Origin of the sequence: Ligilactobacillus sp. UO.C109 (genome assembly GCF_026847815.1) — a bacterium.
In the GTDB taxonomy this organism is placed as follows: Bacteria; Bacillota; Bacilli; order Lactobacillales; family Lactobacillaceae; genus Ligilactobacillus; species Ligilactobacillus salivarius.
In genome coordinates this window covers 1-57,671 of sequence record NZ_JAPSFH010000003.1, presented here as the reverse complement: position 1 = coordinate 57,671, position 57,671 = coordinate 1, and the positions used below count along the sequence as shown (strand labels likewise).

The following is a 57,671-nucleotide window of genomic DNA, read 5'->3' as shown; positions in this document are numbered from 1 at the left end:
GAATGGCAAAATTAGATAACGTGTAAAGATGTTCTTAGATGCTCCTCTAGCAATCTTATCCATCTTTTCTTCACCTAAGAATGCAATAATTGTATTCATTAAAACCAATAATAGCAATACAACTGGTACGATTGTCTTCATCCAACCAATGAATGTTTTTCCACCTGTTTCAAAGAGGTTCATAAAACCTGATGCAAGATTTACAACTATATCCATGAGATCATCTCCTAATTAAATTTCTTTGACATATTTGCCTTCAAATTGTTTGCCATTAAACCAATCTTCGTAAATAATGGCATGTTAAACACATTTACACTTGTATCGTAAGCACTTGCTGACAATTTTTGTGTCTTAAAATCAACAAAAGTTTTGTAAGCATTCAATAAACATTGTCTAGTCAATTTATTCATTCTCTTTAACTCTTGATAATCTGCGGCTAAAACCGCGATATTTTTGCCTTCGAGTTTCTTCAATGTTCTAAATTTAGCAAACACTGTAACCCCTTGCATTAAACGGGCTTCTTTTATATTTCCATCATTATCTATCACTATCAACATCAATGAACCTGAAAAGAAACGTTTAGGATTTTTACCAATCAGAATGCGATAAGGTCCTAGTAATCTTAGTTCACGATAATTTCTGGAAAAATTTTTAATTTGAAAGATTCCAAACAATCCTTGTAAGAGAAACGCCCCTACAACAATCAATCCTATTAAAATAATCATCTATATTCCCTCCGTTATCTGTGTTAATGGTAAATCCATGTCATATTCCAACAAATTATTATAAATTTCATCATATCCTGAAATCATAAAGATTAAGTCGTATACGTGAGACAGAATCTTACTCAATTTAGAGTTTAGATTTTGCGGTATACCTATTAAGAAAATGATTCTTACTTCTTTTCCTTGATATTTTACAGCTTTTGATAAGATGCCAATCGTCAATAATATTCTAGAATGATTAGATTTATCAACCATATGCGGAATTGCAATCCCATTTTGGAAGACATTACTCATTTTTTCTTCTCTTTTCTTCCAATCTAGCTTAAATTCTGGTAATAATTCACCTGTTGAAATTTCTGTATCAATTAAATTCTCAACAGCTTTCAAATAGGAAATTCTTTCTTCAAATCTTTGAATTCTAAATTTTACTTGTTGGCTACTAATTCCCGCCATAACTTGCGATAGAGTTACTTTGCTAACTAATTCGTCATTCTTAAAGATACTCTGAATTCTAACAATTGGAGTTGTAACATCTTTACTTTCAAGTGGTAAAGTTGAAAATACAATCAAGTAACGTTCAGATGATTTCTTGAAACTTTCACTACTCTTGAAAATATCCGCTTCAGTTGTTCCTTGAAAAGTTTCATTTAACCTACTAATAATCAAATTTTGAATACTTTTACTTACTTCACCAACAATCGCAACTTTATGATATTGAGGATTCCCTCTTTTTTCATCTTCTATTTCCATTTGATAATAAAGTGCTAAATAACCCAATTCTTTATCTGAAATCTTAATATGCAGTTTACTTTCTAATAAATTAACTGTCATAATAGCTAAATCTACTGCCACTGGATATTTTTCAACAATTTCTCGACTGAATAGATCATCATTTCTCATATATGTGGCACTTCTATTTATCATGAAAATTGAATGATACTTTATCTGTTCAAAGACTCGATTGTAATCAATATCTAGACTGATATTTTCCTTAACTTGACTAAAAATTTCTGCGAACAACTCATCTATCCACATCAAGCGTTTATTTATTCGTTCAGTATTTCTATTACTATAGTTGATATTCAGCGGTATTAATAGGAAGCTTTTTTCTGCTTCTGTTATTTCCTTTGAATGTAAATACTTCTTTAATATAGATAGAATTTCGTCATTTACTTCAGAACTAGTCAATTCATAATAACAATCTGGCGTCGTTGAAATTTTTCTACCATGCTCATGTAAGAAGTTAAGTATTTTCAAATGTCTTATTATTAAATTACGTACTGTTTTACTTTTATCATACTTTCTAACTAATTTGGTTATTTCCTGCTTTTCTTCAATTGCTAGTTTCTCACCCAAATCATAGTAGTCACAAACAAAGTTACGTAGAATGAAAGCAATTTGACAATCTGCCTTACTTTCTAACATTACCCCGTTGTTACTTACCGATCGAATAGTAGTATCGTAATCTTTTAATAGAAGTTTTATTTCTTTAATATCACGATTGATTGTACCTTTACTTACCATCAAATATTCAGATAAATCATCAAGTAACATATATCCTTTAGATTTAATCAGCATCAATAATATGTACGCTTGACGTTTTAAAGGATTATTGAAATCCAAAGTTGTCTTTAAATAATGTGTCTGAAATTTAGCTAATCTAGCATAATCTTCGACTTTCAAATAATATTTTTGATTTTTTTCTTGAATCTCAGCTATTTCGCCTAATTCTTCATTCAAACTCGTTATATACTTTTGTAAAGTTTTCTTAGATACCTGTAACTCACTAACTAACCTATCTACTGTAATCGAATCATTTGTCGTAAGAATCTTAAACAATTGATAGTTTAATACATTCATAACCTATCCCACTTTCTATCCGCGAGATTTTCCTCCGGCAACATTTGTTGTAACACCTGTTATATAACTTGATCTGTCTGATAAGTAGTAGGCAACTAAATCAGCAACTTCTGATAATTTACCACTTCTTCCTAATGGTGTAGTACTCTTACTCTTGTATCCTGCACGGATATCTTCAACCGTTTTGTGTCTTGTATATGCTAAAGCTTCTTCATAAGCTAGTGTTCTTAAACCTGTTGCTTCCATAATTCCAGGAGCTACACCTACTACACGAACATTGAATTCACCTAATTCTTTTGCCCATGAACGTGTTAAACCTACAATCGCTGCTTTAGTTCCTGAATAGATGCTTTGTCCTTGTGAACCTTCCAAACCAGCTTCAGAAGCCATATTAACAATTACACCTGATTTTTGTTTTACTAATTGACGAGCAACAGCTTGTGACATTAAAAATACACTCTTTACATTGACATTGAACATCTTGTCAAAATCATTTTCAGTTAATTCATATTTACTATTACTTTCCTTAGCATCTACTAATAACCTAGGCAAGTTAATACCTGCATTATTTACAACCCCATCAATATGTCCATGTTCTTCAATAACTCTAGCAACTAATGCATCAACTTGTTCTTTATTTGTTACATCTGTCTCTACAAATGTTAAATGATCATGTTCTTCCTTAGCTGGTTGCAAATCTGCATCATATACATATGCGCCGTCATTTAATAATTCTTTTACAATTGCTTCCCCAATACCAGAAGAACCACCTGTTACAATGTACACCTTTTCATTTAAGTTCAACCAGTTCTCACTCATAAGAATTCCTCCAATAACTTTATATCTTTATTACAATTCTTATTTTAGTGTTAACGGTTACAACAATTAATACAAAGAATTTCTAAAATCTGAGAAAAATATTGCACGAATTAAATATTTAAATAAAATTATATAGATAATATAAATTCAAATCAACACTGTGTATGAATTTATTTAAATGAAATACTTCATTAATATATTTAGTATTTGTCGCCATCTTCTTTGTTATATCTACTTTCTCCAAAAACTTCTAATGCCGCAGTAGAATTATGTACAACGTCATTAAAATCTTCACTTGACGCTACACTGGCTGTAGCATTGTTTTCATTGAACCGAGTGCTTGTGAAGATGAATAACCACCGTCAGCAATCTTTTGTTTACTGACACCATACTGTACAGACATTTCTTTGCCTTCTGCCTGCATTTTAGCTACATTTTAGTAGCCTCTGCAGCCTTTTCGCCACCAGTAGTTAGCAAATTAAAAGTCTTAACATAAGCATTTTGTAAATCACTAGCTTTTTGAGCTCCGTCAACTGCAGCAGCTCCTATACCTTTGATAATAGGCATTACTCCTGATAAAACAGTAGAGAATTTAACTGTATAATCAATTAACTTTTTTCTACTAGATTTTATTTTCTCACTCAACTTATTATTAAATGACACTATTTGAAGTGCCTTACAATTGTTAGACAAAGTCTAGCGATTGTAAGGCACTTCATTTTTTCAGTTGACTTTTAATAATCTAAAAATATAGTTTACTCATCTTCGCCAATATGGTCTCACATTACCTATTATACTTAGGCTAATATAAAGAAAAATCCAAATATAAATATGCTTCCACATCCAGTCCCAGAAGAACATCGTGCCAATAATTATAGCTAGTATTACTGTAATTATTAGTATCCACCAAAAACGATCGTCTTTTTTTAACCAGTTATACATTTTCTTCATATCTCACCTCCGGGACTTTCTCATATGATTATTATACCATATTTTACTTTCCCCATAAGCGTCTTAATGCTTCTCTTGATGAGACTGGTCTATCTTCTTTAACCTTAGCGGACATTACTTCGACCAATGTTTCAAATTCTTCTTCATCTGCTTCACGTAATGCTGTTTCGATTTTAAAATTCTTAGTTTGAGTAGCTAATTTATTTTGCCATTCTTCATTAGCTTTCTTATTATCAGATTGTAATTGCTTGATTTCTTCGTTTAAATCATCAACATCTCTAGATGACTTTTGTAAGCTATCTAATTACTTATCTCGTTCTCGTTCACCAAGTTGTGATTTCAAGCCGTCACGTTCATCAGTCAAACCTAAATCCTTCAAATCTTCACGTTTCATGTCAATCTCTCCTATCGTTTTTATTTTACGTGGAACGCTCCACGCTGATTGATTGCATACAAAAAAAGCAGTTTTATGACTTACTCAGGTCGGAATGTTACTCTCTTGATTTACCATCCTTATATAATTCAATTTCATTCATATCTTTTAGATAAATAGCATCTCCATAGTCTAAACTACCAGTTGTGTTATACACAATAGCGTCTCCAACATCATTATCTTCAAGAAAATCTATATCCAAGAGAAACACTTTTACTGATTTACCTTCTTTTAATTGTACATTAACCCATTTACATTGAAATTTATCTAAAATATCATATAAGTTAGTTTCAATACTAATTTTCATTTGTTACCCCTTTAGGTTCATCTACTAAATTCACAATATTCCCTTCAAATTTGCCATGAACTAGTAAACTAGAAATTCCATTGAGCAATCCACGACCATTAGGAACAAGACCATATACTTCAAATATTGTTCCATTTTCATCAATTATCTTTTGACCTGCCACAATATCCGTTCTTTGTACAGTGATACATGAAATATCGTCGTGTTCCAAGTAAAAAACATCTATCGCTTTCATCAATCTTCCTCCAACTTATTAAGTTTATTTGTATATATTTCTATTAATGTCTTTGTATCTTCAATCTCTTTCTCTGTCAAATTCCACTTAGTTGCATTCTTAAGTAAAATATTTCCAGCTTGAATTTCTCTTAAACAAGCATCTTTTTTTGTCTACAGGATTTCCATTAACCTTCATTTGTTTAGCATGAATCAATTCTTCTAAAGCTGCTCGACCAGCTTTAGAAGAAAGCATTATAGCGTCATTAATATTTGATGCTTCTGCTCTTTCCCTTTCTAATCTAGCATCTATTTCTTGTCCCATAAGGATTTGACCGCTAGCTTTTCTAAAGACCTTAGTTATTTTATTGAGCTCTAGTTTGCTTATTGGGCTAGAAGATTTATCATTAACCTTCCTTCTATTCGTAGTATATCTTACATCTCGTCTAAATTGCTCAATTATTGGCTTATTTTTAGAAATAATTTGTTTCCTAGCATAATCCCTAGTCAAAATATCATACTTCTTACCATACATCTTGTTAGTTTCTTTAGTGTATTCTCTTAACTTCTTTTGACGTGCTGCAATTAGTGTTTTAGTGCGAGGAGCTATCATCTGCTCGTCTTCTAATTCCTCAACAACTTTCAAACGTTTCTTAGCATCTCTAGTTGAGCGTTCATAATAACGTTGCTTTTGTTGCAAATTACCATTTCTAATTGCTTCTTTAGGATTATACTGGGTCATGTTATTTACATTGACACCTGGAGTAAGTGGAAATAATTTGTGCCTGCAGTTAATTCCTAATGTTCCAGCGGGTTCACCGTAACCGTGATTGTAGATTGAATCATACTTGTCATTATAATTAGGATCATTAGTTGGAACTATATTGACTACCTTGCCTTGAATATAAGCACACGCTTCACGGCTGTTAGAGTAGCTAGACATTAAACTATTCTTGTAACAAATAATCTCTATAAAAGAATTGTTAAGGACAAAATTTATCCTTAACAATTCTTCAATTTCAATATTATTTTTAGCTTACCTACTACCTCATTAAATCAGAAATAATTTCTGCAGCACTCTTGCTCTCATGAATCATTCCAGCGACTGAACCAGCAAATATTATCCCATTCTCTACATCATCTTGATAGACAGCTTTCTGATATGCCTCATCTAATAATTGATTGAATTTTAACTTATCAGTCATTTTGTCTTCTAACTCATATAGCTCTTTAGCTTTCTTATTTACAACTATTCGGCTAGCTACTCCCATTTTTGTACCAATTACACCAATAGAAGTGTCCTTTGATTCAATAATCACTTTCTTCCAATTGTCACCAACGGGACTTTCCTTAGAAATTGAGAAAATTGTACCACATTGTACACCTTCAGCTCCCATCGCCATCGCTGCTTTCACTCCACGATTATCAGCAATTCCCCCAGCTGCAATAACCGGAATTTTTACAGCGTCAACAACTTGAGGCCAGAGTATTTGTGATGTCATAGTTCCAATATGACCTCCACTCTCCATACCTTCAGCAATAACAGCATCTACACCTAGCTCTTCCATCTTCTTAGCAATTTTTACGTTTGGAATTACAGGCATTACTTTTATTCCTGCTTCCTTTAGTTTAGGCATGTACAATTTAGGTGTACCAGCACCAGTTGTTACAATTTTTACTCCTTCTTCAATGACAACATCAACGATTTCTGGAACTTTCTTATTTAAAAACATCAAGTTAACAGCAAATGGTTTATCAGTTAATTCTTTTACTTTATGGATTTCTTCGCGTACCTGTTCAGGTGTATCTTGACCTGAAGCTAATACACCTAGCCCACCAGCATTAGAAACAGCTGCCACCAATCTTGCTTTGGCTACATCTTGCATCGCTCCTTGAATAATTGGATATTTAATTCCTAACATTTCTGTAATTCGATTCATAATTTCTCACCTCAATTATTTAAAATATAAAAAGGATATCTTACAACCATATAGTTATAAGATATCCCAATTGATATTAATGGTAATTACAATTTACTAAATAATTAGAATTGATCGATCAACAATTGACGAATTTCTTTCAAGTATGGTTGACGAGGATTTGCAGTTGTGCATTGATCATCGTAAACACGATCAACCATCTTATCAAGAGCTTTTTCAAATTGTTCTTTAGTTACACCATTTGCAGATAACTTAGGTTCAACGTCTAATTTCTTCATTAAATCGTTAATCTTGTTGCATAATGCATCTACTAATTCAGCATCTGAGTTACCTTTCAAACCTAATGCACGAGCAATATCTGCATAGTCTTTTTGAGCACGATATACTTCATAACGTGGGAATGGTGTACGTTTTACACGACCAGAAGCACCGTTAAATTTAATTACGTGTTGCATAGCAATGGAAATTGCCAAACCATGAGGTAATCCAAATTCCCCACCAGTCTTGTGAGCGATTGAGTGGTTAATACCCAAGAATGCATTAGCAAATGCCATACCTGCTAATGTTGCAGCATAGTGCATATTTTCACGAGCTTTTTCGCCTTCTAATGTAGGATGTTTTGGATCATACTTATATGAAGCTTCCAAGTTTTCAAATACTAACTTAATAGCTTGCATTGACCATGGGCGTGTGAAATCGGATGCCATGACTGATACATATGATTCAAGAGCATGTGACAAACTATCCAATCCAGATAGAGCTACAGTTCTCTTAGGAACAGTCATTACAAATTCTGGGTCTACAATTGCTACTTGTGGTGTCAATTCATAGTCTGTTAATGGATACTTAACGTGTGTATTATCATCTGTAATAACAGCATATGGTGTTACTTCAGAACCTGTACCAGATGTTGTTGGAATTGCAAACATTCTTGTCTTCTTAGCGTGATGGAATTTAACAATTCTCTTACGGATATCAACGAATTTTTGTTGTAATTCTTTAAATACTTCACTAACTTTTTCGTAGCTATCTAAGAATCCTGGTTCTTGATCTAAGGAGTATTCATAGATGTAACGAGCAATCTTTGTAGCATCCAATGCGGAACCACCACCAATAGCAATAACTGTATCTGGTTCGAATTGTGCCATTTGTTGAGCAATTTCAATTGTTTGTCCTAACATTGGGTCAGGTCTTACAGTTCCATAAAGAGCTGTCTTAACTTCATTTTCTCTTGCTGCTAATTGATCGTAAACTTTGTCTACAAATCCAAACTTAACCATTCCTGGGTCAGCTACGATGAATGCACGGTTGATATCTTCAGTTTCATCTTGTAGATAGCTGATAGCATTCTTTTCGTAGTAGATCTTTTCTGGTAAACGAACCCATTGAGGTCTGTTACGTCTCTTAGCAACTGTCTTAACATTTAATAGGTCTGATGTTGATAAATTATGTGACAATGAATTCTTCCCCCATGATCCTGTTCCAAGTGTCAAACTTGCACGTAAGCCATCTGTGTAAATATCACCAATACCACCAATGGAATCAGGTTGATTTACCAAGATACGAGCTGCTTTAGTTCTATCACCAAATTCTTTTACAAATGGATCGGATTGAGAACCAATTTGGATAGCAGCGTTATGGCCTGCACCTTGATAATCTAATAATGCAGCAACGGTCTTAATACCATCTTCACGATCTTTTGCTTTATATACTGACAATAATGGAGAAAGTTTTTCGGATGATAGCTTTTCACCGATGTTCTTAGCAGAAAGTTCAAATAACATTACATCTTTACCTTCTGGAAGTTCTACACCAGCTTGTTCAGCAATCCAGCGAGCTGGCTTACCAGCAACTGGACCATTTACACCATGTCTATCATTGAATACGAAATCTTCAATCTTCTTATAGTCTTTCTTAGGAACAACGTATGCTCCTTTTTCTTCCATCTTCTTTAGCCATTCATCATAGATAGGAGCTTCAACAACTGCAGAGTTTTCAGTAGCACAAATCATACCGTTATCAAATCTCTTAGATAGAAGTAAATCTTCAACAGCTCTGTCAAGGTGTGCTGTATGATCAACGTAGATAGCACCATTACCAGCACCTACACCCATTGATGGATTACCAGACTTCAAAGCTGCATTAACCATTCCTGGACCACCAGTAGCCAAAATAGAAGCAATCTTTCGATTCTGAATAAGAGCTGTTGTCTTTTCTAGACTTGGTTCCTCAATCCATTGAATAATGTTCTTTGGAGCACCAGCTTTTACAGCTGCGTCGTAAATAATTTTTGCTGCATGTGCCGAACATTTTTGTGCTTGTGGATGGAAAGCGAATACAATTGCGTTTCTAGTCTTCAATGCTAATAATGACTTAAACATTGCTGTTGATGTTGGGTTTGTTGTAGGTACAATACCTGCTAAAACACCAAGTGGAGCTGCAATTTTTACTTCGCCTTTAATCTTATCTTCTTCAATTACACCAACTGTTTTATCATTCTTAATAGCATTATAGACATTTTCAGTTGCGAAACGGTTCTTTGTATCCTTATCTTCTACAACCCCACGTCCAGTTTCATCTACTGCTTCATGAGCTAAAATCAAAGCAGCCTCTGAGCCAGCCAAAGCAGCAGCTGCAACAATCTTATCTACTTGTTCTTGTGAGAAAGTAGAATATTCTTGTTCAGCTTTTAATGCTTTTTCTACTAAACCATCAGTGTATACACGAGCATCTTCTTCTTTGTTGTTTGTCTTGTTAACCATTACTTTAGCCTCCTACTATAGCTAAATAAACTATAAGTTAATATTTAACCATTAATAAACGATACAAATATAATTGTGTTATCGTGAATTAATTCACAAATATTACACTTATAAAATAACATCATATCTACAATAAATCAATACTATTTTTAAATTTAATTTTATTTTTTCTCAGATTTTGTTAAATAAGTCACTTATATCAATCGATCAAAAATACAAAATAAAGCATAACAAAAAACTTAAAAAATATTTTTTTGTAAACGTTTTCTATTATAATTTAATCATATCTCATATGGTACACTTTTACAATATATTCCGAGAATTTTATCAACAAAAATAACTTAATGTTGATTGAACATTAAGTTCATAATTATAGTTAAAATAACACTGTTTTTTACAAATCTCATTAATTGCCATTAATTCCATTTAGTTTAAAAACAACATCAGATTCTCAAGTGTGTCAATGCTACTTATAACAACTATTTCAAGAAATTATCTTCTCTATTATTTAGTTTTATCTCCTCGAAAAAATGTGAAGAAAAAATATTTAAAAAAATATTTATTTTACTATATTCTAAAGGGGTAGGAATGTATAGAAATTGAATGAAATTATCGTAATTTGTCGCAAAGACGTCAAGTTACATTATTCACATAACTAGAAGTCAGATTTAACCTTATATTTTTATACTTACTACGTTTTCTAGCTACTCAAAAATGTGTTAATTAAATCTTATTTCTGACAATCTCTAGATTTTTGAATCTTATTCAACCTTGAGCATTTCTTAATACTTTTAGAAAAGAAAGATTGACTATGCTTAGCAAAAACAATCATTATGGCAAGCGAATTGCTAATACTCCACATGTACCTCGCTATGCACTTAGATGTTTCAGTTGCTCTTGGAACTGTCTTTTTCTTTACACCCCAAGTCTTAGCTGATACAACTAGTGAAGTTGATACAGGCATAAACTCTACTACAGTAGCCGCTAATAATACAACTGAAAATCATACGACTAACAACAAAGTTAGTTTAACTAATGCTACTTCAGCTCCTGTTGATACTTCAAAAGATACAGTTCAGACCACCCCTACTTTAAGTGATGCTGAAACAGTTACAAATTCAACTGTACCCACCACTTCCACTAGTGAATCAAGCAACAGCGTAACTAATAATTTGAGTAGCACTGATACTACCCAAAATAGTTCAACTAATAATACTACGATACAAACTAATAATTTAAATAGTAAGGTTCAAGCAAAATTACAAGCCAATCCAAGTAATACTAATATTACAATTAGTGATGGTGACACTAATCAAGTTGTTCCTTTACAACAAACTACAACATCCAAGGAACTTCCACAAACTGGTGAAGAGTATAATGGTTTAACTACTATTGGTCTCTTGATGCTTTCTTTAGCAACTGGACTTAGTTTAAAGAAACGAAAGAAAGATTAATCTTTTGCTGATTAAGTTCAAAAAAACATCATCTCAAATTAGCTCTGAGATGATGTTTTATTCTAATCATAATTTCTCAATAAATTATACAAAACTCTAATTTTTTCTTTAATATTTTCACCAATATCAGTATCCGCAACTGATTTTCGTTGTAATTCATGCTTTACCACTCGAACCGTTGAAACGATATCTTTCCCGCTTCTAATAGCATCTTGTTTTGAAGTAAATGGTTGATGCGAAACTAGTTGCAAGCCATATGAATTATACAATAATGTATATCCAGCGATCCCTGTTGTTGGCTGATAGGCTTTGGAGTATCCTCCATCAATTACCAACATATAACCCTCTGCGCAGATTGCATTATGGCCTCTTTTAACTGGAGTATGACCATTAATAATATGATTAGTATCATCACCAGCAAATCCAAATTCTTGTAAAATTTTGATGCAGAAATCCTTATTTTCCCTTAATTTATAATATGGATTCTTTACTTCTTCATGACAAGCTTTATCTGCAATAAAATAACGTTCAAAAGTAGTCATAGATTTCTTACCGAACAGTGGGGAAAGAGCTCCTTGCCATAAATACCACATAAAATCAGTGGCAAAATCATCTTTTACATTTGGCTTAGAGTAAGCTTTTCGAATCATCTTTTCAGAAAAATCAAATAACTTTTTACCTGAATATTCTTTACTACCAATCTTCAAGCTACAGAAATTTCCTTCTTCATCTGCAGGAATACATCCATGGAATAAGAGATTGCCATTATATGTACGGTACATACTACCTTTATTCATCATAAAATCTAGATGACGTTTTAATTTTGTAGAATGTTGAATGGAAATTAATAATTCATCTACAATCGCATTTTCTTCATCTGTTAATTCACTAGGATTTTTAGGGTCTACTGTGTTGAAACAAGTATTTTGTAACGGATATTCTTTACCATTTAAACTAATTACATTTTTCTTGTAATCTATCTTATTAAGTAAATCTCGATCATCCATTTCCAATTCTGGTCTTCTAGCTATAACTTTCCCTTCAAGCTTAAATTGCATCATCGCAACAGCTTGATGAATTTGCGTAATTTGTAGCTTTTCGCCGTTGAATCTATACCCATCACCATTGGTCAACTTAGGTCTAAACTGAGGATTATCTTCATATTGCTCTTCAGCAAATCTTGATAGGTGACGTAGATTAATGCCATATGCATCTTCTATAATATTTAAATTATTATATCTTGCACAAATTCTCAATAAATTCAACATACATAGTTTTGAGCCTGCCATTGCACCTAGCCATAGTAAATCATGATTTCCCCATTGCATATCGACAGAATGATAATTCATCAATCTATCCATAATTTTGTCTGGTTCTTCTCCCCTATCGTAAACATCGCCTAGAACATGTAAGTGATCTACTACTAATCTTTGAATTGTGTAACAGGTAGCAATAATAAATTTATCTGCTTGATCTAATTTCAAAATATTCTTCAAAAGTTGATTAATATAACTTCTCTTATTAAATTCTTGAGGATCGTTATATAATAATTCTTCTGTTATATATACAAAATTAGGATTTAGTGCTTTACGAACCTTTGAGCGCGTATACTTGCTTCCTGATAATTCTAAAAATTCTAATAAGTGGGAAATGTTATCTAAGTACCATTGTTGTAGCTCATTTTCTGTACGTAATTTTTTCTTTACTAGAGCCAATTCATCTTCAGGATAGTAGATTAGCAAAGCAAAATCTTGCATCGTTTGTTCTGTCATTCTATCTGAAAAGTAATCTTGAATTTTCTGTTTAATACTCCCAGAACCATTTCTTAAAACGTGATCAAATGCTGTATACTCCCCATGCAAATCACTTACAAAGTGTTCAGTTCCCTTTGGAAGATGCAAAATTGCTTCCAAGTTCATAATTTCAGTAATCACATCTTGTTTCGTAGGATATTTTTCTTTTAATAAGTTGTGTGAATAAGCATTCATGTCAACTTGCTTATTTACTAATTCTTCATTATCATCAAAATTCATCGCTATCAACCCCTATATTATGGTCATCAATATGCTTTTACATTACGCCCATAAAATGTTTTTGTCAATATTTTTTAATTATTTAATTACAAATACTTATTTTAAAATATTAAAACTTATTTATATACGTCTTGGGATCATTAATCCTTAATAATACTTTATAAAAAATTATTTTCAGTGATTCTTTTTAGAAAGTTTTTGTATATGATATAATTTGAATAGTTATAGTTGCAACGTAATTTTTAGTGAGGTGTTATATATGGAGTATCCTTATCGTGAAAAATTTCTATCTTGGGCTAAAGATGTTAAACATTACCGCGAAAGTACCGTAATGTTGTACGATTATACCGTCAATAGTTTCTATAACTATTTTTATAGTCAATCAGAACATGGTAATGATATTCGTCTTGTCCGACCTCAAGATATCACTAACTATCTTGTAAATATTCAAGAACAACATCATATTGTTGCTAATACTGCTAATAAATACTATTTTCACTTGAAAAAGTATTTTACTTTTCTCTATAGTAATCATTTGATTGATGAATATCCTTTAATCGATTTAAAAACTTACAAAGTTAATAAATACACTAATATTACACTTGGTTGGCAGCAATATCTACCTGAAATTTTCAAAATTGCGGAACTTTCTGATGATGCAAAATTAGAGCTTTTTCTAATCTCTCAAAATATCGAACCAAAGGGATTACTTAATATTACTTTTGGACAGCTTCGAAACTTTAATACAGAAAATACTGAAATTTTGCTAAATAATATTGAAGTAAAACCTGATAATTATTTCGTATTCTCACTAAAAAACGATCCTGAAAAACCATTGAATTCGTTAAATTCATTATTAATGAGAGTTAGACCTGATGAAGAAATTTTGAATATGACACTAGCTCCTTCAAAATTAAGACAGAGTTACATTTACAATTATCTCCTTACTAATAAAGATAAATCCGAAATTGAACTTCTAGATCATCTTCATCTATCTATTAAGTCATTAGTATATTATCGTCAAAACTTGCTCAATATTGACTTTAATAATTTTGTTTATGAAACTCCAAAAGAAAAGTAGTTTTTGCCCTTTCTTATCATAAGGAGATAATTAAAATGAAAAAATATTTAATATTTATTTTATCTATTGTTGTTGCACTACTAACTTGGGTTCCGAATACTCGTCTATTTTTAACGGATTCCAGTATAGGAACTATTCTTATATTAGTTTTATCTATTTTTGTATGTGTTTTTTCTGTAATTTATAATAAACACTCTCGTTCTCTTTGGTATATATTTTCTTTTATATTAGGATTAAGTCCTATACTATTTTTAATTTTCGTTGGTATTTTTTTAGCATTAGGAATGCCTTTTGCACCATGATTAACTTTCAAGTAGAAACCGGAAAAATTTAAAAAATCGCCAAAGATTTGCACTAATCCTTGGCGATTTTTACTTGGCGTAAGCTATTAAATTTTATTTTAAGTATTCAGTCAGATTCACATCTAGAATCCTTAGCCCATCTTTCAAAGATTGCATCACGTCTTGCTTCTTTATCCTTCAACATTCCATGTGTTTGTAACCAAACGTTTTTCGCAAAATTCAGTACTGCTTGCTCATATGTATTACCACCACAGTCCAAAGCAATATCATGATAATAAGTTGTTGCATATGGGACATCAGTATCATCTAAAACATGATATCCACCTTCAGCACACCATTCTATTTTTCCACTTGTTTCACTAGAAGTTGGATAAATATCCATAAAGTTTAAATTCATGTGTGCTGTCTCCCAGAAGACCCTATCCCCATGAACATTTTCCTTCCAGAAATTAGGATGTGTCCTAAGCCATTCATAAATTAATAGAAAATTTTCATGCGTAAAGCTGTCTTCTTTGACTTTCTTATCCAAATTTTTCCATTCTTGATACTCATCTTCTAGGTTCTTAATATTATAGTCACCATGGTGTCTGAAAATTAGGTGATTCTTTGTCCAAAAGAAATCATCGCTCAAATTCCCAAATTCTCCTTTTTCATTAAGATCTTTATCTTTAGGTTCACCAAATACTTCATATGCTATTTCATCTGAAAACCAAACTTCTCCGTCATTATCAGCTTGAGAGTAGGCTTCCAAGAAAGAATCATATATATAATCTACTTTTCCTGAATTTTCCTTATATTCCAATGGATGACCTAATTCCTCACTAAAGTAGATCCCCATTTATCATGATTATTCTTTAGGATGATACGTTCTTTTTCAAATAGTTTTAGGTAATTAGGTGATTCTTTTACAAAATTGGGTATATCATAATTCAAAAATTTTTCTTCCATGTCACTCATCTTTACTTGTTAATCTACAATAATCCTACCCTAATCTTTACGAAATAAAAATCTACCAGTAGTTTAATAGTAAGGAATATTCAAAAAAATTTTATTAATTATTATTTTTTAGACCGTTTTACTTTTGCAGTAACTAAGATAAGAAATAGTGGGATAATACCGTCAACTCGTCCACATTTAAAAATATCAATTACCAATAGTAATAATACAATAAAAACTAGTATTGACTTTTTCATATTTACTCCTTAACTTCAAAATAAAAAGTTAAGAAAAATCATTAAATAAAAATATACTTTTTTAATTTAATTTTTCCTAGCTTTCTTACTCTATTGATTTTAACGACTTCTTTTACAACGTTTTGTTACCACCAATGATTGATAAACATATTTTATACCTAAGCAAGCAAATAATATATCAATAATTGTAAATAAAAAATATCCTTTATCAAGAAAAATACTTCCTACCGCTATTGATAACATTACTAAGCCAATATAAAAAGTATAATTTTTATAAAATTTTTTATTTATTTTCATATATTACTTCCCCTTTCCACTAATAATTTCAGCTAGATTTATTTGTTATACAATTTCATCTCCTAGTTTTAATTTATCATATTATTAAATCATCGTGCCTAAATTATCGAATTTGGTCTTTTTTTAGATTTATTTGGTAATCTTAATTTTATACATTTTTCGCTAATCCATATTATCTACATATACTAATATGTATGGTTATATAATTTACATCGTCAATAATCATTTGCAAAGATAATTATGGAATGTCATATAAAGAGGGCTGGAATATCCTAAGTTCCAACCCTATTTATTAACTATATTTTCTAATTTCTTTAATCAACATAACTACAAAAACCATCAATGTTCCCAATAAGATTAAACCTCTCATTGTTAACATAGAAGTTCGCATAAGCCCATTTAGATCCAGTAATATTAACAATAAAAAGCCTGCATATCTACTATTTTTTGTAAAATTTACTTTCAACCTTGAAATTACCATAAACCCTACAACTAGCAATATAATAATACCTGTTTCTACCATGATCATTCACCACCTATACCAATAAACACAAAAAAATTAGACTGTTTTCAAGTTATACCTTTCAATCAAACTTTTCATTTTAGCCTTACTTCTTCTAGGAAAAGTCTCTTTATATCCATCTTTAAAAGAAATAACCCTTGTTGACAGGTTAATTTCAACAATATTACTTGGATTAGCTAAACAAGATTGTGATATTTTTTCTAGAAAATCATTTTCTGCCTCTAACTTCTTAATATCGCCTGTAAACTCACCCATACCATTAACTGTAACTATTTTTAATCTATGTGACTTAGGAGTGGTAATAATATATAGAATATCATTGATATTTTCGTTAATAATTCTTCTGCCCATTTTATAACTAAATGTCATTTTCTTTATGGCATGAGATTCCCTAATTCTCCTTGTAGCTAATGATAAAGTTTCATTTAGTCTCTTTTGAATCACTTCATCACTATCGTTTTTAGTAATAAAATCTAACGCTCCTGTGCGACGTCGATAGGTCATTGCTGCTAGATTTTCATAAGCTGTAATAAAAATTATCTGTGCATTGGGATCTTTTTGTCTAATAAATTCAGCTAAATCTATGCCATCTTTATCTGCTCTATCCCTACTAAGCTCGATATCTAAAAAATAAACTCCACTATCTACTTTGTTATCTTCTAAATAGTCAGCTACTTCAATATAACTATTAGCTTCTAAAGTTATTTTAACCTCTTTATCTTTACTGTCAGCAGAATCTTCTAAAGACCAAATAGCATATTTAACTAAATCATGTATCCTTCTAACTTGATCCTTCTCATCGTCACAAATAATAATTCCATATTCTTTCAAATTAAACTACCCCTTAAATGCTCATAACCATAAGGAAAGTAAACCAACCATCTTTAATTTGATAATTGATAAAAATATCATTATAAGGTTGACTTAATTCTTCTATATTAGCTAATCCTAATCCATCATGATGCTTCTTAGTTGTAAAACCTGATTTTCTCATATCTTGAATTGTTAAGTCTGTATTTCGACAACGATTCTTAATTTCTATTTCAAGCTCACCATTCTCTCGATAAACCATTGTGTCTATCCTAGCTTCATCGCCAAGTTCAAGACTTTCTTCAATTGCATTATCATACGTAATCCCTAATATTCTAATGATATCAAATGCATTATACTTATTCGATAAACTATCTATCACATCCCGACATTCAAAAGAATATTGAATATTATCTTGAAAGATTCTATTCAACTTACTGATAAATAAACTCTTTAATAATTCATCTTTAACATTGTCAACATCATTAAACTGCCATAATACTTTATCTTCTAAAATCTTACTCGAATATTCAGCTAATTTATCTATTAGCTCTTTATCATGACTTTTCTTTGCACTGAGCTTCAAACTTAATAACATATTTTGATAATCGTGCTTAAATTTACGTAAACTTCGCTGGCTACTTTCTAACTGTTGAGTATAGGTCTTTAAATCTTTAATTTGTTGTAAATTTAATTTATCTTGTCTAATTTTTTTACTATTATTATAGATATATAGTGAGAAAATTAATTGACCTATAATAATTATTATAGCAATCGTATATGCTAATATATCTATTTTTATAACGTAGTTAGCTAAGTAATAGACAGCTATTGAGCCAAAATATAAATATAAAATTAGGAAAAAATATACTTTCCCATACTCATTATCTAAATTCTCTACGACAGTGGTTTTAGTAAATAATATATACTCTATTAATACAAATATAAATCCACATATCATTGAATTAATACTTGTATCCTGTTTGCCTATAAGTTGAAAAAATAGATTTTCAACTCCATATGTAATATACGAATATGACTGTATTAATAATAATCTGCCTAATATTCCATAATCTATAATTCTTCTTTTATATACAAAATAAAATAGGGTAACTTCCACTAATTCTGTATAGAAAGCCATCCTATCCCCAGCACCACTAAATATAAATACTAGTGGAAATGTGGTACATATAAAAATACTATCTTTTTTTATATTTTTTTTAATTGGTGATATTAAATAAAAAAACACATAGTCAAAGATTATGCCTAAAAATAAAGAAATAACTGATATAAAATAATCTACTTCACTGTTCAATGACATCATCACTTACAAGTTCTAAAAAAATTAAATAAGCACTTCTTATACTGTGATTTTCCAAAATTCTTTGTAGTCCCACCTACAACAACTTGTAACTTTTTTTCTGTTAACACTTCAAACTTCATAAAAAATCTCTCCTTTGTTATCTTTATTACAAATATAGTTTAACATTTTTTAATCTACTTTATTCGTTTTTTATCATATTCGGTTCATTTTAATGCTTATTTGGATGAAATTCTTAAAACTATAGCCACCACATAAAATTTAACACCCACGCTCTCACATAACTTATTTTCTTATTCTTTTCTATGACTTTCTCATCAAATAACTTATAATGCCCATCTTCTTTTAGACTAGTATAAATACTTATAAAGATACTATATGCAACTATTACAGTAACCCAAAATACCATATACTCACTTCCTAATCTCAAAATATATTATATTAAAAATAATAAAAGTAGTGTCAAATTTAGCTATATACTATAACTTACACTTGACACTACTTGAAGAAAAATAGATTTATTTCTTATTTTCTAATTCATTAGACTTATCTTAACGGCAACTTGTAAAACCACCAGAAATTCCACCCGCTACGGCTGACCAGGGTCCACCGATAGCTCCAATTAAAGCTCCACCTACGATGCCAGCTCCACAGTGAACCCAGCGATTTCCACTACCACCATAACCATTTTTACCACCATTTACTGATGCTAAGTTATCTTCAGTCATAATTGTGAATCTTTTATCTAGATTTTTCATTTTAAATCACTCCTATATTATAAACAAGTAAGTGCTCCGCCTACCATTCCTAAGTTTGCTCCACCTACAATACCAGCTGGTCCAAGTGGAACTCCTGCAGCTGCTCCAGCAAATAGACCACCTAAGAAGTTACCTACACAGTTAGGACCACGTTTCCCACCATCAACCTTTGCTAACTCACATTCTGTCAATACTGTAAATTCCCTCATCATGATAATCATCCTTTCATATGTTTATTTATTTTCATCGCAGTATCTAATAAGTAAAGTAGTGTACTACCACCTACTAGACAAAAAATAGTAACTATTATCATTTTAGGCGTTTGAATATAATCTAAATAAGACATTTCCTCATTACCAAACAGCCATATTCCTAGTGGAATCAATAGTGCCCAAATAACTGGAGCAATAACATATCTCTTCTTTCCTCTAATGAATCCACCATCCAACCAAGTCTCCCATAGTTTTTTCAGCACATAGAACACATCCTCTCTAAAACACTTGTGAAACATATGCTTACACTTTTATTGTATTATCATTCCGTATTCAAATATCAATTTAGCATAAAATGTTTTATACCTAGTTGGTTACATTTCTGTTTAACTACAAATATTTTGATTTGAATGTCTTAATCTTTTGAAAAATTTGGTATTAGCGATTGTACATCCTATATCATAACCAAACTGTCCGCTATCTATATAATCATAAGAATTTCTTCCACCAATTATATGTGCTAATTCTTTCTTATCAACTTGTATAAAATTATTATTCATAACTTCAACACCTCATAATTTTAAAAATTTATTATAGCTATAATTTACACTTATAATTATTCACTTCATCTGCTCTTTTTGACTATTTCTTCTAATTTTGCTAAATTTTATTCTTATTCTCTTTTTTCAACCAGATAGGCACCACTTATTACCAAATTGGAAAAATCTCCTCAATTTATTACTTTCTATGTAATAATAAAAATACTTTTATAATGAATTGAGGTAAAAAGTATGAATAGTTTTTCTAATAATATTAATTTCAGCAAAATTTCTGTTTCACTAATTACTTTACTCCTATTGATCTGGACATTAGTTGATGGAAATCTAATTCATCTTGGTATACTAGCCTTTTCTTCTTTGGTTACAACCATGCTACATTTTCACTATTTTGAATCTACTGATGACAAGCATCCACTAAATAGAATTGATTTTGGATTACAATTGCTATTTATCTTTATTTCTATTATTAAATTTTTCTTGATTTCAGGAAGATAACAATAAGCCTATCAGGTATCAAATTACACCTGATAGGCTTATTTATTAACATATGTATCAACAATTTTGTACTTCTTTTTAAATTTTCTTTCTGGTATAATTTTGCGATTAGTGAAATCCAAGTAATCGCCTATATATCCAATGCTAAATTTCTTAACTAGCACTATTTCTCACCTATTTGGCAAATAGTCCAAATAAGTAGTTATTGCTACCATTCCAGCAGTTTATCACACTATGTAGACATTATTTGCAATAATTACATATATACGATTAGGGGGATTGAAAAATGAGATACATTAAATTTACTTTGCTAATATATTCTTTTTTACTAACTTGGGGAATCACGACGAATAGTATATTAGCGGATGAAGTCACACCTACTACAACATCTGAAACAACAGTTACGTCTCAAAGTCAAAGTATACCTGTTGATTCTAATGATGAAGATGCTGCAATTGAAGAAAAATTTTACTCTCATGATGTTACAGTAGATGAATATAATCAAAATGTAGCCAACTTTAACAAAGTAGATACGAATACTGTTAAGAACATGGTTACTGAAAATACCAATAACTTAGACCAAGTTCTTTACATTGGACGTCCTACTTGTTATTTTTGCCGGCAAGCTTCACCACACCTACGTGATTTTAATCAACTAATAAATAATCAGCTTTACTACTATGATATTGATGCTGAACCTAATGCTCATGACTTTGCGTTTAAAGAAATTGGAATTCCTGGAACACCTACAACTATGCGTTTAAAGAATGGTAAGTTGGTTAGTGCTTGGGTTGGTGGCGAAAAAACAGGACAAGAATTTTACGACTTTTTATTTTTTGCAGATGCTAACAAATTGGCAGATTCCTATACCATAAAGAAAACTGTAAGTGCAAATACTTCAAATACTGTTATTACAAATAATCAAAATGTTAAGCCAACTATTAAGCCTATACCAACAAACATAAACCAACTTAAAGAGGAAAAAACTACTCTTGAATTAGTTAATACTACTTCACAGTCATCTAAACCTGTTAAAAAAGTTCAGAAACAAACTACTAATAAAGAAAATAAAAATTCTGTTCTACCACAGTTAGGGGCTGTCCCTCTTTATCATCAGCCACTATTTAAACTTCCTATTCCCCGACTTATTCCTAAGCGACTAGAACGTATTATAGCGTTGGTCTCTTTTCTAGTTCTATATATTGGTATCACTATATGGACAGGATTGAGTTTAAAAAATTGGGATAAAAAATAAAATATCTAATATAGTAATAGGACCAATTTTTTAATTTATGCAAAATTATCGTTTTGATTTAGAAAAATCAATTATTTGCATAAATTTTCTAATTGGTCCTATCTTTATATTTAACTTTTTTCAAAATTTGCAACTTTATTTCTCACATTAATTTTTGGGGCTAACTTCAAATAATATGCTGTTTACTCTTCAGACACTACCCGATACTTCTTAGCAAACTTTTCGGCTGTAACAACCTTAGAATTGGTAAAATCGATAACATCTCCCTCAAAGCCAATATCATACATCGCCGCGCTGCCACCATTTATACTAACAAGAGAAGCTGAAATACCATTCAAAATAGTTCGTATTATTCCTTTTTTTGCCCTAGTAACTGCCGGCCAATAAATTCTGACTTTATTACCACTACCATGCAGCCATCGTAATCCATTATGCTCAAAAGCATATTTTACCCAATCAGGCTGGATATTATCTCTACTCACTTGCCAAACATCTACTTTTCTACCTCTATAGATTGCTTTCATTTGCTTTATCACCTTTCTTATTATTTTTTCCTATCCTTAATAGCCATAACTAATCTATACATCACTAAGACTATATATACCAACAATGCTATTGATACTATCATATATAGTATTTTATTTTCATAGCCTTCATCAAATATTGTAGTTACTATTAGAAATATTCCTAATATTGCTTGTTTTCTAGCTCGTTTATCTAATTCACCATATTTTTTCTTATAATTAACTTCTAAAATTGCTGATGTTATAAAAAATATCCAAATAATTGCCTTAATAACTAAATAATCCATCATTCCACCATCTATTCTCTATTTTTGCCATTATTATACTATTTTAATTAAATTCAATTCTATATTTTCTTAATTAACACTCTTTTCTGCTTATTTGGTTCATATCCATGTACGTTAAAAAAATAGCGACAAAAATATCGCTGTTTTGCCACTATTCCCAACTATTTAAATAAATTAAGTTTTGCGATTCTATCAACTGCTTCTTCTAAACGTTCTGGTTCAATTAACAAACCAATTCGTACATAACCTTCTCCATATTCGCCAAAACCATTTCCAGGAGCTACTGCTACTCCAGCTTCATTCAAAAGTAAATCTGCAAATTCTTCACTACTATATCCCTTTGGTACTTCCATCCAAGCATAGAAAGTTCCCTTAGGTACGAAAGCTTTCCATCCGATTTTTTCAGCAGCTTGGATGAACGCATTTCTTCTAGTTTCGTAACGATCTACAATCTTACTGATTTCAGCATCGCGTTCTGGGGCTTTCAAAGCATCAATTCCTGCATATTGTAGAGCTGGAAAGATACTTACAAATAAATGATCTTGGATAAGATTTAAAGCATCAATGATATCAGCATTTCCTACCGCAAAAGCAACTCGCCAGCCTGCCATGTTAAAAGTCTTAGAGAAGGTATAAAATTCGATACCAACATCCTTAGCTCCTGGAATCTCCATAAAACTTAATGGTCGCTCTCCATCAAAACCAATTGCACCATATGCAAAATCGCTGATGATACCTACTTCATATTTCTTTGCCCAAGCAACTAATTCTTCGTAAAATTCTCGAGTTGCGGTCGCACCCGTTGGATTATTAGGGTAGTTAATATAGAAGAATTTAGCCTTTCTAGCAAGTTCTTCTGGAATAGATTTCAAATCTGGCAAGAAATTATTCTCCTTCAAAAGCGGAACTTTCTCAAAAGTGACCTGCCCAAGTGTAGCTCCAGACCAATAATCTGGATAACCAGGATCAGGTAATAAAAATACATCACCAGGATTCATCAAAGCTAGTGGTAGTTCGACTAGGCCAGTTTTAGAGCCACCAAGAACTGCAACTTCTTTTTCTGGGTCGAATGTAGTTTGATACTTTTCTTGATAGAAGTCTGCCACAGCTTGTTTAAATTCTGGCTGTCCACGAAACAATGAGTACTTGTGACTTTGCGGACTAGCTACCCATTTTTGTGTGCTCTTGACGATATATTCAGGAGTTTGTTTATCAGGATTACCTTGTCCTAGATTGATAACATCTACTCCTTCTGCAATTTTTTTGTTAACTTTGATTACCAAATTAGCAAAAAATTGCTTTGGTAGATTTTTTAGAATTTCAGATTTTTCAAATTTCATCGTCTTTCCTCACCTTCTTAGTCGTATAATTCTGGTCTGCGATCCTCAAATACATGAATTTGTTGCGTGAATTTTTCCATTTTAGATGTATCTAAATCATAAACTGTCAATGTTTCTTGATCGCCACTATCACTTAAAACTTCACCTAAAGGATTAATTATCAGCGAATGACCATTAAACTTATTATCAGGATTTTCACCCACTCGATTAACCGCAACAACATAAGTTTGATTTTCAATCGCTCTTGCAATTAACAAGGATTTCCATTGTTCAATTCTAGTTTGAGGCCATTGAGCCACGACATAGATTACACTCAATTTTTCCTTAGCAACTGTCCGCAACCATTCTGGAAATCTAATGTCATAGCAGATAAAAGATGCACTCTTCACACCAGCTAATTCAAAAACATTTTTTTGATCACCAGCAGCTAAATACTTATCTTCATCCATCAATCTAAACAAATGAACTTTACGATACTCACTAATAAGCTTACCTTGTTTATCAACAATATAAGTTGTATTGTAAAACTGTTCATGTTCTTTAATCGCAACTGATCCACCAACAATGTTAACCTTATAGTCTTGTGCTTTAGCTTGTAGAAATTCTTTAGTTCGCTTCCCTTCAACATCTGCGATTTCTTCTAACCTTGCTAGATCATAACCTGTATTCCACAATTCTGGCAAGACAACTACATCCACCTTAGCTTGTGCTGCCTTGCTTAAATATTGATCAACCTTTTTGTAATTTTCTTCAGGTTTCCCATGTTCAACAGGAATTTGTGCCAATGCAATCCTTAATGTCATGCAATCACCTCTTATTCAAGTAATTATGATAATTTAATTATACTCTATCATTTTTAAACAAAAAATACTAATAAAAAATAAGGATTAAGACTAGCTCATCTTAATCCTTATCTCTATCATTTATCTAATCTATCTAAAATTTCTTTAGCCACTTCATGATTAGTATACATCCAGAAAATGTGACCCAATACTTCTGATAAGTGTTCTTCTAAAGGTTGACGTTTAGCACTTGGAATAGTCTTCATAGCTGGCATAATTACCAAGTGGAAAGCAATCCACATAGCTACACCAAATGGAATACCTTGTTTCTTAGTTAACCAATTCATTTTCTTTTCCAATGCTAATGCATATGTTGTCGCAAAAGTTACTGAAAATCCAAAGTGAATTAGGAAACTAGCCCATGGCATTCTATGACCAGAATATTTATAAGTTGATTGTGTTATCTCTGCCGGTACTCCCAATTGTTGTAGGAATGTTTGTGGAGGATTAACTTCATCGCGTTCAGGAGTTCTAGGTGGCATAATGTTTTCCCAACCTAATTTAACTAAACCAGAAATAATTCCCGATGCAGTTCCAGCAATTAAAACATTTTTTAGACTTTTGTTCACAAAAATCACCCCTCTTTGAATTGCTACTAGTGTATCCCTAAAGCTAACTTAGCGTATCGACTTAAACGATCTGTCGTCCACATTGGCTCCCATACAAATTCAACATCTACGTTCTTTATCTCTGGAATATCTCTCAAAGCTCTTGTAACCATATCTGCCAAAATGTTAGTAAGTGGGCAACCCATTGTAGTCAACGTCATTTCTACCAAACAAATGCCATCTTCATCTAAGTCAACGTTGTAAATTAATCCTAAGTTAACAATATCTATATTCAATTCGGGATCAACCACTGTTGTTAGCTTCTCTATTATATCATCTCTGACCTCTTTATTACTTCTCATACGACTTGGTCCTTTCTTATAGATTTTTACCAAAAATACGCATTCTAATTTCTTGTCCAGTTGGAGTTCCTGCCAGGCCACCAATTCCTGTTTCTCGTAGTGACTCTGGCATGTTTTTGCCAACCTTGTCCATCGCACTAATTACTTCATCTGCCGGAATCATACTTTCACAACCAGCCAGTGCCATGTCTGCAGATATCAAAGCATTGCTAGAACCAATAGCATTACGATTAATACAAGGTACTTCTACTAACCCTGCAATAGGATCACATACCAAACCTAATAAATTACTAATTGCAATCGCCATTGCATTAGCACTCTGTTTAGGAGTCCCGCCTGCTACTTCTACAGCCGCAGCTGCTCCCATTCCAGAAGCACTACCTACTTCAGCTTGGCAACCACCTGTAGCACCTGCAATGCAAGCATTGTTAGCAATAACCATTCCAAATCCACCAGCAGTAAATAAAAATCTCACCATTTGTTCTTCATCTAATCCCAACCTCTTTTCAAGAGTAAATAATACTCCTGGAAGAGTACCTGAAGATCCTGCTGTTGGAGTTGCACATATAACTCCCATCGCTGCATTAACTTCATTTGTAGCAATGGCTGATTGTACTGCTGACATTATCATATCTCCAGATAATGTTTTATGAGATTTTCGATAATCTTTTATTTTTACAGCATCACCACCTGTTAATCCTGTTTTAGAGTGTACTCCAATTCCATGGGCACCCCGACTAACTGCTAATCTCATAGTGTCTAAATTATGTTTCATTTTTCTCCATACATCATTTCTGGAAACGTTCATATCGTTACACTCAGCTTGAATAACTAATTCAGATATTGGTAAGTTTTTAATTGTAGCATCGCTAACTAATTCTTCTATACTTGCATACATTTTATTTTCCTCTTATAAACAAATGATATTTTCATATTTATTAATAAAAAAGCCTCTTATACCTTCTTGCAGTTGCTGTTTCAAATCAAATTCATATATCGTGTACTCATCATTTTTTAAAACTTGTTTCTTGTCGAATGGAGCCAATCTCTTCAAGTCTTCAACAAGTGATGATCCATCATCTTTTTCCGCATTAGTAGTTACGTAGAGTACAATCGATAATGGCCCGGTTGGTTCTATATCTATTCCATGAAGTTTTATATTACGGATTTCTATCGTCCCACCACCAATGGAGCAACCTGAAATTTGAACTTTCTTTTCTTCATTAATTAAATCTAGAATTGCAGTATTAGGATGGTGAATTGGACTTTTGCCACTCTCCTCTACAAATCTAATATCTACTCCTTGTTCTCTAGCAATTTGTCTAGAATTAGGAACTCGTGGATCTGATGCATCAAATCCTAAAACTCCTGCTGCAATTGCATAATCTGTTCCATGACCGCGATGTGTCTTAGCAAATGAGCCATAATAATGTACAACTACCCTTTTAGGAATGCCACCAAATAAATCATTAGCTGCCCTTCCAATTGCAACCGCACCGGCAGTATGAGAACTTGAAGGACCTATCATTATTGGTCCAATAATATCAAAAACACTTCTATATAAATTACTCAAACCGAGTACCTGCTTTCACTAGGATATCTTCTACATTATTATAGCACACCACATAAGCTGTAACTTTTAATTATTTTTATGATAATAAAATAAAGAATAGTTTCTTCCTATTTAAATAAAAAATTGCCGATAACTTTTGTTTAAAAATTACCAGCAATTTTCATATTCTAATTATAATTATTTTTTAGTGTATTCCACATCAATAGTTTTAGCTGTTAATCCTGTTACATCCTTTCTGTATTGTGGTGTAACTAGACCCACAAGGTAACTTACTACAAATGATGTCAAGAATGATACGCTACTTGTAATAAATGGAGAAATATTTAAAGATTGTACATAATATGTTAAACCAGCTGCTACAATCAAAGCAATTACAGCACCAACAGTATTAGCTTTTTCTGTAAAAATACCTGCAGCAAAGATACCTGCAATAGGAACACCAAACAAACCAGTTACTGCTAAGAATAAGTTCCATGTTTCTGAAGTATTGCCAACTAATAAGTAAATAGCAACTGCTAAACTAAATAAACCAGAAATTACGATAATCCAACGAGCTAAAGCAACATCACTAATATTCTTAAATTTATCATTAAAGAATCTTTGTTTAAAGTCAACAATACCACAAGAAGAAATAGCATTTAAACTAGAAGCAATAGTTGATTGAGCAGCAGCAAAGATAGCAGCAATAACTAGTCCAGCAATACCTGCAGGAAGTTTAGTTACAATAAAGTATGGTACAACTGCACTTGTATTAAATCCTTTTGGTAACATTGCTGCGTGGTTGTAGAAACTAAATAGAACTGTACCCATTCCATAAAAAATAGGAATTGTGATAAATGCTAAAATACCATTTGTCCAAAGAGATTTTTTTGTTTCTTCCATTGTTGCTGTTGTTTGATAACGTTGTACAACATCTTGACTACCAGTGTATTGATACAAACTATTAAAGAATTGACCTGCAAATATCAAGGGTAAGAATTTGGATAAGTCACTTATTTTCATATCAAATCCAGAAATTAATTTATGATGTGTAATTGCATCAGAAGCTACAGTAGCCCAGCCCCCATCAATATAATGTGCACCTAAAATAATAACTAATAAGGCACCACCAAGTAGTAAAATGCCTTGGATAACATCTGACCAAATAACACCTTCAATACCACCTAGGAATGTATAAATGATACATAGTCCGCCTACGAATAATGCAATAATAATTGGATTAATATCCGAAACAGATGTAATTGCGATGATAGGTAAGTAAATAACAATAGCTACTCGAGCAATATGATAAAGCATAAATAGTAAACTACCTAAAATTCGCATTACCGGACCAAATCTTTCTTCTAAGTATCCATAAGCTGTTGGAACTTTTAATTTTCTAAAGAATGGAACATAGTACTTAACTAAAATTGGAATGATAGCAATAATTGCTAAATTACCAATTGAATATGCCCAATCATTTAAGAAAGCTTGTTCAGGTGTAGACATAAAAGTGATAGCACTTAAAGTTGTAGCATAAATGCTAAATCCTGCAGCCCAAGCTGGAATTTTACCTTCAGCTGTGAAAAATGAATCTGTATTCTTACTTGCTTTTTTAGTAAAATAAGCTCCGACTGCTAACATTGCTAGCAAATATAAAACTAGGACAATCCAATTAAGAGTACCAAAACCGACTTTTTCCATTTCGTTTCACCTCATAATATTAATTAATTTGATTTTTTGCGTAAACTTCTTCTCTTTCTGTTCTTTGTATATAGAATTTTAAAATTAGTGGAGCAATCAAAGTTGTGATTACGGTTACAATTATCATGGCAGTATAATGATTTTGATCAACAACATGTGCATTCAGAGCTACATTGGCTACAACTAGTGCCATTTCTCCACGTGATACCATTCCTGCTCCTACAATATTCGATTCATCCCAAGTTAATCCAAAAGCTTTTGCTCCAAGACCACATCCTATTTGTTTTCCCAAAATTGCTATAATAATTAGCAATATAATAAAGAAAATATCATTTTGCATTCCTTTAAAACTAATACTCAATCCAATACTTACAAAAAATACTGGTATAAAAACAGCATATCCTATAGGTTCAATCTTCAATGACAATTTCTCTTTAAATTTTGTTTCAGAAATCGCTAACCCTGCAAAATAAGCTCCCAAAACATCACTCATTCCCATAGACACAGCCAAAGCAGCAAAACCAAAGCATAAAATTATCGCTGCAGTTGTATCATTTTCGCTCGCATTTAACTTACTAAATATTTCTAAAAATTTAGGTACAAACCACTTCCCTAACAAGAATGCGATTACAAAAAATAGTATCTTAGGACCAATTAATTTTAATAATGCTATACCTGATGTTCCGCTACTTCCAACAAAACTAATACTCAAACCTAGTAAAATAACACAAATAATATCATCAGCTACTGCAGCACCTAAAATCATGGCCCCTTCTCTACTATTCATCCGGTTCATTTCTCTAAGTACTTGAACTGTAATACTTACTGAAGTTGCACTTAAAACCAGCCCTATAAATAATGCTGTTTCCCAAGAAAAGCCAAATACTAATGCACATAAAAGTGCTGCACTTCCTGTTGGAACAATTACACCTAGTATCGCAATTGTTACAGATGGTTTCCAATACTTCATCAGCATCTGTAAATTTCCTTCTAATCCTGCAATAAACATTAGAATGATTACTCCCAGCTCTGAAAAATAATGAACTAAATTAGTCGGAGCTAAAATCCCAAGTACTGCAGGACCTGCAATAATTCCTACTAATAATTCTCCAATTACACTTGGAAAATTAAATACATTAGATAAATGGGCACCTATTTTTGTCAAAAGCAATATTATAAACAATTCAACGAGATACGTCATTGATAACACCTACCGTTTCATCAATACCTCTTCTACTTTCTCCATTTCATCAACTACTTTATCTTTATCAATTCCATATTCTAAAAATATTGGTATATTTTGATCTAATTCATTTAACATATACTTCCAATCTGTATTTCCATCATTTAACATCATCGTATTTTTATTTTTTATATCTTTTAAATGATATACAGAAATATTGTCTTTCAATTCATCAAAAGCAACATGTGGATTTTCATTTATCCAATACCAATTTCCAGAATCAAATGTATATCCTAATTTGATATGATTATCACTTAAATAATTTATTGCTTTTTTTATTTCTACTAAAGTTCCATTGGCATTAGGTTGATTTTCAATAGTTACATTTACAGATGTATTATTTAAAATATCATTTAATTTGTTAAAATTTGTATTCCTAATATCTATATGCCCTAAACTGTATTTTAAGTTAGAGATATTATACTTTTCAGCTATTAAAATCTTATTTTCGATATCTTGATTGAAACCTTCTTGATTAAACAATTCTTGCGGAACAGAATAAAATAACTTCCATCCATTTTCCTTACACAAATTAGCGATTTCTTCTAATTCTTCTTCAATTTTGCCTTCATTAAAAAACTCTCCACGCACTTCAATGTTATCTATCAATTTCTCTGGTAGACTTTTCAAGCATTCTAATTGGCTCTTACCTTTTTTTACTTCATTTTCGAAAATAGCTGTGTTTATAGATACATGCATTTATATCCAACCGCCTTTCTTAATATCATTCCTGTGCAGTGTTGTAATCGAAGGTAGCACTCTCTATTTATAAAACGTTTTCATTCAACAACGTCATTATATAAAAAGAAAATAAATATTTCAACACTTAAAAAAGATATTTATTTTCAAAATAAGGTGATAATTCTTTTATATCAGCATTTTATAAAAAGTAAATTTTTTTATTTTGATAAAAGTAAAAATATAATATCTGTAAAATAAAGAAAGCTAAGAATCACGTTAAATTAGTGTAATTCTTAGCTTTCATCTTTATTTACTTCTAAAAATTAAATTCTGGAAACCATATTTTAATTTCACGTTGCGCACTTTCTACACTATCTGATGTATGCACCACGTTTTGGATATGTTTATAAGGCCATTCTCGCCCATAATCTCCACGGATAGTTCCAAATTCAGCTTCTCCTGGATTTGTATTACCAGCCATTCGATGCATTGCTTTAGTAATATTTGTACCTGCCGCAACTATCCCCACAATTGGACCTGATTGCATGTAAGATAACATATCTGGAAAATATGGTTTGTCAATCTTATCATTGTAATGTTGTTTTAATTGATCCTCTGTAGCTGATACAACCTTTAAAGCTTCAATTTCATATCCTTTGCGCTCAATTCTAGTGATAATTTCACCTACATGATGACTTGAAACTCCATCTGGTTTAACTAAGATAAGTGTTCTTTCTTCTGCCAAATTTGTCACTTCTCTTTCTCTTCTCGTTAAATTTACCTATCATTACCTATAAGTATAATCTAACACTAATGAACACTCAACAAATTTTTTTATTTATATATTTACTAGCTCAGCAATTCCACCTAAAAGTTGTGCTTTATTTGCTAAATGACTAACCTTAATTTGTGTCTGTATCAATCCTTTAGGAACATATTCTTCAAGATGTCTTTCTACTAAATCAACTAGATATTCTCCTTGTTTAGCAACTGCACCACCTAATAAGATAAGTTCAGGATCAAATAACAAAATAATTTCTGCTACACCTCGTGCTACTTCATCTCCCCAATCTTCAATAATCTTTTTAAATCTTTCATCACCAGCTTTAGCTTTTTCAAAAGCATCAATTACAGATGTATCAAATCTTTTCAAGTAAGCTTCTAAACTTAAAGTAGCTGCTCTTTTCTGATAGTCTGTTTTAGTATTTTTATCATAAAGAGCATAACCAATAGAATTAGCACCAGCATGAGCACCAGAAAATAATTTCCCTTCATAAAAATATGCACCACCTATACCAGTACCTAACGCTATACAATAAACATTGTCACTGCCTTTCGCACCACCAGCTAAACGTTCTCCTAATAAAGCAGCATCTACATCATTAACTACTGATACTGGTAATCCAGATAATTCTTCTAACTCCTTCTTTATAGGTGTTCCTATATATCCTGGGATTGTTGGACCAGCATATTGAATTTCACCATTTTTACCAACAATGCCAGCTGTACTAACACCAATTCCTAGCAAAGTGTAAGAATTCATCATTTCTTCAGTAATTTTCTTTAGGCTTTTTAAAATATGACCATCTTTATTTTCTAAAGTTGGACAACTACTACTTTCGATAATATTTAATTCAGGATCAATCAAGCCATATTTAATAGTAGTACCACCTACATCAAAACCTAAATAATATTTTTTCATTTGATTACCTTCTTTCTAAAGGAATTTATTATAACCGCTTTCAATATAGCATAAGATACTTTTTTTCTCAAATTAATTTTGTAAAAATAATTATCGCATTGATATAACAACGTTTATGTTTGATTATGATAATTATTATCTAAATATGTTGTTGAAATAATTTTTTTCGTATTGTATAGTATAAGCGAAGGTAGTTAAAGCGTTATCAAAAATGAATTGTGAGGTAATAGATTATGAAAAAACTTTATTCTGCTCTTATGACTGCATTTAACGAAGATGGTTCTGTTAACTTAGACGGCGTTCGTGAAATGGTTCGTTACAATATTGATGTAAATCATATCGATGGACTTTATGTAGGTGGTAGTACTGGTGAAACTTTCATGCTTAGTACAGAAGAAAAAAAGAGTATCTTCAAGGTTGCTTATGAAGAAGCTGCTGGCAAAACACATCTTATTGCTCAAGTAGGCTCTTTGAATTTAAATGAAGCAAAAGAATTAGCTAAATATGTAACTGATTTAGGTTACCCTATGATTTCTGCTGTTACACCTTTCTATTATAATTTCTCATTTGAACAAATTAAGAATTATTATAATTCAATTCTTGAAGGTGTAGATAATAAACTTATTATTTATTCTATTCCAGCCTTAACAGGTGTCGCATTATCTCTAGATCAATTTGCTGAATTGTTTGAAAATCCAAAAATTGTAGGTATTAAATATACTAATGCCGATTTCTATCTCCTAGAACGTGTTCGTAATCGTTTCCCAGATAAGTTAATTCTTTCAGGTTTTGACGAAATGTTATTACCTGCTCTTGCATTGGACGTTGATGGTGCAATTGGTTCAACATTTAACTTAAACGCTCCTCGTGTTAAAGAAGAAATTGCAGCTTTCGAGGCTGGAGATATAGAAAAAGCTCGTGAACTTCAAACATTAAGTAATGACTATATTACTGATCTTTTAAATAATGATTTATATCCTACTATTAAGTTAGTATTTGAAAAACTTGGGATTCATGCTGGCTACTGCAAAGAACCTATGAGCAAACCAACTCCTGAAATGGAAGCTGGAGCTCAAAAGATTTACGAAAAATATTTCAAAGAATAGTAGAAATTGGGGTGAAGATTATGGAAAATACCTTTCTTGATCAAGTTCATGGAAAATTAATTATTTCTTGTCAGGCACTTGAAGGTGAACCTTTACATAGCTCTTTCATTATGGCACGTATGGCACGTGCAGCTAAAATGGCTGGCGCACCTGCAATTAGAGCTAATTCTATCGTTGACATTCAAGCTATTCAAGACGAGACTGGACTTCCAATTATTGGAATTATAAAAAAAGACTATCCAGATTCTGATGTATATATTACTCCAACTCTTAAAGAAATGCGTCAAGTTGCCGCTACTGGAGTTGAAGTTGTTGCTTGCCAAGTAACAGGACAAGCACGTCCTAATGGAGAAAAATTGGAAGAAATCATTCCTCAATTCCGCGAAGAATTTCCTAATACTCTTCTTATGGCTGATACTGGTGATCTCAATGATGTCAAAGAAGCTAATAGACTTGGTTTCGATATTATCGGTACGACTATGCATGGCTATACCCCTACTACTAAAGGTATGAATATTGCTGATAATGATTTTGAATATTTAAAAGAAGTTCTAAAAGTTGCTGAGCATCCAGTTATTGCTGAAGGTAAAATTGATCTCCCCCAAAAAGCTAAACGTGTTTTAGAATTAGGTGTACATGCCTTAGTAGTTGGTGGCGCGATTACTCGTCCACTAGAAATTGCAAATAAATTTATGGACGCAATTAAGTAAAAAATTGTGCTATACTTGAGATAAATTATATCAGGGGTGATGTTGATGAATTTGCTTAATAATATAGAAGCAATTTTCTCCACACTTTCTCGCCAAGAACGTAAAGTAGCTTTAAAAGTTCTTCAAAATCCTCAAGAAGTACAATCTATGAATATTACTAAATTAGCTAAAAAAGCGGGTGTTAGTAATGCTACTATCACTCGCTTTGTGCGTAGAATGGAATGTTCTGATTTTCATGATTTTAAATTAAAGCTCGCTATATCTGCTGCTAGCTCTCCTGAGGTTCCAGTTTCTTCTGAAAGCGATTCTATGGGAGATAAAGTTTACGAATTCTATCAAAAAGTACTTCAAGGTACTTGGAAGCAACTAGATACTGACACTATTCATAATATTGTCCATGCTATTACTAAAGCTCGTCGTGTCTACGTTTACGGTTTAGGAAGTTCAGGTTATACTGCACAAGAATTCACTCAACGACTAATTCGTATGGGAATTGCTGCTTTTTGTACAGTCGATAGCCATATGATGTTTATAGATAGTACTATTGTAAACTCTGATGATGTTATCATCGCCATTAGTCAATCTGGTAATACTGATGATGTAAATGTTGCTTGTTCTTTAGCCAAACAAAAAGGAACAAAAATTATCAGCATTACTGGATTTTATCAAAGTCCACTTATTGAGCTCTCTACCTGGAGTGCGGTTGTCAAAAATAGTAATTTTGTTGATAATACTCGCTTTATCAATTCTCAGTTAGCAATTGTGTATGTTATTGATATTATTACAATGGAACTTATGGAAAAATCCGAGTATAGTTCTACTATGAATAAGACCGTTGAGTTAATTATGGATCGAAAATTATCTAAATAAAAATAGGCACCAATTGAGTTTTCTCGGTTGGTGTTTTTTGAAAGAAGGAATCTTCTATGAAAATTGCAGTTGTTGGTGGAACTGGGTTAGTTGGCCAAGGAATATTACTGGAATTATCAAAAGATACAACTTTAGAGCTTCACTCTATTTCACGTAATGGCAAACGCTCTAATTCTATTGCTGGTGTTAATTATCATTCTTTTGACTTAGCACATGATACTAGTTGGCATTCTTTACTTCAAACATCTGACTGGGTTATTGATTGTGTAGGAATTCTTCTCCCTAATAAATCAAAAAATCAAACCTATGAAAATAGTAGCATTGAACCTGCTAAGTTAATCATTGATAGCATCGCTAATTTCGATAACAAGTTCTTGTTTATCTCTGCTAATTCAGCTCCATTCTTTTTAAATAATTATTTACATGCTAAAAGAACTGTTGAAAATTATGCTAGTAGAAAGTTGGGCAATCGTGCAATATCTGTCTATCCCGGATTAGTTTATTCTAAATTTCGAAGAAGCAACTATTATCCTGCTGTAATATTAGACTTTTTATTAAAATTCAAACTATTTAGTTTCCTAAGAAAATTTCGCCCAATTAGTAGAGAAAGATTTGCTAAAGAAATACATTACATAATAGAAGGAAAAAATAGTAGTCTTACTTATAGAATTTAAAAGCAATTAAATTTAATCATAATTTAATTTTTTATCATTATAATTTAAATATATTTACAGAAGATATTAAATCAATCGATTATTAAATTAATCATCTTTTTCTTAATTACTCAACTTTGTTTTAATCGTTATATGCTAAAATAATCTTTATCATTTTTAAAGGAGATTTTTTATGAATGATAAAAACAAAAAAATAGGCTTATTTAGCTTAATCATGATGATTTTTTCAAGTATTTTTGGTTTTGCTAACATGCCAGTTGCTTTTTTGCAAATGGGATATGCTAGTATTATCTGGTATATTTTTGCAGCCATCTTTTTCTTTCTGCCAGTATCCATGATGCTTGCAGAATATGGCTCAACTTTTAAAGATGAGCACGGTGGTATTTATGCTTGGTTAAGTAATACTATTGGTGAAAAGCTTGCATTTATCGGAACTTTCATCTGGCTTTCTAGTTGGATCGTTTGGTTAATAAATATTTCATCAAAAGTATTTATCCCCTTCTCTGCCTTATTATTTGGTAAAGATATGACACAAACTTGGGCTTTTGGTCCTTTCAGTGCCACCCAAGTAGTTGGAATTTTAGCTATTCTTTGGATTATTTTCGTTACTTTCTTTGCAAGTCGTGGTGCAGATGTTATTTCTAAGGTTTCTAGTATTGGCGGGGCTTTCGTAACTGGAATGATTTTTGTATTTTTAATTGCTACTTTCATTTCTTTGTTTGCTACTCATGGACACTTCGAACAACCAATTACAGCATCTGCATTTGTTAAATCACCTAACCCTGCTTTTACTAACCCGGTTGCTACTCTATCTTTTGTTGTATATGCTATTTTTGCTTATGCTGGCATGGAATCTTTAGGTGGAATGATTGATAATATTGAGGAGCCTGAAAAAACTTTTCCTAAGGGTTTATTGATCTCTTCAATATTAATTGCAGTTGCTTACTCCTTCATGATTCTTTTATGGGGTGTCAGCGTAAATTGGAAAGATGTTCTTTCTAGTGACTCTGTTAACCTAGGAAATATCACTTATATAATGATGCAACATCTTGGTATCTACCTCGGACATAGCTTAGGATTATCTGCAAGTGTAAGTAATTTAATCGGAAATATTTTTATCCGTTTTGTTGGTTTAGGAATGTTTTTAGCTTATGTTGGTTCATTCTTTATTTTGATTTATTCTCCAATTAAATCATTTATCTTAGGATCTAAACACTTATGGCCAGAAAAAATGACTAAACTTAACAAGCACGGCATTCCGGAATTTGCAATGTGGATGCAAGCTCTACTTGTATGTATCTTGATATTTTTAATTTCATTTGGCGGTGGCCAAGCTAAGAGTTTCTACACGATTTTAACTGATATGTCTAACGTATCAACTTCGTTTCCTTACTTATTCTTAGTTGGTGCCTTCCCTATATTTAAGAAAAAAGGATTTAAGCAACCATTTATTGCTTATAAAAATCATACTTGGACAAAAATTATTACCTATGTATGTTTCTTAATTATCTTATTTGGTATCATTTTCACTTGCGTTGATCCATTTATACAAGGTGATTGGGTAACCGGATTTTGGACTGTTATTGGACCAATTTTCTTTGGTTCTCTAGCTCTAGGAATTTATACTCGAGCAACAAAGAAAAATAAGAATAAAAATTAAATTTTAAAGCCCTAGTTAGTTGCGATGATTTATCGGACTAACTAAGGCTTTTTCTTATTTATTCTTTTTATGTGCTTTAATTATTTTAAGTGCACGTTTCTTAGTCTTACGATTACTGCTTCGCAAACGACGATAAGCACTTGATAAATCTGTCTTTTCCATTATATTCACCTCTCTTTAACTACCAACTTGCTTTGTGGACACCTGGTATTTTTCCTTGATGTGCCAACTCTCTAAAATTAATACGTGACATTTTAAACTTACGCATATATGCACGTGGACGACCATCAATTTCATCTCTATTTTTTAATCGTATAGGGTTAGAATCTTTAGGTAATTTTCGCAAGCTCTCATAATCATGATTTACTTTCAACTGTTTTCTTATCTCTGCATATTTAGCAACTAACATTTGCTGTTTTCTATATTTAGCAATTTTTGATTTTTTAGCCAAAATTATACCTCATTTCATTTAAATAGTAATTATTACTTTTTTAAATGATAACAATTACTATTTAAAAAGTCAATAAAAATTATCATATTCAGAGTAAAGTTAAATAATTTGACTACTTTTTTTCAATTTTCTACAATTATCTTATTAACTACTCTAAGATTAGAAAGGAGAATGGCATTTTTTTAATTGCCTATTAATTCATTGAAACACATTGTTACTGGAATTATTGCCAATGTTGATGCAGGAAAAACTACTCTTTCCGAAGCGTTACTGTATCAAACTGGGAATCTACGCAATTTGGGTCGCGTTGATAACGGTAATACTTTCCTAGATACCGACCAACTAGAGAAGAAACGTGGCATTACTATTTTTTCGCATCAAGCTAATTTAGAATATAATGATCTTTCACTGACTATCTTAGATACTCCAGGACACGTTGATTTTGTTACTCAAACAGAACAAGTTTTAAGTGTTCTTGACTATGCTATATTAGTTATTTCTGCTACTGATGGGATTACTAGTCACACTAGATCTCTTTGGAATTTGCTAAATCATTACCATATTCCTGTATTTATTTTTGTTAATAAAATTGATATCAGCACTAATAAGGCCTCACAGATTTTATCTCAATTAAAAAGTGAATTAGATGAATCAATTATTGATTTTTCTTCTGATAATATGATTGAAGATATTGCAACGTGCGATGAATCATTATTTGAAGACTATTTACAAACCAGTACCATACCTGATGAAAAAATTCTATCACTAATCTCTGATAGAGTTATTTTCCCATGCTATTTTGGCTCTGCTTTAAAATTAGATGGTATTGATGAATTTTTGCAAGGATTCAATCATTGGACACAAGAGCCGCATTATCCAAACAATTTCCAAGCAAAGATATTTAAAATCTCACATAATGATAAAGGTGAACGTCTAACATGGCTTCGTATTCTAGGTGGTTCGCTAAAACCTCGAGAAGAAATATTGCCTGAACAAAAGATTAGTCAAATTAGAGTATATAATGGAGAGAAATTTTCAACTTATCCAACTGTTAATGCTGGTCAAGTTTGTACCATTCCTGGATTAGTCAATACCTATCCAGGGCTAAGCATCGGAGAAAATCAAATAGATACCATTCCAACTATTACCCCTGTTCTAAGTTATGCTCTTGATCTTAATGGTAATGATATTCAAACTTGCTTAAAAGCTCTTTATGAATTAGAAGATGAAGATCCTAAATTACATGTTACTTGGTCTGAACATCTCCAAGAAATTAGTGTACAAATTATGGGAGAAATTCAGTTAGAAATCCTAGAACAATTACTCCTTGATCGATATAACTTAAACGTCACTTTTACTAAAGGAAATATTTTATATAAAGAAACTATCACTAAAACTATTGAGGGAGTTGGTCACTTCGAACCACTTCGTCATTATTCAGAAGTACATTTATTACTAGAACCTGGAAAAAGAGGTAGTGGTCTCCAGTTCGAAAATCAATGTAGTCTAGAAGTATTAGATAAAAATTGGCAACATCAAATTATATCTAATCTCAAAGCTAAAGAACATCTAGGTGTATTAACTGGTTCCCCTCTTACAGATGTAAAAATTACCCTTTTAGGCGGGAAAGCTAGCAATGTACATACAGTTGGTGGAGATTTTCGTCAAGCATGTAGTCGTGCAGTTCGACAAGGTTTAATGATGCTCAGAGAAAATAATAATTGCCAACTCTTAGAACCTTGGTATCGTTTCAGACTAAAAGTTGATCGTACTCAAATTGGTCGTGCAATCAATGATATTCAACGAATGCATGGTACCTTGGATGAACAACAAGTTGAGGGGATACTAACTGGAATTGCTCCTGTTTCAGAAATGTACAATTATGCCACCAATGTACGCGCATATACTCATGGGAATGGCACACTAGAATTGGAAATTGCTGGTTATTATCCTTGTCATAATTCGACAGATATAGTATCTCAACAAAATTATGATCCTGTATCAGATTTAGAAAATACTCCACAATCTGTTTTCTGTGCTCATGGAGCTGGATATACAGTTGACTGGAAAGATGTACCTACAACTATGCATTGCGAGTATTTTTGGAATGGGATGAATTAGCAAAAAGCGAAGTTAGACGAAAAGGTTAATATATTGGTTGTATAATATTTAGGATTGATAATGTAGAATTTTTTACATTACGGTCCTTCTTTTATTTTCTTCATTTTTGCGTCAAAATAAAAGAGAGAGCCCACACGTCAATCTAATTAAAAAAAGGACACCATCTCTATGGATATAATTTTATTTGGAATTACAGACCCTAATTTAACTATTGATCTTAAATATCAATATATTTCGTATATTGAAGAAAAAACTATTAAAAATAGTAAGGTTTTGCTCTGTCATCTATAGCGGTCGACCATCTATTTCACCTCTATTTTTTTAACGTACAAGATTAGAATCCTTAGGTAATTTCCGTAAACTCTCATAATTGTGAACTACTTTTAATTGTCTTCTTAGCTCCACGTATTTAGCAATCAATATTTGTTGCTTTCTATACTTTGTAATTCTTGATTTTTTAGTATTGGCTATTCTTCCAAAAGCATGGTTTGTTAATTTTATTATTTTAAGTGTGCTTCTAATTCTCTTACTTGCTTATTTGTCAGCAACGGCGAGAAGACTTAGAGACGTTGGATATAGCGGTTGGTTTACTTTCCTATCTTTTATTCCTTATTGTGTAGGACTTATAATACTTTTATTTTTCACAACAAAACCCTTTAAAAAAGAAAACAATAAGTACATAGAAGATACACACTCTAATTTGGGCAAGTTTCTTATGCAATCGAATAGATCATTTATTGGTTCTTTATTAGTATTAGCTTTATTATTTGGTGCTATTGGCGCAACAGATACTGATAATAACAGTAGAAATAACAATAGTTCTTTTGCTGCGAATAAACACAGTTCAAAGCATAAGAATAATAGCAGTCGCCATAAAAAGAAAAGTAGTTCTTCAAGTAAAAAAGATGAAAATAAACATGAAAGTAGTAGTTCTTCTGAAAATTCTAGTTCATCTAGCGTAGTAGAAGATTATCATCCTATAACTTATGATGAATTAGCTCGTAATCCCCAAAGTCATATGAGTGAGCATATTCAAGTTTCTGGTAGTGTAGTACAGGTTGTAGAGAGTTCCAAAGCGTTACTCGTAAACTTAAATGATGACCCAGACCAAGCAGTTATTTGTAAGAATGTTAAAGAGTAATAATAATAACCGTATTTTAGAAGGTGATTGGGTAAACATTTAAGGAACCAGTGTTGGAACAATAGATTATAAAACTGTAATGGGAAACACTAAAACTGTTCCTGCTATTACCGCTACAAATATAACAAGATAAATAACTATACAGGTATTGGTTCTGATGAGCTAATACCTATTTTTGTATGCAAATATGCCTGTTAGACGTACTTTAAGCATAAGTTCAAGTTATAATATGAATAAATTTCACAAAATGAGTTGCCAGATAAAATTATAAAACTTAGCTTTAATCGTTATAATACACGGAAAGATAAGTATGGGTTTAAGAGAAATTTAAAGATATATCAAGCTAACAAAATTCAACTATCATCAAAGTTAGATAAACTAGCTAAAACGCCTAGTGGACGTCAACGATAAATTCAAGTTAATCAAACTTGGAATTATTATAAAGAAAAAATAAAAGAAAACCTCTCTAGTGATGAAGGACAGGCCATTTATCGTCGTCGTAAGTATGATGTAGAACCTGTTTTAGGTCGTATGAAGAGGGATTTTGGTGTGCGAAGAACATATCTTAGAGGACAAAAATCCGTTGAAAACGATATAGGATTAGTTTTAATGAGTATGAATTTAGTAAAATGATAGCTCAGTTTAGTGCTAGATATATAGAATATATAAAAATTCGACTCCAAATTTTGAATTATTCAGAATTTTGGAGTCGAATTATTTTTTAGGAGCTAGAAATCAATAGTTTTTTCATCATCTTTATCAGTATATTATACATTATATTTTATTTATTTATATTATGGTAATGTATTAACACAATGTTATTGTTTATCTTTTGTGATAGTTTAAAGATATCTCATTCCTACATTTAGATTCTACTTTCCACCAAATATTTTCCCAAAGAATCCTTTTTTTTTATTTCTCTCATCCATTGCGTCAACCACTTGTTTAACTAGATCTTTTTGTAAATCCATTTGAATTTGTGCTTGCATCTTAGCTTGTCTGTAGTTTTCCTCTTCTTTTTCTTTCTTATCAGTAATTCCGTGAGTATCCTCATACTTTTTGCGAAGAACAGGCTCTCCCATCCATTTATCGAAGTTATCTACATCGATCATGAATCCAGAAGTACCATACTTACTACTATCAGAAATTTCATACTTACGCGGAAGATTATTATAGTACAACCCCAACTGTGAACTACCATTATTTTTATTAGTCCCATCTGACAATTTATTAAACGCTTATTTATTAAATTGTGCTTGTAGCTTTCCATTGCTTTCTATAAAAGAAAAATCGTCTGGTTCTTTTACCTGTTCTATTAACATATGCCAATCTGACTTACCTCTATATAAAGCATAGTCATAGTTATCTTTTTCAAAAAATTTCTCAATTTCTTGAAAAAGATCATATTTAACAAGTAAGTCCTTTAAGATTTTCTTAATTGGATATAAAAAGTCAGCTTGAATTTTTATAGCATCCTCTTCTGAAATATCTTTAAAATATTCTTCCAATAATTGTTGGCATAAGTAATATAGACCAGAGTCAGCACGATTTAGTAGTTCATCTACTTTCAAATCTCCTTCTTTACTGTTACCTTTAAAAGGAGTAAGTCACATGACATATTTTGGGATTAAAACAATTGCTGGCATCCTAGTAGTAACTATCCTTTCTACATCATACTATTTAAAAACCGGACACACTTGGATTTTTATTGTTGCGATAATATCTGCCCTAATAGAAATTCCTTTATCTTATTATCAGAAAAAGAAGAAAAATAAATAGCCCAAAAGTTCAATAAACTCTCAGGCTGTTTATCAATAATTCCATTCCCAAAAAGCATTGCCGTTCGCTACAATAAACATCTCTAACCATTTTAGAAAAGTACATTTAAAACACTTATCCATTTCCATACCTGGATAAGTTAAATAATCTTTTTCTTGCTTATAGTGTCTAATATTGATACACATTTCACCATAATCACGGAAAAGTAGTATAGGAATTAAGTCTTTATCTATTGATTCTTGATATCTGTTTAGGATTTCCTGTCCAGAATAAATTTTACAAACAGGGTCGCCTAATTCCATACCTTGGAACTCATCTTCGAATAAATTCAATCCATTAGTACAACTTAGTAATTCAATTACTTCATCCGGTAAATTAAGATCAATAAGTTTATTTGCTACATCATTAGGAATTTTATCAAAAAAAGTTATTCTAAAAATAAATACTCCACCAAAATCAGTGACAGGGTATTTCTTATTTCCATTATCTGATATTTCTTTCAGCATCGAAATAATACTTTCAGCTGTCATATTATCCCCTCTTTAATTCAAATGAACGTATCCCTTCCTATTATATATAATAAATTTCAAAGTGTAAGGGTAGTCTATAGAAATAAATATTCAATCCACAAACATTATAGATATATATAATGTAAAAAACACATAACATTACCACAATGTATAATGTTATGTGTTTTTGATACTATTTTTACACTTCGAAAATTTAATTGTACTCGAGGTGTAAAAATAGTCTGTATAAAAAAGACTATTTTTACACTCCGAATAGATTCTGTCCCTTTTTCTTTTATTTCCTTACATTCTAACTTCTTTTTTTATCTCTATTTAGACTATTCTTACACTTCGAAGTGGTCAATATGGCCATTTCGGAGTGGAAAAATATCTTATTCCCCTTTTTCTTTTATTTTAAAAGACTATTTTTACACTTCCAAAAATTTGTAGACTATTCTTACACTTCGAGCATTATATTGTTGTAAAAAAGGCCTTAAATTGCGCATGTAAGCCTTGACATATCAAGATTCTTCAATTTTAATAAAATTATCGATTATATACTAAAGTGCTCTTTTCTCACTGTTATTATATTTCTTATAATTCGCATAATTACAAGCTTTATCTATGTAAAAAGTGCATAAGACCGGGATTTGTTTATGTCGAGGTGTAAAAATAGTCTGTAATGTATATCTATTTTTTCGCTGTGTAAAAATGGTCTATAAATTCATTCAATTATATTGTAATTATTAATTCTATATGATTATAATAAACATAATGATAATTTATAGATGTTTCTATGATAATTCTTAGTTACATCTTATGTATTGTGAGGTGTTTGTATGTCTAAAGAACCTGTTGTCCAACAGGAAATTGTAACAGCCTTCCCTAATACCAAGGAAGTTCGTTATGATAATGAATTAAATCGTATTCCTATTGGGTTTATGAATGAAAGTGAACAGAATATTTTCTTCGCTATCCTAAGTCAGGTTAAAGAAACTAGTGAAAGAAAGACCAAATTATCTTTTACTCAAATTCGTGAATTAGCAAGTTTTCAGAAGACTTCAAACAAAGAATTAATCAAGTCTCTTGATAATATGACAACAAAACTAGCCTCTTTAAATGTTCGAATCCATAATCAACAACAAATCATTAAGTTTACCCTATTCCCAACTTTTCAAATAGATGGGAATCAACAAACTCTAACTGTTGCTGTTAACGAAGATTTTCGCTATATCGTTAATGATTTAGCCAAAGGATTCGTAACTAACTTTGACATTGAAGAATTTACTTCTATCAAATCTAAATATGCGAAAACAGCTTTTCGTTTAGCTAGAGAACACGAAAATGAAGTCTTTGATGTTGTATTAAAGGATTTTAAAGAACTTTTCTCTATCCCTAAATCTTATCGACCAACGGATATCAATAGATTAATTTTAACAAAAGTTAGTAAAATCCTACAGGAGTATTTTACTGTTTTTGAAATTACACCTGTACAAGATGAAAAAGGTAAAGCTCATCGAATCATAGCTTACCGTTTTAATATTGGAAAACGTATTTTAAGAAATCTTGACGAACCACGTCAAATTTCATTATTAGATGACTAAATAAAAAAGCCCCCTACCGACCAAAGTAAGGAGCCTAAAAACTGTATGTGACCAGCATACAGTAAAATCTCAGTCAAGTACCACCCAGACTAAGAATAAATAATTAATATCAAACTTACGATAGCTCTTTATAGAAGTTAATTAAGCACCACCAAAATTAACTTGAGTTTTTTGGACTCATTTTTCGCTATCTATGTTTTTAATTATAGCATTATTATGTCTTTTTTTCATCATTTTTAGTCTTGTGTGTACTTCAAATAATTTTTATGGAAGGAAGTTTACACAATGAAAAGTCTTACATCTCGTGCATTTTTACCAATAAACACTGATTTATTCAATAATCCTAAGTATCAAGAATTAAGTTGTGATGCTATGATTTTATATTCACTATATTCTCAAAGAAAAGAAGTATCTGCTTTTCATTCTCAAACTGGTAACGATACTTTTACAGATTCAGAAGGGATTTTTATCTATTTTTCTAATGATGAAGCTGCAAAAATTCTTCGTATGTCTGTAAGAAAAATTTCTACTTTACGCTCTCAACTTATTGACTGTGGCCTAATAAGAGTTGTTCGTTATGGTCTTAAGAATTTTAAGATCTATGTAAATACACCAGAAACAACTCCAGCTGAAACAGATCTTGTTTTGCCTTGGGCTAATTTTGACTTTGAAAAGCCTATTAAATCCGTTCCTGCAAATTCTGCTAGTACGAAGTCGCAAAAATTGCCTATAAATCAATCTAACAATAATCAAACCAAATTATTATTATCAAGAGAATCAAATGAATCAGTACCACAAAATCAGAGTAACACTCTAGTCACACCTAAAAAATCCAAAAAAGATATATTAAATGAGTTATCTTTAGATTCAATTGTTACAAGACTTAAAGATACTTTTAGTCTTCCTGTGGTTTCTAGATTGAAAGTATTAGCAAATAATTCATATACAAAATTGAAATGGTTTAGCGACACTATTTTTAAAGCTAAAAGTCAAGTAACGAAGAAATTATTATCTAATGATAAATGGTTATATAATCCTGCAAGCCAAGAAGCAACTCAGTTTGAATCTAATGATTTATTAAAACGAGGACTAGAATCTGCTTTACTTCAGATTGCAGAAATCATCTATAAAGGCAAAGAAAAAGTACAGAATAAAGCCAAGTTCATCTATGTTTACTTACGAAATTTTATGGCAAATGCAGTGAAACAATATTTGATAGACAATTACGAATTAACTGAAGATGATGAAATAGAATTAAACGTATTATTGAGTTTCTAAAAAAAGAACCCGTAATAATACAGATTCTTACAAATGATTTTTAGCTTAAATTAGTCTAGATTTTGACCATTAGAGTTAATAACTTTAGCGTACCATTTAGCTGAATCTTTAGCAAAACGCTGATAATCACCTGAACCATCTTCAGCTAAATTAACATAAATTAAGCCATAGCGTTTGGAAATTTCGCCGGAACTAGCACTGATTAGATCTATACAACCCCAACTTGTATATCCTAATAGTTCAACCCCATCTTCAGTGACTGCGTCTTTCAATGCTTGGATATGATCGCGAAGATAATTAATTCTGTAAGTATCATTGACTTTATTTTCAACTGATAAAGTATCTTTTGCACCAAGGCCATTTTCTACAACGAATAATGGTTTTTGATAGCGATCATAGAGTTCATTTAAAGTAATACGAAAACCAAGTGGATCTATTTGCCAGCCCCACTCACTTGTTTTTAAGTATGGATTCTTTAAAGAAGCAAATAGTTTTCCAGCTGTTTGATCTTGATCAGCCTTTCCAATAACACGGCTATTGTAGTAAGAAAACGATACGAAGTCCACTGTACCTTGCTTTAATATTGTTAGATCATCAGTATCTTTGGATAACTCAAAATGTATCTTTTCAAAATATTTTAGAGCATAGTTGGGATAAGCCCCACGAACTTGAACATCAGAGAAAAAGTAATTTTTACGTTGTTCAGTCAGACTGTCCCATGCGTCAATAGGATTGCAAGTGTTAGGATAAATACATCCTGCAGCTAACATACTACCTATTTGATTTGAAGCATCAACTTCATGTCCTAATAATACAGCTTTAGCACTTGCGATTAATTGATGATGAGCGGCTTGATAACTGACATGGAGTTTATCTTCATTTTTCTTAAAAGTAAGTCCTGCCGCTAAATATGGAAGATGTAAGATCATATTAATTTCATTAAAAGTTAGCCAATAATGAACTTTACCTTTAAAATGTGTAAATAAAGTTTCACATAACTTTAGATAGAAATCAATAAGTTTTCGATTACGCCAAGCTCCATACTTTGTAATTAGATTATTAGGGACATCGAAGTGATTAATAGTAATTAAAGGTTCAATGTTATATTTCAAACATTCATCAATTACTTGTTTATAGTATTTTAAGCCTGCCATATTTGGTTGATCATCATCGCCATTAGGAAATATGCGACTCCAACTAATTGAGAAACGATATACCTTAAAATTTATTTTTGCCATAAAGGCCATATTTTCTTTAAAATGATGATAATCATCAACTGCAGAACGTGCAGGAAAATTGATTGTATTTGGTAATAGTACAGGATCTAAATTTCCGCGAGCAACGGCTAGCCGCTGAGAACCACTAGGAATTAAATCGACATTAGAGAGACCTTTTCCATCTTCCAAATATGCACCTTCATATTGATTAGCTAAGGTTGCCCCACTCCATAAAAAAATTTTTTGGAAATTCTTTCATAGATAACACCCCATTTAAACTAAAACTGATAATAAATTTTTGCCATTATCACTAACTGTAACAACATCTTTATATTGAGCTGAGTTGGTTAAGCAGGTGTGATAACTGAATATCCTTCTCCTTTAATTCCTTCAAGATCGAAATTTAATAACTTTTGACCAATTGTAACCTTATCACCTTTTTTTACTAAAGGTGTAAAGTATTTTCCTTCTAAATTAACAGTATCCATTCCAACATGAATTAAAATCTCTATCCCTGAATCAGAAGTTATCCCAATGACATGTCCTGTTGGAAAGAAAGTTGTAATTGTTCCGTTAACAGGTGAAGTTACCTCTCCTTTGGTTGGTTCAATAGCAAATCCTTTTCCAATATATCCCTTAGAAAAAACTTCATCTTTCACTTCCGATAAAGGTAAGACTTTTCCTTCTAATGGACTTTCAATTAATTCTTGCAGAGTATCTTTTGTTGTAACATCTTGATTAGATACAACTTGATTCTTAGAAGTGTCATCTTTCCAGAAAAGCATGGTAGCGATGAAACCTAAAATAAATGATAATATAATTCCGATTAAAGCGATGTAAACATTATTCATACTGTGTGTTTTAGGATCGATCATACCAGGTAATTCGAAAAAGCCCATTCCGCCCATTGCAAATTTGCGTAAATTAAATAAACCATAAAAACCACCAACAATTGCTGAAACTATACAACTAATTAATAGAGGTTTCTTTTTAGGAATTAAGACACCGTAAACTGCTGGTTCAGTAGTACCTAGTAAACTTGAGATTGTTGCGGGTATAGCAACTTTTCTAAAGGATTTATCCTTGTTTTTCAATAATATAGCAATTAAAACTGCGGAAGTAACGAATGTTGTACAGTAATATGGCATCATAACATTGTCAAAACCATTTGTGACGATATTATTGAAGTAAATAGGAATAATTCCCCAATGTAATCCGAACACGACTAAAACTTGCCAGAAACCAGCTACTAAAGCTCCTGCTACTAGTGGAGAAAAGTTTCTAACAGCTAAGATAGCAGAACCAACTAAGTTAGAACCGAAAGTAGCTAAAGGTCCAATTACTAAGAAACCTAAAGTTTATGGATATGGTCACTAAGAGCAATAACTTTTGAGTCACTAACTTTGGTATTAAAGATATCTTCGGCATAATTTAAAATCTGGGTGGCAACTCTAATATCTTCTAAAGAAATATTGGATAATAATTGAGAGACTGAAGATTCCTCATTATCTGATGAACTAAGAGAAAAACGTTTTTCAATTAAATTTTCATCGATATTATTTCTAGGTCGTTGTTTGAAACCTAATCCTCTACCCATCAAAATGATTTCTTGATTATTTTGATCGAGAGTAATGACAATATTAACTTTAAAAATTTTCATAGTAGCCTCCTTTCTGAATAGTAATAAAAAAACCAATATACATCTTTGTAGAGACTACAACAAAAAAGATGTATATTGGTTTAGCTTACCCAAGCGCAATAACTATCCAAACTTACACAAGAAGAATATAATATAAGGCAACAAAATTAGCAACCGTTTTCTTTTGTAACATATAACATTTATTAAATACATTATATATAATATAAATACATAAAACATTAATATAATCAATTAACATTATATATAATATATAATGTATTAACACAATGTTATAATTAAACAAAAAGAATTAACACATTGTAGGAGATTGTGGTAAACTAACTATAGATAATGTACAAATGTATAAATGTGTAAATGTAGAAAGGTAGGTTAAAAAATGACTGCCACAGTATTATCATTTTTAAATTTTAAAGGTGGCGTTGGAAAAACTAGCGCTACTGCATTAGTAAGTTACAACTTAGCAAAAATGGGTAAAAAGTGTCTAGTTATAGACTTTGACCCTCAGGCTAATATTACTGCCCTATTTTTAAAAACTAAGTATCAAAATAAAGATAAAGTTGCAACTATTGAATCATCATTAATGACCGCTTTGAATAGAGAAGAAAGTTTAGATTCAATAACGATTGAAATTGAAGACAATTTATACCTTATTCCAAACGCTGTTGACTTTAGTATGTATAGTCGTTTTTTGGAAAGAAACTTTATGGATGAAAAAGAACGTATTGGTTTCTTCAAAAAGAAAGTTGATTCATTACGTGATAAATACGACTTTATCTTCATAGATGTTCCACCAACAATTTCATTACCAAACGATACAGCTTTCTATGCATGTGATCAAATTATTGTAGTTCTTCAAACTCAAGAACGTTCGTTGCAAGGTGCAGAAGTTTTGATTGAGTATTTACAAAATAGTATTGTTGATGTATATGATTCTAAAGTTGATATCTTAGGAATTTTGCCTTTCTTATCAAAAAGAAGTGCTAGCGTAGATAAAGAAATTTTGGACGCAGCTTCAGAAGAATTTGGTGATGAAAATATCTTTAATGCAAAAATTATGCAAATGGAACGTGTTAAGAGAATGGATATGACGGGGATTACTGATAATCCAAGTGATTCATGGGATAAGAAAACACATGCAGCTTTCAAGGGAGTTGCTAATGAAATTTTAGAAAGGTTAGGTGAAGAATAATGGCTGGTGGATTACTTAATCATTCTAAAAAAAGTGGACAAAACAAATTAGTTCATAGTGGACCAGTAAAAGTTGAAAATCAGGTTGAACGTGGTGATGTAGTTACTGATGAAAATACAGTAACCTTTCCTGCTAATGTTCGTGTAGATAATCATATTAGAAATCAAATAACAGCTTTAAATAATATAGGGATTGGATCAACCCAAAAAGAAGTTGTAGGGAATCTATTGAGTGAAAGAATTGAAAAGTTAAGCGATAGTGACAGGCAAAGGTTTAATCGTATCTTGAATATTTTGGAACAAAAAGATTATCTTACATCACTAAGTAAAAAATAATGGCGAAACAGAGGATAGTTTGATATTATCCTCTGTTTTTGTGTATAGTGTTAAATGTAAATAGATTATATATAATAAATAATATATTTATATAATGTTAATAGGATAATATTATGTAGACAACATTTATATAAAGTGTATAATAAAGAAAATTATTAACATGTGGTGTTAAAAGATAATCTTGAATGGAGGGAAAGTAACGGTGAAAAATGTATGGTTGATATTAAAGTTAATAAGGTATTTGCTAGTGGGTATAATTTGTCTAACTCTAATATTTATTTATAAAGAGGACATTACTTTTCACCCGACGAAGTATACATTTGAAATGCAACATATGTATTTTTTTATTACCACAGCTATTCTCCCATTCTTTAGATTGAAACATCAAAGTTGGTTTATATCCGATGGTGAACCAGTAGTTTCTTATAAGCAAAAAGCGTTAGATTTACATCATCAGGATCTTGCGCAAAATCATAAAGATAGAAAATGGACTTCAAATGGAGTCTACACGAATCCATATGAATATACGAGTGTAGATACAATGTCGCATGATAATATGTCAGAATGGCTATATAGTGTAGCAAAAAGCATGATTATGAGTATGTTATTTATTTTTTTAGGACCGATTTTTATAATCTTAGATATATATATTAAATATAAAAAGTAAATATATATATTAAATGTTAGTATATTATGTTAATAACACAATATACTAACATTAACACAAAAGAAGAGATTAACTCACGCGTTATCTTTAAGGATGAGGATTGGAAAAGTAAAAAATATGACCTCCCTAAAAATGTAGAAATGTTGTTTTTTAGGGAGGTCTATTATTGTAAATTATTTAATTCATATTAGTTAATTTTTCTACTTATGATTATTTTTGCCAGTATTCCTAATACTGTTATATATATCAAAGTTGTAATAATTGTTGATAGTAGCGGTTGAGTATGTTGCGTCGCAGTTCCAGTACTAATAATAATCCAAAAATCATTGAGAAAATGTATTATTATTGTGGCAAATAAGTTCTTATATATTAAATATATTACTGCGAATAGCATACCTATTCCTGCTGCCACTATGACTTGGCTTAAAGTCGGTAAAAATTCTTGTCTAAATAAATTTATAAAATGCAACAATCCAAATAAAGAACCTGAAGTAATAGCGCTAATCCATATTTGCTTACGTTCATTTTTTAGGCGTAGATGAGTATAGATATAGTTACTAATTATCCCTCGACAAACAACTTCTTCAACAATCCCTGCTTGTAGAGATACTAATAGTGCTATAAATAGATGATTGATATTAGTTACAATCATAAAAAGAGTAATTAATACTATTGCGGCAGCTGTAATCTTATGTTGTTTAAAAAAAGAAAAATCTATTTTGAAATTTATTTTTATTCCAATAAATTTTTTATTTATAAACCACATAATTCCGCAAATTACAAAATTTAACAGAACAGTTATAAATGTAGAATATAGTTCAGATTTAATCCCTAAAAAATGAACTAATGTACCTGTTCCAACTATTAAAATACCATAAAGTAATACCAGTACAACTGGTACCTTAAATGTTTTTAAACTCATATCCCTATACATTCCCTTAACAATATATTTAATAATAGGAAAACATATTTTTCTTATAAAGTCTAGTATTATCTAATTATACAACAGCAGTTGTGGTAAATTATCATATTAAATAATAACATTATGAATATAAATAATATTATTACATTATATTTTTAACATTAACACAAATAACAAAAAAGAATTAAAATCAGCTTAATTTGCTGATTTTAATTCTTTTAAGAGATATTGCTATTTAATAATAGTTGAAATGGCATCATTTACACTACTTTTATCACGTTCAATCATAGAAACACGACTTTCTATAACTTTAGTATCCATGATGATTTCACGTGTTAATCCTGGAGTATTGAGTTTAGGTCCAAAGAACTCTTTAAATTCAGCTAATCGTTGTTCTGTATGCAATGCACGTGCAGTAACTGTGATATAAGATGTAAATTCCATATCGCCACCGACTGTATCTTCAAGCCATTTCCAGTCGTTACGAATCCAATCCCAAGCAACTTGTTCGCCTAGATTGTTTGAAAGAGTTCTAAAGTACCAAGTACGTAAATCTTGAGGTTTGATAGTATCTGCATCTTCGAAATGAGATACAATTTGTTGAACTTGGTTAGTATCTTTTGTTGAGGTCAATGCAAACAAAATGTCTTTTTTATATGAACTATCACTAGTTTTACGGTAATCTTCGAGTAAAGATGCAAATAATTGAGGAGAGTTGTAATTTTTAACTTCATTTTGCAATACAAGAGCACGAATATCAGAAGATAAGCTTAATAAATTATCTTGATTTTGAGTAAAGATTTCATGGGCTTTAGATTCTACAGAAGAATTTTCGGCATATAAAGCGGCACTCAAAACAAGAGGACGAACTAGTTGATCGTCATTGCTATCAGTATCCTTTGGTAACCAAGATAAACGTTGAACTTGGTCAGCACTTAAAGTATTAACAAATTTCTTTAAGTTTGCTTCATCAGTGGAATCTGGAGTAACAAAGAATTTCAAATTATTAACAATGCTATATAAAGTCTCATTAACAATAGCTGAATCACTATTTGAAAATTCTTTTAATAATGGAATAACCTTAGAATAAGAAGCTAAACCACTATCAGCAAGGAGACGTAAATCTTGCAATAATTGTAATTTATCAATATGTGTTAGATTTTGTGAGTTAACTAAAATATCTTCTAATAGTTTAGGAGCGTAATTAACTACAACATGAGAAGTATTTCCTACATTGAAACGTAGAGGTTTATCGGCTGCTTTTCTCAATTCTTGATAGTCACCTAAATCTAATTCCTTTTGTGTAAGTAGCTTAGGGGCTTGAGCAAAGTCTGCATGTAGAGGAACTTGCCATAAACGATCTACATCTTTACCTTCACCAATAAAGAATTGATTTTGTTCAACTACTAAATGACCATTTTTAACATTGACATTAAGAACTGGATAACCAGGTTGTTCTAGCCATGAGTTCATAATAGAGCCAATATCAAGATTTGAAGCTTCACCAAGTGCTTTCCATAAGTCAGAACCAACTGCATTATTGTATTTGTGTGACTTGAAGTAAGTTTTTAGTCCAGAACGTAGAGCATCATCGCCAATTAAAGCACGAACCATTACTAATAAACGAGAACCTTTTGCATAAACAATAGCTGGATCAAATAGAGAATCGATTTCAGCAGGATCCTTAACTTCAACGTGAACGGATTGAACGCCATCAGTTGCATCGCGTTGTAAAGCTTGAGGTGCTTCAGATGTTTGGAATAATTCCCAGATATTCCAGTCAGGTTGTAGTGCATCGATAGCAACATATTCCATCATATTGGCGAAACTTTCATTTAACCATAGATCGTCCCACCATTTCATAGTTACTAAATCACCGAACCATTGATGAGCAAGTTCATGAGCAATAACAGTTGCAACAATACGCTTTGTATCTAAAGATGTGTTATCAGGATTTAATAATAGATAAGCTTCACGATAAGTTACCAAGCCCCAATTTTCCATGGCTCCGGCTGAAAAGTCAGGTAAGGCTAGTTGCCAGGAGTGAGGGAGTGGATATGGAGTTTGATAATAATCTTCGTAAAATTCAATTGAACGTTTAGCAATATCTAAAGCAAAATCTAGTTCTTTTTTGGCATGAGCTTTAGTTGAAAATACACCGATTTTAACACCAGATTTAGTTTCAGTAAGTTTGCTTTGTAGTTCACCAAAGGCAAAGGCTACAAGGTAAGTTGACATTCTCACAGTAGTGTCAAAGTAATGCACACCATTTTCTGTCTTAACTTCTGGCATGTTGCTAAGGACAGTTTCACCTTCATGCTCGTCAAACTTTATAGCAAGATCGAAAGTAGCTTTAGCAACTGGTTCATCAATAGAAGGAAATGCTTGACGCGCAAATGTAGTTTCAAATTGCGTACCGATAAGTTGTTTTTTTACACCATCAACTTCATAGTAAGAAGGATAGATTCCCATCATAGAATCAGTAAGCTTAGCAGAATATGCCACTTCTAAATCAAGATCTCCAGTATTAGGAACATTAAAAGAGACAGTTTCAGAACTATCATCGAATTTAAAATCGGTAGAATTACCATTAACCTTTACATCAAGAATATTGAGGAATTTTTGATGTAAAGCAATTTCTTTTTGAGAAGCATTCCCAGAAATTTTTGTAACTCCAGTGAATGTTTTCTTTTCACGATTAATATCTAAATAAATTTGATAATGTTTTGGTTGGAATAAATCATATAAATGTGATACTTGTCCCATTATTTGACCACCTTTCATTTACTAGATAAGTCAATAATACGCTTTTAAATGAGAAAAATCTATTAATACAATTAAAAATATATAATTATATATAATATAAATGGATTATATATTTAACATAATTTATAAAATTAATATATAAACATTATGTATTTAACACTATACATATACATTAACACAAAAGCAAGTAATATAGTGATTTGTAAATTTTAAAAATTTTGTTTAAAATATAATAACCAATTAATATTTATACAAGGTGATTTATATGGGAATTTATATTTTTGGAATGCTTACAACTTTGATGATAGAGGTAATTACATTATCTTATTCGAGTAAAGTTTGATTTTTTGCATATAGTTGCATTTGTTTTGTTAATGATTATTTGCATACCGATTAAAATTAGTAATTTAATTATGATTATCGGTGGAGTATTGATTACCTATTATCAAGATAATGGAAGAGACAGTTGGTTGAGATACATAATTTTTGTAATGTATTCTTTTATCACGACTTGGATTTTACAAGTAGTTTTGAATTTTTATGGAAATAAAATCTACGATTGGTTTAACTACAATAATTATTTAGGAACTTTGGTTTGTCAAAGTATAATCTTTTTAATGCAGATAGGAATTATTTATTGGTTTAAAGATAGTTTGGAAATTTTATTAATGTCGGATTCAAGTAAAAAGAGAAAAATGGAATTAGTGGCTATTGCATTTTTAGCAATCTACTTAATTTATGGATCAACATTTAATGATAATTACAATAGTTGGTGGGTAAGTATTTATGTAATAGGATTGATTTTATTTTGGGGATATATAAGAGCGATTGCCTTATTGGAAACCAAACGAGAACTTGATGAACTAAAAGATTTGGAATTACAGAATATTGAAAATTATGCGAACAAGATTGAAGAAATGTATCAAGATCTTAGAAGATTCAGACATGATTATTTGAATATTTTACTTAGCATGGATCAAGCAATTAAAAGTGGAAATCTAGAGTTGATAGAAGAAACATATACTAAAATTATGGAACCAAGTAAAGAAAAGATTAACGCGGCTTACTATGATTTGGGTAAACTGAAACATGTAAAAATTTCAGCAATTAAAAGTATTCTTTATAATAAATTTAGTTATGCAGCTCGTGAAGGAATTGAATTGGAAATTGAAATAAATGATGGTGTTACGGTTCAATACCAAGATTGCTAGATGCAGTTAGAATACTATCTATATTGTTGGATAATGCAATTGAAGCGGCGTTGGAAAGTAAGGAACCACGATTATTAGTGGCATATATTAAAGATGCTGATATTGAAAGAGTAATTATTGAGAATAGTACTAAAGTAGAAAGAGTAGAGATAGCCCCACTGTTCAAAGAAAATTATACAACTAAGAGTGGAAATAGAGGGCAAGGATTAGCGACTGTTAAAAGGTTGATCGGTCATTATCCCAATGTATCCTTAAAAACAAGTAGTAGTGACTATACATTTACTCAGGAGTTAGTTTTAAATAAGGAAGAAAAAGATGAAAATATTTATTTTAGAGGATGATTCACTTCAAATTTTACGCTTAAAGTTGATTTTAGAGAGTATTCAACCAAACTTAGTGATTCAAACTTTTAAAGAATCAGATAAATTATTGCAACATATTACTCAGCCAGATGAAAATAATATTTATTTGCTAGATATTGAATTAAAAAATTCTAGGTATGGTGGTTTTGAAGTTTCTCAAAGAATTAGAGAAATTGATAATTTAGGTACAATTATAATATGGTATTTCAGTATATTTCACAACATTCCATAAATGCTAATTTAACAATATTTTTGCGATATTTAAAACATCTAAATACAATTATATATTTCTCAAAATATCAAAAAAGTATGCATCAAGTATGCACACTTTTAATAGTTAGAAATTAACA

Annotated in this window: 65 protein-coding genes and 4 pseudogenes (1 of these 69 running past the window's edge); 23 read left to right on the top strand and 46 right to left on the bottom strand. The window is 31.2% G+C overall.

The window, feature by feature from the left end; genetic code table 11:
- The 11 genes and pseudogenes from srlA to adhE all read right to left on the bottom strand — a co-directional run.
- A protein-coding gene (gene srlA / locus OZJ21_RS00350) for a PTS glucitol/sorbitol transporter subunit IIC (protein ID WP_003699442.1) crosses the window boundary here: on the bottom strand, positions 1 to 216 show its start. The gene continues 327 nt to the left of window position 1, outside the view; 216 of the gene's 543 nt are visible here — the first part of the coding sequence; the start codon lies at positions 214 to 216; the stop codon falls past the left edge of the window.
- A gap of 11 nt (positions 217 to 227) precedes the next feature.
- A complete protein-coding gene (locus tag OZJ21_RS00345) occupies positions 228 to 725 on the bottom strand; it encodes a transcriptional regulator GutM (protein WP_268857240.1) in 498 nt (165 codons plus the stop codon).
- A complete protein-coding gene (locus OZJ21_RS00340) occupies positions 726 to 2,585 on the bottom strand; it encodes a BglG family transcription antiterminator (protein WP_268857239.1) in 1,860 nt (619 codons plus the stop codon).
- 15 nt (positions 2,586 to 2,600) lie between these two features.
- Positions 2,601 to 3,404, bottom strand: coding sequence for an SDR family oxidoreductase (locus OZJ21_RS00335; RefSeq protein WP_003706807.1), 804 nt, complete (start codon positions 3,402 to 3,404; stop codon positions 2,601 to 2,603).
- A 429-nt stretch (positions 3,405 to 3,833) separates the two neighbouring features.
- Complete coding sequence (locus OZJ21_RS00330) at positions 3,834 to 4,067, bottom strand: hypothetical protein (RefSeq protein WP_268857238.1); 234 nt, start codon at positions 4,065 to 4,067, stop codon at positions 3,834 to 3,836.
- 331 nt (positions 4,068 to 4,398) lie between these two features.
- Positions 4,399 to 4,647, bottom strand: a pseudogene (locus OZJ21_RS00325) (phage scaffolding protein); the annotation flags it as partial.
- 199 nt (positions 4,648 to 4,846) lie between these two features.
- Positions 4,847 to 5,095, bottom strand: a complete 249-nt coding sequence (locus tag OZJ21_RS00320; RefSeq protein WP_003708519.1) for a hypothetical protein — start codon at positions 5,093 to 5,095, stop codon at positions 4,847 to 4,849.
- On the bottom strand, positions 5,085 to 5,330 hold the full coding sequence (locus OZJ21_RS00315; RefSeq protein ID WP_034998326.1) for a hypothetical protein: 246 nt from the start codon (positions 5,328 to 5,330) through the stop codon (positions 5,085 to 5,087). Before OZJ21_RS00315 ends, OZJ21_RS00320 begins: the two co-directional genes overlap by 11 nt.
- 99 nt (positions 5,331 to 5,429) lie before the next feature.
- The gene (locus tag OZJ21_RS00310) at positions 5,430 to 6,251 is read right to left on the bottom strand and encodes a phage minor capsid protein (protein ID WP_225355961.1); all 822 of its coding nucleotides are present in this window, start codon (positions 6,249 to 6,251) and stop codon (positions 5,430 to 5,432) included.
- 100 nt (positions 6,252 to 6,351) lie between these two features.
- Positions 6,352 to 7,248, bottom strand: a complete 897-nt coding sequence (locus tag OZJ21_RS00305) for an NAD(P)H-dependent flavin oxidoreductase (RefSeq protein WP_098034790.1) — start codon at positions 7,246 to 7,248, stop codon at positions 6,352 to 6,354.
- 104 nt (positions 7,249 to 7,352) lie between these two features.
- Positions 7,353 to 10,010 carry a bifunctional acetaldehyde-CoA/alcohol dehydrogenase gene (gene adhE / locus OZJ21_RS00300; RefSeq protein WP_099460248.1) on the bottom strand — a complete coding sequence of 886 codons (2,658 nt, stop codon included), beginning with the start codon at positions 10,008 to 10,010 and terminating at the stop codon, positions 7,353 to 7,355.
- 872 nt (positions 10,011 to 10,882) lie between these two features.
- Here adhE and OZJ21_RS00295 point away from each other — a divergent pair.
- Positions 10,883 to 11,464: an LPXTG cell wall anchor domain-containing protein gene (locus OZJ21_RS00295; protein WP_268857237.1), complete on the top strand. Its 582-nt coding sequence runs from the start codon at positions 10,883 to 10,885 to the stop codon at positions 11,462 to 11,464.
- Between the two features lie 62 nt (positions 11,465 to 11,526).
- On the opposite strand, the gene OZJ21_RS00290 is transcribed toward OZJ21_RS00295, so the two are convergent.
- Positions 11,527 to 13,497, bottom strand: a complete 1,971-nt coding sequence (locus tag OZJ21_RS00290; protein WP_081535606.1) for a fructose-1,6-bisphosphatase — start codon at positions 13,495 to 13,497, stop codon at positions 11,527 to 11,529.
- Between the two features lie 259 nt (positions 13,498 to 13,756).
- Here OZJ21_RS00290 and OZJ21_RS00285 point away from each other — a divergent pair, with 259 nt between their 5' ends.
- Together OZJ21_RS00285 and OZJ21_RS00280 are read left to right on the top strand one after the other, a co-directional pair.
- Positions 13,757 to 14,578, top strand: a complete 822-nt coding sequence (locus OZJ21_RS00285) for an integrase (RefSeq protein WP_268857236.1) — start codon at positions 13,757 to 13,759, stop codon at positions 14,576 to 14,578.
- A gap of 35 nt (positions 14,579 to 14,613) precedes the next feature.
- Positions 14,614 to 14,880, top strand: a complete 267-nt coding sequence (locus OZJ21_RS00280) for a hypothetical protein (protein WP_191355796.1) — start codon at positions 14,614 to 14,616, stop codon at positions 14,878 to 14,880.
- Positions 14,881 to 14,986: 106 nt separating this feature from the next.
- On the opposite strand, the gene OZJ21_RS00275 is transcribed toward OZJ21_RS00280, so the two are convergent.
- The 10 genes from OZJ21_RS00275 to OZJ21_RS00230 all read right to left on the bottom strand — a co-directional run bounded on the left by OZJ21_RS00275 (position 14,987) and on the right by OZJ21_RS00230 (position 20,554).
- Positions 14,987 to 15,718, bottom strand: a complete 732-nt coding sequence (locus tag OZJ21_RS00275) for a hypothetical protein (RefSeq protein WP_268857235.1) — start codon at positions 15,716 to 15,718, stop codon at positions 14,987 to 14,989.
- Between the two features lie 454 nt (positions 15,719 to 16,172).
- Positions 16,173 to 16,370 carry a hypothetical protein gene (locus OZJ21_RS00270; RefSeq protein WP_003699419.1) on the bottom strand — a complete coding sequence of 66 codons (198 nt, stop codon included), beginning with the start codon at positions 16,368 to 16,370 and terminating at the stop codon, positions 16,173 to 16,175.
- Positions 16,371 to 16,662: 292 nt separating this feature from the next.
- Positions 16,663 to 16,893, bottom strand: a complete 231-nt coding sequence (locus OZJ21_RS00265; protein ID WP_268857234.1) for a hypothetical protein — start codon at positions 16,891 to 16,893, stop codon at positions 16,663 to 16,665.
- 36 nt (positions 16,894 to 16,929) lie between these two features.
- Positions 16,930 to 17,724 (bottom strand): LytR/AlgR family response regulator transcription factor, encoded by a 795-nt coding sequence (locus OZJ21_RS00260; RefSeq protein WP_268857233.1) that lies wholly within the window; start codon positions 17,722 to 17,724, stop codon positions 16,930 to 16,932.
- Positions 17,725 to 17,737: 13 nt separating this feature from the next.
- Positions 17,738 to 19,024, bottom strand: coding sequence for a GHKL domain-containing protein (locus OZJ21_RS00255; protein ID WP_268857277.1), 1,287 nt, complete (start codon positions 19,022 to 19,024; stop codon positions 17,738 to 17,740).
- A 2-nt stretch (positions 19,025 to 19,026) separates the two neighbouring features.
- On the bottom strand, positions 19,027 to 19,146 hold the full coding sequence (locus OZJ21_RS00250; protein WP_268857232.1) for an induction peptide AbpIP family protein: 120 nt from the start codon (positions 19,144 to 19,146) through the stop codon (positions 19,027 to 19,029).
- Positions 19,147 to 19,575: 429 nt separating this feature from the next.
- A complete protein-coding gene (locus tag OZJ21_RS00245) occupies positions 19,576 to 19,782 on the bottom strand; it encodes a Blp family class II bacteriocin (protein ID WP_003703485.1) in 207 nt (68 codons plus the stop codon).
- A 17-nt stretch (positions 19,783 to 19,799) separates the two neighbouring features.
- The gene (locus tag OZJ21_RS00240) at positions 19,800 to 19,994 is read right to left on the bottom strand and encodes a Blp family class II bacteriocin (RefSeq protein ID WP_081510154.1); all 195 of its coding nucleotides are present in this window, start codon (positions 19,992 to 19,994) and stop codon (positions 19,800 to 19,802) included.
- Positions 19,995 to 19,999: 5 nt separating this feature from the next.
- Positions 20,000 to 20,257: a DUF5976 family putative bacteriocin gene (locus tag OZJ21_RS00235; RefSeq protein ID WP_268857231.1), complete on the bottom strand. Its 258-nt coding sequence runs from the start codon at positions 20,255 to 20,257 to the stop codon at positions 20,000 to 20,002.
- A 123-nt stretch (positions 20,258 to 20,380) separates the two neighbouring features.
- Positions 20,381 to 20,554, bottom strand: a complete 174-nt coding sequence (locus tag OZJ21_RS00230; RefSeq protein ID WP_003703486.1) for a bacteriocin — start codon at positions 20,552 to 20,554, stop codon at positions 20,381 to 20,383.
- A gap of 231 nt (positions 20,555 to 20,785) precedes the next feature.
- On the opposite strand from OZJ21_RS00230, the gene OZJ21_RS00225 reads away from it, so the two are divergent.
- Entirely contained in the window at positions 20,786 to 21,049 is a 264-nt protein-coding gene (locus OZJ21_RS00225; RefSeq protein WP_081510155.1) for a hypothetical protein, read from the top strand.
- A 286-nt stretch (positions 21,050 to 21,335) separates the two neighbouring features.
- The gene (locus tag OZJ21_RS00220) at positions 21,336 to 22,304 is read left to right on the top strand and encodes a thioredoxin family protein (protein WP_268857230.1); all 969 of its coding nucleotides are present in this window, start codon (positions 21,336 to 21,338) and stop codon (positions 22,302 to 22,304) included.
- 182 nt (positions 22,305 to 22,486) lie between these two features.
- On the opposite strand, the gene OZJ21_RS00215 is transcribed toward OZJ21_RS00220, so the two are convergent.
- From OZJ21_RS00215 to OZJ21_RS00155, 13 genes are all read right to left on the bottom strand, one after another.
- The gene (locus OZJ21_RS00215; RefSeq protein ID WP_161017666.1) at positions 22,487 to 22,828 is read right to left on the bottom strand and encodes a hypothetical protein; all 342 of its coding nucleotides are present in this window, start codon (positions 22,826 to 22,828) and stop codon (positions 22,487 to 22,489) included.
- A gap of 20 nt (positions 22,829 to 22,848) precedes the next feature.
- A complete protein-coding gene (locus OZJ21_RS00210; protein ID WP_164480372.1) occupies positions 22,849 to 23,115 on the bottom strand; it encodes a hypothetical protein in 267 nt (88 codons plus the stop codon).
- A 161-nt stretch (positions 23,116 to 23,276) separates the two neighbouring features.
- A complete protein-coding gene (locus OZJ21_RS00205; protein WP_268857229.1) occupies positions 23,277 to 24,455 on the bottom strand; it encodes a pyridoxal phosphate-dependent aminotransferase in 1,179 nt (392 codons plus the stop codon).
- Between the two features lie 17 nt (positions 24,456 to 24,472).
- Positions 24,473 to 25,258, bottom strand: coding sequence for a carbon-nitrogen family hydrolase (locus tag OZJ21_RS00200; RefSeq protein ID WP_268857228.1), 786 nt, complete (start codon positions 25,256 to 25,258; stop codon positions 24,473 to 24,475).
- 116 nt (positions 25,259 to 25,374) lie between these two features.
- Positions 25,375 to 25,866, bottom strand: a complete 492-nt coding sequence (locus OZJ21_RS00195; protein ID WP_003699404.1) for a DUF1440 domain-containing protein — start codon at positions 25,864 to 25,866, stop codon at positions 25,375 to 25,377.
- A gap of 26 nt (positions 25,867 to 25,892) precedes the next feature.
- Entirely contained in the window at positions 25,893 to 26,207 is a 315-nt protein-coding gene (locus OZJ21_RS00190; RefSeq protein WP_003703477.1) for a metal-sulfur cluster assembly factor, read from the bottom strand.
- A 16-nt stretch (positions 26,208 to 26,223) separates the two neighbouring features.
- The gene (gene sdaAA / locus OZJ21_RS00185) at positions 26,224 to 27,105 is read right to left on the bottom strand and encodes an L-serine ammonia-lyase, iron-sulfur-dependent, subunit alpha (protein ID WP_003703459.1); all 882 of its coding nucleotides are present in this window, start codon (positions 27,103 to 27,105) and stop codon (positions 26,224 to 26,226) included.
- Positions 27,106 to 27,117: 12 nt separating this feature from the next.
- Positions 27,118 to 27,780, bottom strand: coding sequence for a serine dehydratase beta chain (locus tag OZJ21_RS00180; RefSeq protein WP_179219934.1), 663 nt, complete (start codon positions 27,778 to 27,780; stop codon positions 27,118 to 27,120).
- Positions 27,781 to 27,957: 177 nt separating this feature from the next.
- A complete protein-coding gene (locus tag OZJ21_RS00175) occupies positions 27,958 to 29,463 on the bottom strand; it encodes a sodium:solute symporter (RefSeq protein ID WP_179219952.1) in 1,506 nt (501 codons plus the stop codon).
- A 19-nt stretch (positions 29,464 to 29,482) separates the two neighbouring features.
- Positions 29,483 to 30,664, bottom strand: coding sequence for a cation:proton antiporter (locus OZJ21_RS00170; RefSeq protein ID WP_003699395.1), 1,182 nt, complete (start codon positions 30,662 to 30,664; stop codon positions 29,483 to 29,485).
- Positions 30,665 to 30,673: 9 nt separating this feature from the next.
- Positions 30,674 to 31,405, bottom strand: a complete 732-nt coding sequence (locus tag OZJ21_RS00165; RefSeq protein WP_268857227.1) for a sugar phosphate isomerase/epimerase family protein — start codon at positions 31,403 to 31,405, stop codon at positions 30,674 to 30,676.
- Positions 31,406 to 31,703: 298 nt separating this feature from the next.
- The gene (ndk, locus tag OZJ21_RS00160; protein ID WP_268857226.1) at positions 31,704 to 32,141 is read right to left on the bottom strand and encodes a nucleoside-diphosphate kinase; all 438 of its coding nucleotides are present in this window, start codon (positions 32,139 to 32,141) and stop codon (positions 31,704 to 31,706) included.
- An 84-nt stretch (positions 32,142 to 32,225) separates the two neighbouring features.
- The gene (locus tag OZJ21_RS00155; RefSeq protein WP_003699389.1) at positions 32,226 to 33,089 is read right to left on the bottom strand and encodes an ROK family protein; all 864 of its coding nucleotides are present in this window, start codon (positions 33,087 to 33,089) and stop codon (positions 32,226 to 32,228) included.
- 233 nt (positions 33,090 to 33,322) lie between these two features.
- On the opposite strand from OZJ21_RS00155, the gene OZJ21_RS00150 reads away from it, so the two are divergent.
- From OZJ21_RS00150 to yjeM, 5 genes are all read left to right on the top strand, one after another.
- Complete coding sequence (locus OZJ21_RS00150; protein ID WP_435870460.1) at positions 33,323 to 34,195, top strand: N-acetylneuraminate lyase; 873 nt, start codon at positions 33,323 to 33,325, stop codon at positions 34,193 to 34,195.
- A gap of 20 nt (positions 34,196 to 34,215) precedes the next feature.
- Complete coding sequence (locus OZJ21_RS00145) at positions 34,216 to 34,905, top strand: N-acetylmannosamine-6-phosphate 2-epimerase (protein ID WP_003699384.1); 690 nt, start codon at positions 34,216 to 34,218, stop codon at positions 34,903 to 34,905.
- 45 nt (positions 34,906 to 34,950) lie between these two features.
- Positions 34,951 to 35,775, top strand: a complete 825-nt coding sequence (locus tag OZJ21_RS00140) for a MurR/RpiR family transcriptional regulator (RefSeq protein ID WP_003703447.1) — start codon at positions 34,951 to 34,953, stop codon at positions 35,773 to 35,775.
- A gap of 56 nt (positions 35,776 to 35,831) precedes the next feature.
- The gene (locus tag OZJ21_RS00135) at positions 35,832 to 36,449 is read left to right on the top strand and encodes an NAD-dependent epimerase/dehydratase family protein (protein WP_201898637.1); all 618 of its coding nucleotides are present in this window, start codon (positions 35,832 to 35,834) and stop codon (positions 36,447 to 36,449) included.
- 172 nt (positions 36,450 to 36,621) lie between these two features.
- Positions 36,622 to 38,109, top strand: coding sequence for a glutamate/gamma-aminobutyrate family transporter YjeM (gene yjeM, locus OZJ21_RS00130; protein ID WP_201898638.1), 1,488 nt, complete (start codon positions 36,622 to 36,624; stop codon positions 38,107 to 38,109).
- Between the two features lie 54 nt (positions 38,110 to 38,163).
- Here yjeM and OZJ21_RS00125 read toward each other — a convergent pair whose 3' ends face one another.
- On the bottom strand, positions 38,164 to 38,271 hold the full coding sequence (locus OZJ21_RS00125) for a putative metal homeostasis protein (protein ID WP_003699379.1): 108 nt from the start codon (positions 38,269 to 38,271) through the stop codon (positions 38,164 to 38,166).
- A 19-nt stretch (positions 38,272 to 38,290) separates the two neighbouring features.
- Positions 38,291 to 38,560 (bottom strand): 30S ribosomal protein S14, encoded by a 270-nt coding sequence (gene rpsN, locus OZJ21_RS00120; protein ID WP_011476677.1) that lies wholly within the window; start codon positions 38,558 to 38,560, stop codon positions 38,291 to 38,293.
- Between the two features lie 186 nt (positions 38,561 to 38,746).
- On the opposite strand from rpsN, the gene OZJ21_RS00115 reads away from it, so the two are divergent.
- Positions 38,747 to 40,681 (top strand): elongation factor G, encoded by a 1,935-nt coding sequence (locus OZJ21_RS00115; protein WP_268857225.1) that lies wholly within the window; start codon positions 38,747 to 38,749, stop codon positions 40,679 to 40,681.
- A 324-nt stretch (positions 40,682 to 41,005) separates the two neighbouring features.
- Here OZJ21_RS00115 and OZJ21_RS00110 read toward each other — a convergent pair.
- Positions 41,006 to 41,152: pseudogene (locus OZJ21_RS00110) on the bottom strand (30S ribosomal protein S14); the annotation flags it as partial.
- On the opposite strand from OZJ21_RS00110, the pseudogene OZJ21_RS09810 reads away from it, so the two are divergent.
- The 3 genes and pseudogenes from OZJ21_RS09810 to OZJ21_RS09805 form a co-directional block, all read left to right on the top strand.
- Positions 41,145 to 41,300, top strand: a pseudogene (locus OZJ21_RS09810) (DUF805 domain-containing protein); the annotation flags it as partial. The pseudogenes OZJ21_RS00110 and OZJ21_RS09810 sit on opposite strands and share 8 nt — an antisense overlap.
- A gap of 96 nt (positions 41,301 to 41,396) precedes the next feature.
- On the top strand, positions 41,397 to 41,822 hold the full coding sequence (locus OZJ21_RS00105) for a hypothetical protein (protein ID WP_268857224.1): 426 nt from the start codon (positions 41,397 to 41,399) through the stop codon (positions 41,820 to 41,822).
- Between the two features lie 267 nt (positions 41,823 to 42,089).
- Positions 42,090 to 42,455, top strand: a pseudogene (locus OZJ21_RS09805) (transposase); the annotation flags it as partial.
- A gap of 239 nt (positions 42,456 to 42,694) precedes the next feature.
- Here the strand turns inward: OZJ21_RS09805 and OZJ21_RS00095 are convergent.
- On the bottom strand, positions 42,695 to 43,048 hold the full coding sequence (locus tag OZJ21_RS00095) for a hypothetical protein (RefSeq protein WP_268857223.1): 354 nt from the start codon (positions 43,046 to 43,048) through the stop codon (positions 42,695 to 42,697).
- Between the two features lie 12 nt (positions 43,049 to 43,060).
- Positions 43,061 to 43,393: a hypothetical protein gene (locus tag OZJ21_RS00090; protein WP_268857222.1), complete on the bottom strand. Its 333-nt coding sequence runs from the start codon at positions 43,391 to 43,393 to the stop codon at positions 43,061 to 43,063.
- Between the two features lie 40 nt (positions 43,394 to 43,433).
- Between OZJ21_RS00090 and OZJ21_RS00085 the strand changes: the two genes are divergently transcribed.
- Positions 43,434 to 43,601 (top strand): hypothetical protein, encoded by a 168-nt coding sequence (locus OZJ21_RS00085; protein WP_268857221.1) that lies wholly within the window; start codon positions 43,434 to 43,436, stop codon positions 43,599 to 43,601.
- 32 nt (positions 43,602 to 43,633) lie between these two features.
- Here OZJ21_RS00085 and OZJ21_RS00080 read toward each other — a convergent pair whose 3' ends face one another.
- Positions 43,634 to 44,131, bottom strand: coding sequence for a hypothetical protein (locus OZJ21_RS00080; RefSeq protein WP_099460271.1), 498 nt, complete (start codon positions 44,129 to 44,131; stop codon positions 43,634 to 43,636).
- Positions 44,132 to 44,949: 818 nt separating this feature from the next.
- On the opposite strand from OZJ21_RS00080, the gene OZJ21_RS00075 reads away from it, so the two are divergent.
- Positions 44,950 to 45,714 carry a replication initiation protein gene (locus OZJ21_RS00075; RefSeq protein WP_003708637.1) on the top strand — a complete coding sequence of 255 codons (765 nt, stop codon included), beginning with the start codon at positions 44,950 to 44,952 and terminating at the stop codon, positions 45,712 to 45,714.
- A 285-nt stretch (positions 45,715 to 45,999) separates the two neighbouring features.
- Entirely contained in the window at positions 46,000 to 46,992 is a 993-nt protein-coding gene (locus OZJ21_RS00070) for a replication initiator protein A (protein ID WP_011476547.1), read from the top strand.
- Between the two features lie 50 nt (positions 46,993 to 47,042).
- Here the strand turns inward: OZJ21_RS00070 and OZJ21_RS00065 are convergent, their stop codons facing one another.
- From OZJ21_RS00065 to OZJ21_RS00055, 3 genes are all read right to left on the bottom strand, one after another.
- Complete coding sequence (locus tag OZJ21_RS00065; protein ID WP_268857275.1) at positions 47,043 to 48,449, bottom strand: 6-phospho-beta-glucosidase; 1,407 nt, start codon at positions 48,447 to 48,449, stop codon at positions 47,043 to 47,045.
- Between the two features lie 107 nt (positions 48,450 to 48,556).
- A complete protein-coding gene (locus OZJ21_RS00060) occupies positions 48,557 to 49,504 on the bottom strand; it encodes a glucose PTS transporter subunit IIA (protein WP_268857274.1) in 948 nt (315 codons plus the stop codon).
- A 56-nt stretch (positions 49,505 to 49,560) separates the two neighbouring features.
- A complete protein-coding gene (locus OZJ21_RS00055; RefSeq protein WP_268857220.1) occupies positions 49,561 to 49,869 on the bottom strand; it encodes a CAT RNA binding domain-containing protein in 309 nt (102 codons plus the stop codon).
- 376 nt (positions 49,870 to 50,245) lie between these two features.
- Here OZJ21_RS00055 and OZJ21_RS00050 point away from each other — a divergent pair, with 376 nt between their 5' ends.
- The 3 genes from OZJ21_RS00050 (at position 50,246) to OZJ21_RS00040 (ending at position 52,060) form a co-directional block, all read left to right on the top strand.
- Positions 50,246 to 51,058 carry a ParA family protein gene (locus tag OZJ21_RS00050; RefSeq protein WP_268857219.1) on the top strand — a complete coding sequence of 271 codons (813 nt, stop codon included), beginning with the start codon at positions 50,246 to 50,248 and terminating at the stop codon, positions 51,056 to 51,058.
- Complete coding sequence (locus tag OZJ21_RS00045; RefSeq protein WP_003699335.1) at positions 51,058 to 51,393, top strand: DUF5388 domain-containing protein; 336 nt, start codon at positions 51,058 to 51,060, stop codon at positions 51,391 to 51,393. The genes OZJ21_RS00050 and OZJ21_RS00045 overlap by 1 nt, the downstream gene beginning before the upstream one ends.
- 325 nt (positions 51,394 to 51,718) lie before the next feature.
- Positions 51,719 to 52,060, top strand: coding sequence for a hypothetical protein (locus OZJ21_RS00040; RefSeq protein WP_268857218.1), 342 nt, complete (start codon positions 51,719 to 51,721; stop codon positions 52,058 to 52,060).
- Between the two features lie 187 nt (positions 52,061 to 52,247).
- Here OZJ21_RS00040 and OZJ21_RS00035 read toward each other — a convergent pair whose 3' ends face one another.
- Together OZJ21_RS00035 and OZJ21_RS00030 are read right to left on the bottom strand one after the other, a co-directional pair.
- Complete coding sequence (locus tag OZJ21_RS00035) at positions 52,248 to 52,982, bottom strand: CPBP family intramembrane glutamic endopeptidase (RefSeq protein ID WP_268857217.1); 735 nt, start codon at positions 52,980 to 52,982, stop codon at positions 52,248 to 52,250.
- A gap of 231 nt (positions 52,983 to 53,213) precedes the next feature.
- Entirely contained in the window at positions 53,214 to 55,748 is a 2,535-nt protein-coding gene (locus OZJ21_RS00030) for a M1 family metallopeptidase (RefSeq protein ID WP_268857216.1), read from the bottom strand.
- A gap of 470 nt (positions 55,749 to 56,218) precedes the next feature.
- Between OZJ21_RS00030 and OZJ21_RS00025 the strand changes: the two genes are divergently transcribed.
- From OZJ21_RS00025 to OZJ21_RS00015, 3 genes are read left to right on the top strand one after another with little or no spacing between them, the layout of a single operon-like run.
- Entirely contained in the window at positions 56,219 to 56,959 is a 741-nt protein-coding gene (locus OZJ21_RS00025) for a hypothetical protein (protein WP_268857215.1), read from the top strand.
- The gene (locus tag OZJ21_RS00020; protein WP_268857214.1) at positions 56,953 to 57,300 is read left to right on the top strand and encodes a GHKL domain-containing protein; all 348 of its coding nucleotides are present in this window, start codon (positions 56,953 to 56,955) and stop codon (positions 57,298 to 57,300) included. The genes OZJ21_RS00025 and OZJ21_RS00020 overlap by 7 nt, the downstream gene beginning before the upstream one ends.
- Positions 57,275 to 57,553 (top strand): hypothetical protein, encoded by a 279-nt coding sequence (locus OZJ21_RS00015; protein WP_268857213.1) that lies wholly within the window; start codon positions 57,275 to 57,277, stop codon positions 57,551 to 57,553. The genes OZJ21_RS00020 and OZJ21_RS00015 overlap by 26 nt, the downstream gene beginning before the upstream one ends.
- Positions 57,554 to 57,671 lie beyond the last annotated feature (118 nt).

Bases quoted from the DNA above. Each gene is read 5' to 3' on its own strand.
- OZJ21_RS00070 (WP_011476547.1), top strand. From the start codon at position 46,000: ATGAAAAGTCTTACATCTCGTGCATTTTTACCAATAAACACTGATTTA.
- OZJ21_RS00105 (WP_268857224.1), top strand. From the start codon at position 41,397: ATGCAATCGAATAGATCATTTATTGGTTCTTTATTAGTATTAGCTTTA.
- OZJ21_RS00205 (WP_268857229.1), bottom strand. From the start codon at position 24,455: ATGAAATTTGAAAAATCTGAAATTCTAAAAAATCTACCAAAGCAATTT.
- OZJ21_RS00135 (WP_201898637.1), top strand. From the start codon at position 35,832: ATGAAAATTGCAGTTGTTGGTGGAACTGGGTTAGTTGGCCAAGGAATA.
- OZJ21_RS00045 (WP_003699335.1), top strand. From the start codon at position 51,058: ATGGCTGGTGGATTACTTAATCATTCTAAAAAAAGTGGACAAAACAAA.
- OZJ21_RS00075 (WP_003708637.1), top strand. From the start codon at position 44,950: ATGTCTAAAGAACCTGTTGTCCAACAGGAAATTGTAACAGCCTTCCCT.
- OZJ21_RS00150 (WP_435870460.1), top strand. From the start codon at position 33,323: ATGAAAAAACTTTATTCTGCTCTTATGACTGCATTTAACGAAGATGGT.
- OZJ21_RS00295 (WP_268857237.1), top strand. From the start codon at position 10,883: ATGCACTTAGATGTTTCAGTTGCTCTTGGAACTGTCTTTTTCTTTACA.
- OZJ21_RS00240 (WP_081510154.1), bottom strand. From the start codon at position 19,994: ATGATGAGGGAATTTACAGTATTGACAGAATGTGAGTTAGCAAAGGTT.
- sdaAA (WP_003703459.1), bottom strand. From the start codon at position 27,105: ATGTATGCAAGTATAGAAGAATTAGTTAGCGATGCTACAATTAAAAAC.
- OZJ21_RS00215 (WP_161017666.1), bottom strand. From the start codon at position 22,828: ATGAAAGCAATCTATAGAGGTAGAAAAGTAGATGTTTGGCAAGTGAGT.
- OZJ21_RS00245 (WP_003703485.1), bottom strand. From the start codon at position 19,782: ATGAAAAATCTAGATAAAAGATTCACAATTATGACTGAAGATAACTTA.
- OZJ21_RS00200 (WP_268857228.1), bottom strand. From the start codon at position 25,258: ATGACATTAAGGATTGCATTGGCACAAATTCCTGTTGAACATGGGAAA.
- OZJ21_RS00140 (WP_003703447.1), top strand. From the start codon at position 34,951: ATGAATTTGCTTAATAATATAGAAGCAATTTTCTCCACACTTTCTCGC.
- OZJ21_RS00275 (WP_268857235.1), bottom strand. From the start codon at position 15,718: ATGGGGATCTACTTTAGTGAGGAATTAGGTCATCCATTGGAATATAAG.
- OZJ21_RS00255 (WP_268857277.1), bottom strand. From the start codon at position 19,024: ATGTCATTGAACAGTGAAGTAGATTATTTTATATCAGTTATTTCTTTA.
- OZJ21_RS00285 (WP_268857236.1), top strand. From the start codon at position 13,757: ATGGAGTATCCTTATCGTGAAAAATTTCTATCTTGGGCTAAAGATGTT.
- OZJ21_RS00340 (WP_268857239.1), bottom strand. From the start codon at position 2,585: ATGAATGTATTAAACTATCAATTGTTTAAGATTCTTACGACAAATGAT.
- OZJ21_RS00345 (WP_268857240.1), bottom strand. From the start codon at position 725: ATGATTATTTTAATAGGATTGATTGTTGTAGGGGCGTTTCTCTTACAA.
- OZJ21_RS00270 (WP_003699419.1), bottom strand. From the start codon at position 16,370: ATGAAAATAAATAAAAAATTTTATAAAAATTATACTTTTTATATTGGC.
- OZJ21_RS00035 (WP_268857217.1), bottom strand. From the start codon at position 52,982: ATGAGTTTAAAAACATTTAAGGTACCAGTTGTACTGGTATTACTTTAT.
- OZJ21_RS00280 (WP_191355796.1), top strand. From the start codon at position 14,614: ATGAAAAAATATTTAATATTTATTTTATCTATTGTTGTTGCACTACTA.
- OZJ21_RS00230 (WP_003703486.1), bottom strand. From the start codon at position 20,554: ATGAATAATAATTTTATACAAGTTGATAAGAAAGAATTAGCACATATA.
- OZJ21_RS00320 (WP_003708519.1), bottom strand. From the start codon at position 5,095: ATGAAAATTAGTATTGAAACTAACTTATATGATATTTTAGATAAATTT.
- OZJ21_RS00125 (WP_003699379.1), bottom strand. From the start codon at position 38,271: ATGGAAAAGACAGATTTATCAAGTGCTTATCGTCGTTTGCGAAGCAGT.
- OZJ21_RS00335 (WP_003706807.1), bottom strand. From the start codon at position 3,404: ATGAGTGAGAACTGGTTGAACTTAAATGAAAAGGTGTACATTGTAACA.
- OZJ21_RS00050 (WP_268857219.1), top strand. From the start codon at position 50,246: ATGACTGCCACAGTATTATCATTTTTAAATTTTAAAGGTGGCGTTGGA.
- OZJ21_RS00265 (WP_268857234.1), bottom strand. From the start codon at position 16,893: ATGGTAGAAACAGGTATTATTATATTGCTAGTTGTAGGGTTTATGGTA.
- OZJ21_RS00310 (WP_225355961.1), bottom strand. From the start codon at position 6,251: ATGTCTAGCTACTCTAACAGCCGTGAAGCGTGTGCTTATATTCAAGGC.
- yjeM (WP_201898638.1), top strand. From the start codon at position 36,622: ATGAATGATAAAAACAAAAAAATAGGCTTATTTAGCTTAATCATGATG.
- OZJ21_RS00145 (WP_003699384.1), top strand. From the start codon at position 34,216: ATGGAAAATACCTTTCTTGATCAAGTTCATGGAAAATTAATTATTTCT.
- OZJ21_RS00315 (WP_034998326.1), bottom strand. From the start codon at position 5,330: ATGAAAGCGATAGATGTTTTTTACTTGGAACACGACGATATTTCATGT.
- OZJ21_RS00015 (WP_268857213.1), top strand. From the start codon at position 57,275: ATGAAAATATTTATTTTAGAGGATGATTCACTTCAAATTTTACGCTTA.
- OZJ21_RS00175 (WP_179219952.1), bottom strand. From the start codon at position 29,463: ATGGAAAAAGTCGGTTTTGGTACTCTTAATTGGATTGTCCTAGTTTTA.
- OZJ21_RS00210 (WP_164480372.1), bottom strand. From the start codon at position 23,115: ATGGATTATTTAGTTATTAAGGCAATTATTTGGATATTTTTTATAACA.
- OZJ21_RS00170 (WP_003699395.1), bottom strand. From the start codon at position 30,664: ATGACGTATCTCGTTGAATTGTTTATAATATTGCTTTTGACAAAAATA.
- OZJ21_RS00055 (WP_268857220.1), bottom strand. From the start codon at position 49,869: ATGAAAATTTTTAAAGTTAATATTGTCATTACTCTCGATCAAAATAAT.
- OZJ21_RS00080 (WP_099460271.1), bottom strand. From the start codon at position 44,131: ATGACAGCTGAAAGTATTATTTCGATGCTGAAAGAAATATCAGATAAT.
- OZJ21_RS00225 (WP_081510155.1), top strand. From the start codon at position 20,786: ATGAATAGTTTTTCTAATAATATTAATTTCAGCAAAATTTCTGTTTCA.
- OZJ21_RS00030 (WP_268857216.1), bottom strand. From the start codon at position 55,748: ATGGGACAAGTATCACATTTATATGATTTATTCCAACCAAAACATTAT.
- OZJ21_RS00085 (WP_268857221.1), top strand. From the start codon at position 43,434: ATGACATATTTTGGGATTAAAACAATTGCTGGCATCCTAGTAGTAACT.
- adhE (WP_099460248.1), bottom strand. From the start codon at position 10,010: ATGGTTAACAAGACAAACAACAAAGAAGAAGATGCTCGTGTATACACT.
- OZJ21_RS00190 (WP_003703477.1), bottom strand. From the start codon at position 26,207: ATGAGAAGTAATAAAGAGGTCAGAGATGATATAATAGAGAAGCTAACA.
- OZJ21_RS00220 (WP_268857230.1), top strand. From the start codon at position 21,336: ATGAGATACATTAAATTTACTTTGCTAATATATTCTTTTTTACTAACT.
- OZJ21_RS00290 (WP_081535606.1), bottom strand. From the start codon at position 13,497: ATGAATTTTGATGATAATGAAGAATTAGTAAATAAGCAAGTTGACATG.
- OZJ21_RS00250 (WP_268857232.1), bottom strand. From the start codon at position 19,146: ATGAAGTTTGAAGTGTTAACAGAAAAAAAGTTACAAGTTGTTGTAGGT.
- OZJ21_RS00165 (WP_268857227.1), bottom strand. From the start codon at position 31,405: ATGCATGTATCTATAAACACAGCTATTTTCGAAAATGAAGTAAAAAAA.
- OZJ21_RS00040 (WP_268857218.1), top strand. From the start codon at position 51,719: ATGCAACATATGTATTTTTTTATTACCACAGCTATTCTCCCATTCTTT.
- OZJ21_RS00305 (WP_098034790.1), bottom strand. From the start codon at position 7,248: ATGAATCGAATTACAGAAATGTTAGGAATTAAATATCCAATTATTCAA.
- OZJ21_RS00155 (WP_003699389.1), bottom strand. From the start codon at position 33,089: ATGAAAAAATATTATTTAGGTTTTGATGTAGGTGGTACTACTATTAAA.